Genomic DNA, 57,671 nt, shown 5'->3' on the forward strand with positions numbered 1-57,671 from the left:
CATGAAGCCTTTCGACGAACTGTTTACAGACGTTGAAGGGCTTCTTTTTCGCTAATCCAATTGATTTGATATGGAAAAATGCGATTAAAGTACGGAACAATCTCGCGTGCTACCTGCTCCACTGTATAAGACTTGCCCGTGATATCCTCCAGTGAAGTAACACCATATTGCTCAATTCCACAAGGAACAATCCCCTGAAAACCAGCATGTTGAATGCCTGAGCTGATGTTAAAAGCAAACCCATGACTGGTCACGAAACCGCGGCGATGTTTGCAGCGATTAAACTTGATGCCGATCGCAGCAATCTTCATATCGCCGATCCACACACCCGTATACCCCTCTTTGCGTCCGGCTTCGATGCCTTGGTCTGCGAGATAATCTATAAGTACCTGCTCAAGTTTCCGCAAATATCCGTGTAGATCCAAGTCTTCATCCCGACCAAGAATCAATAACGGGTAACCTACCAACTGGCCCGGGCCATGATAAGTAATATCACCGCCCCGATCAATCTGAAACAAAGAAATCCCTTGCTCACGCAATTCTTCCGGACTGAGAAGCAGATGCTCCGGATGATTTTGTGAACCAATCGTATACGTTGGCGGGTGTTGTAAAAGCAGCATCTGCTCGGCTCCCTCGCCCTCGTCCAATCGCTGCACAATCGCTTTCTGGCGGTTCCAAGCCTCTTCATAATCAAGCATCGGTATGTATGCAACATCCAGCGGCTTGCTCATGATTCCCCACACCCTTCTGCTTCAGGTTCAATGTACAATTGAGCACTTGTCCATAGACAGCAGGAAAAGTGCACGGCCTCCGGCACATACACTTTCCCGTCTACTATTTACTTAATACACCGTGCTCTCCATGGTATATCCTTCAAGGTTTTCTTTGACACGTTGCAAGAAACGTCCGCTGATTACGCCATCCAGGATTCGGTGATCCAGCGACAGACACAGATTAGCCATCGAACGAACAGCGATCATATCATTAATAACCACGGGCTTCTTGACAATCGACTCGAATGTAAGAATCGCTGCCTGCGGATAGTTAATGATTGGCTGGGACAGGATCGAACCGAATGAACCGGTGTTGTTCACTGTGAACGTACCACCTTGCATATGGTCCAGCTTCAGCGTACCTTCACGTGTTTTGCGAGCCAGTTCATCTACTTCACGGGCCAGACCTGCAATATTTCGCTGATCGGCATGTTTGATTACCGGTGTAAGTACGGAATCTTCGGTTCCTACCGCCATGGACAGGTTAATGTCCCGTTTGACGATAATTTTGTCCACTGCCCATACCGAGTTCATGATGGGATAGTCTTTAATCGCATTAACGACACCCTTCATCATGAAGGACAGATATGTCAGATTGATGCCTTCCTTGCGCTTGAACTCATCCTTGAGTTTATTGCGCAGCATTACGAGATTCGTCACGTCTACTTCGATCATCGTCCATGCATGCGGGATTTCCGATACGCTCTGACGCATATTCCGCGCAATCGCATTACGCACAGGGGTAACATCAATGAAATACTCCGATCTTCCCTGGCCGCCACCTTCTACTTCGATCTGTGGAATTTTCGGGCTTTCGGTTAGATGAATACCTGAATGTCTCACAGGAACGCCTGCATCGGACGCTGAGATCGCTTCTCCAGCGGTTAAACCCATGTCTCCGTTTCCACGATTTACGCCACTGAATGGAGAAGCAGACGGCACACCAGAAGGTGTATGCTGTGCAACTGGAGATGATGCTTGTGCAGACGCAGACGATCCAGCCACATTACCTCCCTGTGCAACAAATGCCAGCACATCTTTGCGGGTAATACGACCACCTGCTCCAGTACCTTGAATGCTTTGCAAGTTCAAACCATGCTCTGCTGCCAGGGATTGCACTGCCGGGGAATACCGATTACGCATCGGCTGATTAAGGTCATGTGCTGCTGTATTTGAGACGGCAACAGGAGTATGGGCCGTATTATGCTGCACTTGCTCCTGTTGCTGCGATACTTGTGTTACCTGCTCAGCCGCTTCTTCGTCAGAAGCTGCGACCTGCATGCGGCAGATTGCTTCACCAACAGCAATCGTTGTGCCTTCTTCCACCAAAAGATCACCCATAATTCCATCCACCGTGGATGGAATCTCGGCATTGACTTTATCCGTGATTACTTCACAGATCGGCTCGTACTGTTCCACACGGTCGCCCGGTTTTTTCAACCATTTGCCTATGGTAGCCGAGACCAGCGATTCCGCCAATTGCGGCATAATGACCTCGATCCATTTCATACGTTCAGCCATTTGATTATCACTCCAAACTTTACTTTTAAACGATCCAAAAAACGAAATTAAAACTCGGCAAGTGTACGCATTGCTGCTTTGGCTTTGTCCTTGCTCAGCATGTAGAATTTCTCCAATGTTGGGCTAATTGGCATGGCCGGCACGTCAGGTCCACAGAGACGCTGAATCGGTGCATCCAGTTCAAACAGACATTCCTCGCTAATAATCGCGGCAACTTCGGCACCTACACCACCTGTTTTGTTATCTTCGTGAACGATCAGCACTTTGCCCGTCAGACGAGCGGAAGCAATAATCGCTTCACGATCCAGCGGTTGCAATGTGCGCAGATCCAGAACGTGTGCTGTAATGCCTTCCTCACGTTCCAGCTCCTCAGCAGCCTGCATGACAAAATGCAGCGGCTGGCTGTAGCCGATCACCGTAATATCTGCACCCTCACGAAGTACGTTGGCTTTGCCGATCGGAACGATGTAATCATCCTCAGGCACATCTTCCTTGATGAGCTTGTAGCATTTTTTATTTTCAAAAAAGAGTACCGGATCCGGGTCGCGAATGGCCGCTTTGAGGAGACCCTTGGCATCGTATGCCGAGTATGGCGCTATAATTTTCAGACCAGGTGTACCAAAGAAAATCGATTCCGGACATTGGGAGTGATACAACCCACCGAAGATTCCGCCACCAATCGGCGCTCGAATGACAATCGGACAACTCCAGTCATTGTTGGAACGATAACGAATTTTGGCCGCTTCACTAATGATCTGGTTTGTTGCCGGCAGCATGAAGTCCGAATATTGCATCTCGGCAATCGGCTTCATGCCATACATCGCTGCACCGATGGCAACACCTGCAATAGCTGATTCGGACAACGGTGTGTCCATGACACGCATCTCGCCAAACTGATCCTGCAAGCCTTTGGTTGTGGTGAACACACCACCTTTGACCCCTACGTCTTCACCGAGGATAAAGACATTCTCATCCCGCTCCATCTCTTCTTTCATCGCGAGACGGATTGCATCAATATATTCCATCACTGCCATACTTACCGTCCCCCTTCTTCGCTGTCCGCATAAACGTGCGTCAGAGTGTCCTCAGGTTTCGGATATGGCGCGTTGTCTGCATATTCAGTCGCTTCTTTCATTTCCAGCGCAAGCTGGGAAGCCAGATCCGCATCCCGGGCGTCGTCCCAGATGCCGCAATCAATCAGATAGTTCTTCATGCGAAGCACGCCATCCTTCTTCCAGTTCTCTTCAACTTCTTCCTTGGTCCGGTAAGCCAGATCATTGTCAGAAGTGGAGTGAGGAGAGAGACGATACATCATCGCTTCAATCAGTGTGGGTCCTTCGCCTGCTATGGCACGTTGACGTGCTTCCTTCACAGCAGCGTATACTTCGAGCGCATCGTTACCATCTACACGCAGTCCGGGGAAACCGTAACCGAGTGCACGATCCGATATTTTACCGCTAAGCTGCTTGTGAATTGGAACCGAAATCGCATACTGGTTGTTCTCACACATAATAATGACAGGCAACTTGTGTACACCTGCAAAGTTGGCTCCCTCATGGAAGTCACCCTGGTTGCTTGATCCTTCACCAAACGTAACAAAAGAAACAAATTCCTGCTTCTTCATTTTGGCAGCCAATGCAAACCCGACAGCGTGCGGAACCTGTGTTGTAACCGGGCTGGAGCCCGTCACAATCCGCAGCTTTTTGTGACCGAAGTGACCCGGCATTTGCCGGCCGCCACTATTCGGATCTTCCGCTTTTGCAAAAGCAGACAGCATCAACTCACGCGGAGTCATGCCTACCGCCAGTACAAAACCATAATCGCGGTAATACGGTAAATAATAATCGTGATCCCGGTCCAGACCAAAAGCAGCGCCTACTTGCGCAGCCTCTTGCCCTACACCGGATACGTGAAAGTTAATTTTGCCAGCCCGTTGCAAGAGCAAGCAACGCTCGTCAAACTTGCGTGCGAGCAGCATGTATTTGTACATATCCAATACTTCACCATCGCTAAGTCCCAGCTGTTGATGCCGGTGGACCGCGTCTGCAGTACCTTGTGAACTCATATGAGGTACCTCCTTTTAATCAGAGCCTGTGCCACTCTTACTACCCGATCTTATAACCTGGTACTAAGACTTGGCTTAACCTTATTATAATCCCTTTTACCCAAAAAAGGAAAGAACCTTTCTCATAAGCCTCTTTGGCTTACATTCCAATGGCCTTTCCATCGACCGCCAGCATGGCTTCACCCATGATTTCCGACAGAGAAGGGTGCGGATGAATGGTTTGTCCGACTTCCCAAGGTGTGGCATCCAGCATCTGAGCCAGTGAAGCCTCAGCGATCAATTCAGTCACATGGGTGCCAATCATATGTACCCCCAATATATCATTCGTCTTGGCATCTGCGATCACCTTCACGAATCCATCACGACTTCCGTGAATGAGCGATTTGCCAATCGCCTGAAACGGGAACTTGCCTGTTTTAATGTCATAGCCACGTTCTTTGGCTTCACGCTCGGTGAATCCAATGCTTGCTGCTTCCGGACGTGTGTACACACATCGCGGTATACGGTGAGATTCAACGGCATGTACCGTTTCCCCTGCCAAATGATTGACAGCGAGAATGCCTTCATGACTTGCCGCGTGCGCAAGCTGTAGACCACCAATGCAGTCGCCAATAGCGTAGATGTGACTTTCACCGGTCTGTAGCTGTTTGTTCACAGCAATGAAGCCATGCTCCAGCTTGATATCCGTATTTTCGAGTCCGATATTTTCGACATTGGCCTGACGTCCAACCGACACGAGCATTTTCTCCGCTTTCAGCGTTTCCTGCTTTTCGTCACCAAGCTGCACATCAATCTGGATGCCATCTGTATCCGTGCTATAGGTTTCCGTTAGCACTTTGGCTCCTGTCAGGAAACGAACCCCCCGCTTACCAAGCAATCGTTGCATCTCTCTTGCAACATCCTCATCCTCTGCAGGCAGCACGTGAGCAGCAGCTTCTACCACCGTGATGTCTACACCAAAGTCATTCAGCATGGATGCCCACTCCAGTCCAATCACACCACCGCCGACAATAATAAGTGATGCAGGAAGCTCGTCCATACGCAGTGCTTCGTCACTGCTCATAATAAACTTGCCATCCGGTTCCAGCCCTGGCAGCACACGTGGACGTGAACCAGTAGCAATAATGAGATTGGTCGGCACAACCGTATCCATCTCCCCATCTTCAAACTCTACAGCGACCGCTCCGCTCTGCGGGGAGAAGATGGAAGGTCCGATCACGCGACCGTTCGCGTGTACGACCTGGATTTTATTTTTTTTCATCAAATATTGAACGCCCTGATGGAGCTGCTCCACAATCGCATCCTTACGCGCCTGTACTTTGGGAAATACAAGTGTGGCTCCAGCTGTCTCAATACCATACGTCTCGCTCTCCTGAATCTCGGCGTACACTTCCGCGCTTTTCAGCAAAGCTTTGCTCGGAATACACCCACGATGCAGACAGGTTCCGCCGAGCTTGTCCTTCTCAATAATAACGACCTGTTTTCCTAGCTGTGCAGCTCGGATTGCGGCTACATATCCACCAGTTCCTCCTCCAAGAATTGCTACATCACATGTAATTGGCATCTCTCATGCTCTCCTCTATGAATCAAATTTCAGTATCATTTATGATGGCTTGAATCATGGTTTGGAATATACCCTCTATATGCCATTGTACTCTCCTTGAGCGGTCAACTCAAAGTTTGAACCAATCACACATGGACAGCCCAAGCATTCCAAGCTATGATGGAATCAGGTATGATCTGTAAGCGTAACCTTTATTTAATGTCGACTTTGGCAGAAAGGGTATAATGCTCATGAATACAAGATTGGTATTTGCGCGATTTTTGGCGATTGTTGTTCTGGTCATCCCCGGTTTAATGGCAATGAAGGGTTTTCTGATGATGAAAGACGCCCTGTTCCTATATTATGCCGAGCACGGGAACGAACTGATTTCACCAGGATTCCAGTGGCTTTCCTTTGGCGGTGGACTTGTCCTGTTTGCCGCAGGTATGAGTTTTCTGGGAGGCTGGATCTTGTTCCGTGACCGCAAGCGTAATTATGTAGGTCCCCGTTTCCGATCCAAAAATGTACCCGAAAAAGCAGAGACGCCCGGAGGGACTCGTTGAGTCCGGGCTTTTTGTGTGTTTTTACAACACACAGCCTACTTTACATAGACAGGATGGATCATCATGGTATCATTTTTAATCACGTTACAACGACTACTCAAAGGCATTTTCCATGCGTTCAAAGACCCCAAGTTTCTGGCTTTGTTCGCGTTAACGGCAGCAACGTTGCTGTCAGGCACTTTGTTTTACACTCGTGTTGAAGGTTTGCACTGGATCGATGCATTATACTTCTGTGCGGTTACTCTGACTACGGTTGGACATCCTGAATTTGTGCCATCCACCGGATTCAGTAAAGCCTTTACTGTCATCTACATGTTTGCAGGCATAGGTCTCACCTTTGCCATGATTGCCAGAATTACAGCAGGTATTCTATTCCCTCGCAAATTAAAGACAGAAGAGGACCCGGAGTAATCTCCGGGTCATTCGTATAAGGCATCCCGCAGTTTGGTAGACATACGTGATTCTTTGGAAGAAGACTTCAGGATCGTTCTGCGCAGCGTCAGGTTACTTGCCTGCAGTCGCTCCGCTTCTGCGAAAAGTTCTGCAAATAAGGCCTGCGCCGCTTCATCCAGTGATGCCTGCTCTTTCAGGCTTTCATATCGTTCTTGAAGTGATGTTAATACTTCACTCATCGTAAACACCTCTTTTCCATAACTCCTAGTAACAGCTGCCGGAACCAACGGCTTAACATTCCATATAGTAACACAAAGCTGCACAGATTAGTTCTGGCTCTTACCAAAGATTTTGTGGTACTCTGTAATGGTCGCTTTTTTTGTTGAATCCCGTATGTGAGAGGAGTAGCAGCACCGTGCAAACAGGACGTATTACCGTAATTACTGGACCCATGTTCAGTGAAAAGTCCGGTGAACTCATTCGCCGTTGTCAGAAATTAATTCAATTTGGCCGTAAAAAGGTGGTAGCCTACAAACCAGCCGAGGATGATCGGTTTGCCCAAGATGAAATCGTGAGCCGAATTGGTTATCGATTGCCTGCTCATTCCATTCCCCGGCAATTAACCCCGGAATCCGTAGAAATGATCCTGAATCAAACCATAGATGCTGATGTTGTTGCATTTGATGAAGTACAATTTTTCAGCAGTGCCATCATGGAACTGGTCTCGGAGCTAGCCTATTGTGGCAAACATGTTATTGTGGACGGACTTAATATGGATTACCGTGGTAAGGAATTCGGATATATCGGCGGTTTGCTTGCCATGGCAGATGACATTGAGAAACTCTCGGCTTTCTGTGCCGTATGTGGTAGCCCGGATGCTGCCTTTACGCAACGTATCGTCAATGGGGAACCCGTTACCTTGGGTCCGGTTGTCATGATCGGCGATTCGGAAGCTTACGAGCCGCGCTGTCGTTGCTGCTTCATTCCTCCTCACAAAGTTGAATGCTCATCATAGTTTCTAAATGATCTCTAAGATCCTCCAAAAAGCCCTTTTTGGGCTTTTTTTGATTATCGCAGCGAACTTTTGCACAAAAAAGCACCGCTTTGCAGCGATGCTTACAGGATCACTTCCCGCTAGTCCCGGGAAACAAAATATTTGTTGGTCATGTAGTAAGCGTCACCACGCGACGTTTCCACCATTCCTTTTTTGGCATCCAAAAATACAATCTCTTTACACTTCGTGCAGTACCATTTCGTGCGCTTGTATGGAGATTCCGTCACGTAAGCCGTGCCGCATTTACAATCAATCTTCATTAATAACTCGGTTGATTTATAAGCACTGGACAGGCGTTCCAGGTTATCCTGTTGCTGTGTAGGCATAATGGTCTGCTGATAATCCGATAGATGATTCTGAACCTTAAAGTCTGCTACCAATCCTGCATTCAATCCAAAAAACTCCTTGCCGATTTCGGTCACGAAGCGCTTCTCATTTCTGTAGCAATCCAGCCACTCAATAATCTGCTTATTAGACAGTGGAACCGTACCCTTGATACCGCTGTTTAAGGTGTAGGTCATGATGTATAAAGTATCGTCTTGTCTACCTGAGTACATTAGAATCCTCCTTCGAATACATTTGCTAATGTACTACAAAAACGCGCATAAATCAAAAAATTCTTATTTCCTGAGCGCATCTCTTCTTATTAAATGGGAAACATTCCTCTTTCATCCGCCAAAGACTTACAAGAACTGCATACACCTGAAACATTTCCCTGCGGCGCCGCATAATGCACGACCGATCTGACGTTTTTCTTACATATGGAACAGTAGTGCCTCCTTTCTTTTTTTGGGATATAGTCCGATAGCTTCACTACATTTTGGTTCTGTCGGAATCGTTGTAAGAAGCCCAGCCATTTCATCTCGCTTCACTCTCTCTTGTTCGCTTACCTCGTAGTCGTTTTTCGCTTTTGGTTAAAAATTATCGCGCCTTCTGTTATGTATACGATTCCAAGTTGTGCATGCCTATCTCATAATCTATTCGACGTTTTGGGCGTTTTTCCTGTTTTTAATCTCTACACATATAAAAAAAACCGACATAACCTGCTTTCCTTCCTTTTGGAAGAACAGTATTTTAGTCGGTTCCCACCTTATTTATAAAAAGTTCCCAGAACGTCCAGCTCTGGTGAGCGCTCAATTCGAAACGGGTAGATATACCCCTGATTCATTCGGGTAAATTTGCGACTCCACAGATCCAGTCCGGATGTGAACTGATAGGCCTGATATATAAACTTGGAACAGTAATTACGCTCAATACTGCGAAGATTGGTCTGCAAACGGTAGAATTTCACCTGCTTGTAATGGTCCTGTACCCAACCGGCTGCTTTCATGCCTGCCTCACTCAGCCTGGAACGGAATACAATGAAGCGATCTCCTTCATAGAAACGTGTGAGATACCACTCTAATGAATCAGCAAATACAGGCCCATAAGGATGCACATGATACACTTTGCCGTCCAGCCCAATAATCCCCATATGCCCGGCGTAATACGTTGATTCCGAACTTGGTGTGTACACAATATCTCCAGGCTCCAGCTTCATCTCGCCTAATGCGTTAATGGGCAAGTCCTGATGCAGCCGTTTGGCTGCTGTACGTTCACGCCGTCCTTCAACCAACAAGCGATGAAGTGCCCCGGCAAGTGCAAGATATATTTCAGACCATTTGATCTTTTTTTTATCAGATCGTTTGAACCACCGCTGGATGAAGGTGAAACCTCGCTGTGGCTGTGATCCCTTTTTCATACGCTGCACTCCACTCTCATCTATTTATTGGATCTATATATAAAAATTATTTTCACTGACACTACGATGACAGAATAATCTTCCAATCGCTATAATCCCCAGACTTTTTCTGTCCTCTCCGTTATTGTGTAAATGATTATTTCAGATGATGTTTTAGTCATTCTAATGTATCTCAGGCTTATTATAGACATTTGGTAGCACATGTTCAATTCAGCAACCATTGTGTGTGTTGAAATTATGCCTTCTTATTACCCATTTTATGCAAAAAAAGATGACTTCGGGATTAACCCGAAGTCATCTTACTCGTATCCAAATGTAACCCTTTATTCTTCTACAACACCAAGGGCTTTATTTTTCTCCTTAAAGCGACTGTTATGGGAAGAAACATAAGCCACTTTTTCCGCTTCAGGGTCCATGTAAAGCTTTGCACTATTCACCGCAAGAGCAGCATCAGTGAAAGTACCCGCAATCAGATAAAGTTTACTACCATAATCTACAAAATCACCTGCAGCAAATACGCCCGGTATATTCGTTTGTAATCTCTCCGTTGTAGTGACGTGCCATTCGCCAAGGTCAAGTCCCCAATCCCGAATTGGACCAAAGTCACTCTTCATGCCATGGTTCACAATGACAGCATCTACTTCAAGCAGTTCAGTCTCACCCGTGTCCACATGTGAGATGGTCACTTGTTCAATCACATCGCCACTCATACTATGCAATGTCTCTACCGCATAAGGTGTACGGACATCTACTGAGGATTCTCTCATGCGCAGTACATTACGCTCCAACCCGCCAAAACGGTCACGACGATGCACAACTGTCACTTGCTCTGCCAATGCTTCCAGTTCATTCGCCCAGTCTACAGCAGAGTCGCCTCCACCCGAGATCAGTACCCGTTTACCCCGGAATGGCTCGAGTTCCTGCACGGTATAGTGCAGATTGCTAACCTCATAACGGTCAGCACCTTCAAGCTCCAGCTTGGCCATTTTATATATACCATATCCGATTGCCATAATGACGGTACGTGTCCAGTGTTGTTCACCTGTTGCAGAAGTTAACAGAATTGTGCCATCAGGTTGACGCTCGAATCCTTCGATCTGTTGTTCGAACACAAGCGTTGGATCGAAAGTTCGTGCCTGTTCTTCCAATTGTTTAATCAGATCCTCACACAGGATTGGCGTCACACCCCCGACGTCCCAGATCATTTTCTCCGGATAAAATAACATGCGACCGCCTAATCTGTCCCGTGCCTCAATTAACTTGGTCTTCATATCCCGCATGCCGCTATAAAAGGCAGAGTACATGCCCGCAGGGCCACCGCCGATAATGGTTACATCATAGAGTTCCAACTGCTGATTCATATTAAAAATACCTCCGTTAATTCGATCCAGAACATCGAGTATTTGATATCGATTCTCATTATCACTTAAATCTTAGTGTAATGGTAATCTTATCAAAATACAATGGCTAAAAAACAAACATTTCTTGTACAAAACATTTATGAACTACTCTGTACTCCACTATTGCGCTCTTGGAGCCGCCAACAGCTTTTCAACGACAAAATCAAGTTGTTTATTGATTGAATAGATATCTGAATAGTAGAAGAAATCAAAATCAATCTCAATCAGACGACCTTCCTTGATCGCAGGGATGCTGCTCCAAATTGGATTATCCGTCAAGTTATCTGCCCCATCGTATACAGAGCGAAATACATAGTCACCGATATATTCAGGCAGTACTTCCATGGAAATACTGGAACCAGCTGCCTCCGAAACCACATCAATTTTTTTCTGTACAACCTCAGGCGCTTTCATTCCCAAGTACTCATATACCGCCTGAGATCCTCGGCCAAACTGTTTACTCTCTACAATGACCATGCCTTTCAAACCGCCCTCCACAATGGAGATCGTTTTGTCCAGTATGCCTGCATCTGCAAGAGTTTTCTTACTCTCTTCTACTTTGGTTTTGAGATTGAGGAGTAACTTCTCGGCTTCCTGTTCTTTGCCAAAAATACTCGCTATACTATGCAGTCTTTCTTCTGTTGTCATTTTCTCGTACGGAATATATACAGTAGGTGCAATATCCTTTAATAACGTATATGTCTCTTCAGAAGGAACAATGATCAGATCCGGATCAAGATCAATGACAGCTTCAGGATTCGGTTCAAACCAGGTACCCAGTGCATTTACACCTTCAAGCTCACTCTTGTACGCAGCCCCGTCATATACATCTGAGGTAGCGATCGGCTTAACCCCAAGGGCAACGACATCTCCCTGGAGATACAGAACAACAACCCGTTTGGGGTCAGCTGGGACAACGACCTCACCCTTAACCGTCGAGACCGTGCGTGTTTCATTGTCTTTGTTGGTCTGGTTTCCTGTGTCTGATGACACGGTCGTACTGCTGTTATTGGAACTGGCACCCGTTCCTTCGCCAGCTGTTGGTGTGGTTGTACCTGAAGAGCAGGCTGAGAGCAGCATCGTGATGCTCAATAGAGCCACCATAATCATACTTGAACTTGTTTTTCTTCTTTTCATTGGTGTAGACCCTCCGTCTATATATTGATAATGATTCTCATAATCAATATATCCTGACTTCCATCTACGGCCAATGGACGATTCAGATATTTGTAATGGACGATCCTCTGCTCTCGCTTCTTCTCTCCTATTTCGTTGATACTGGATTGGTGAGATCCCCACATGTTTTTTGAAGATACGACTAAAATAATACACATCCGAATAACCCACTTCTGCTGCAATTTCACTAAGCGTTGCATCAGATCGTACAAGCAGAGTACGAGCCTTGGCAAGTCGAGTCTGAATTAGATAATCAATCGGACTGTAACCCGTTTTTCGTTTGAATTGCATGGATAAATGACGAGAGCTGTAGTTGAATTGTTCAGCCAGAGAATCAAGCGTGACCTGTTCCCTGTAATGGTTCTGTATGTAACGAAGTGTTTGTTTCACCGGATCAGCATGTTCTGTTTTGATCTCTTGCTCTGTTAGCTGAATCAGCATTTCATGAATGAATTGGTAAAATAAACTTTTCGTATGAAGCAGATCCAGACTGCCGGACTGTGCCCATGCATCTTCAAGCTCATCCAGGTAACGTAACAGTCCAAGCGGACTATTCGGCGTAAAACCATATTGCAAAGAGAACGGTGCAACCTCAGGCTGTGTCAACAACCACGTTTTGCGATAGCCAGGAAAGGCAAGGAATGCTCTGTAATAGAGCAGTAGATATTCCAAATCTTCATTGGTTTGGATATCCAATGAAGCACCCTTGGCCCCATGAAGCATGAAAAATCGCTCTGCCTTGTATGCTCGTCCATCCAATTGAAGCACAGCCGATCCTCGGATTGTATATATAAAACCATTTGCCGGAAGTGTGTAGGAACTCAGTTGTTCCCCCGCCTCCATAACGATCCGACGTATATCCAGAACCTTAACAGCGGCAAGATTCCAGCATTTTATCTGTTCATCTATTTGCATCAATTACTCTCCAATCCCAGCCTCATCCGGAACAAAGACCTTACAAGGCATCATTCTGTCACACATCCGACAACATATGCGGAGCAGAGTTTCACTAATAATATACTTTTATTATAAATGATAATAATTTTCATTATCAACTGTAATTTTAGAGTGGAGTTGGATTTCATCTCATCAAGCACTTGTTACGCTTATTTTGGTTCAGAGATCTTCGTAAACCACGCGGCCAATTCCTCTGTTTGATCCAATGTTGCAATGGGATCAAAGTACCACGAACGATCGGGGCTCCAGATAAACACACGATCATTTTTAACCGCATCCAATGAGCTCCAGACCGGTATTAATTTCAACTCTTCGAGAGTCAGATTATCTGCTGTAAGAATGATGTAGTCACCAGCAAATTCAGGAATTGCTTCTGAGGATACTTCCACTAGTTGATCCTTCATTAAGATCTCTTTTTTATCTGCAGGAGGATTCAAACCAAGCGCACTGTAGACTGCTTGACCTCCCCGACCAAAATTATCACCAAAAGCTAATGGGCCTTTATCATTGAACTGCATGACCGACACCTCGGCTGCTTGATCAATCGCCTCACCGACACGCTTCTTGGCATCTGCAATTCTTGCATCATAATCGGCTAACCATGCCTCAGCTTCTTTTTCTTTATTCAGCACTTTACCAAAATAGGCAATCTCTTCGTGGGTGTTTTTCAATTCGCCAAATGGAATAACTAACGTAGGTGCAATTTTGCTAAAGGAATCAAATAAATCAGGATTACCTGTCACAATCAGATCCGGCTCAAGTTCCAACACTTTTTCGAGAGAGATCGTTTCGTATTCGCCAATATTTTGCACACCCTCAAGTGACTTGATAAAATAAGGATTCTTGAGGTTCAACTCGGGTGTACCCACAGGTTTGATCCCCAGGGCAATTAGGCTCCCTAGATACAAGTCAACCACAATCCGTTTAGGTTCAGCAGGAATTGTAACATTTCCCTTCACCGTTGAGATTGTACGTGGTTCAGATGTTTTGCTTTCACTCTCTCCTGTTGCTGTTTTCGTGGAACTTGACGCACTATTGTTTCCAGATGCATCCACGTTTGAATTACTCGCAGTGCCTGTAGAGCAGGCACTTAACAGTAATGTAAGACTTAGTAGAATACTCAGCAGCATTCCCGTTCTTGTCTGTCTGTTCATTTTGATTGGCCCTCCATGCTTATATTGATAATGATTATCACCATCACTATAAACATACCTTCCACTTCCGCCTCTGAAAATGTCATTTCGCGCCACGCTTGATGTCAGATCAGGCCAATATAAGGGTTCTGAGGTCTTCTCTTTGAATTGCAAAGGAGAAAGACCTGTATGTTTCTTGAACATACGTCCCAAATAATAACCATCCGGATAACCGATACCGGCTGCAATCTCATCCAACGTGGCGTCCGTTTGCAGCAACATCTCCTTGGCTTTGAACAACCGAAACTGAATCAGATAATCGATGGGACTGGTTCCCGTCGACTGCTTGAACTTGCGTGACAAGCTTCTTGGGCTGGTGCCAATCATGTCTGCCAAAACATGAAGTGTAAGTGGCTGGGTATAGGAAGCCTCTACAATTTCAATAACTTTGCTGACTTGATCCATCATACTTGGATAATAACGATTGGATACAAGAGGAACCTGTGACGATATCTGCTCCACAAATGCATAAAACAAACTCTTGACCTGAAAGTGCTGAATGGGGTTCTTTTGCTCCCACAAAAAACGCATCTGCTTCAATTGCTCATATAGAATGGTTGGCATATCGGGGGTAAAGCCATAGTTCAATCGAAACGGATTGATACGCTCCATTAACCTTCCCAGATCGGTTCTTCCTCTGCTAGGTAGGTTAGCTTTGTACATCAAGTAATAGAAGCGCAATCCGGCTTCGCCTGCTTGAATCACCAATTTGCTCCCTTTACCGCCATGGAGAATATAAAAGCGACTCACTTCATACGTTGCGTTGTCAATCATCACTCCAGCTTCACCCTGAATGGTGAGCACAAAGGTACTTGCTGGAAATTTGTATTTCATCTCTTCATATGCCTCTAATTCCATGTAACGGATATCTGCAATACTCACCGCAGCATAGTTCCAGAGGATATAATAATCATTCCACATTTTGCTAACCCAACTCCGTCTTCATGTATTATGTCTTGATTTCCACCCACTTATTGATAACCATTATCAATTAATATGATGAAGTATGCAATACAAGCGAGGTTAATCAGACCATTCTGACTGACATAAAGCTATTCAAATCCTTCTCTTAACATCCGATATATGTAAATAGAACCATGATTAAGAGTAGAAGGAGTACAGAAAATATGAATTCAATCTCATCTGCAACCAAAAGCAGTTTCACTCCCGGGAATCAAGTCTCCAGTCGGGATAAAGAATTCAGGGACTTATGCAGCAGAAGGTCCGGCTCAATGAAGAAATACAAGGGGTAAAAACCAATGATGAGTTGGATACCAAAACCAAAGCTCAGCGGATTAAATCCTTAACAAGCTCCATATCCCAGATCGATAGCCAAATTGCTCAGATTAAAGCAGAGGAATTGCAAGAGAAGAACAAATTAAGACAGCCCGAAAAGACTCAACAGCAACAACCCAAACCAAGCGATGAGACACAAGCCCCTTCACTGGATCATCTAATCAAACATAGTCAGACTTATGATCAATTGGGTAAGCTCGTCGGTTTGCGTGATCGCATGCAGGGCTCCATTCAGACCACTGAAGGGGAGACCCGCTTCGACCGACTCGTTCTGGAGATCAATCCTCCTGCAAATAGTTCTGATCTCGGCAAATCAATGATGTTGGAAAACTCAGAGCGCACCGTCTTTCAGGCAAAACGAGAGGTTGTTCAGGACATCACTTCTCAGCTCAGCAAGGTCAATCAAAAGATTGGCGATCTGGTGAAAGAAATTCATCAGCCTGCACCTAAAGAAACAACACAACCTCCGATCTCTGCAACATCTGGAGAAAAAGATCAGGAAGTAAATGAAGGAAAGAAAAAGGAAAGTAAGGAGCCATCAGATGTGGGAGCCACGAATCAGAAATCCGGAAACGGCACGCAAACTCCGGCTTCCGCCTCTCCAGCCGCGTCATATCCATCTGTAGATATTCGAATCTGAGTACCTTTTGCTCAAACATACTTATATGTATACATATTAGGGTTGAGGTGTTTTGTTTTCACAGCAAAGTTCTCAACTCGCATCCAACGATAGAAAAACCACTATTACAGGTGAATAACTCCTGATAAGTAGTGGTTTTTCTGCATTTCTGCATATTAATGGTATGGGTATTAAAACGATGCTTCACTTCTTGAGGTTCATTCTGTCCTCTATATTCTCTTATAAATGTATGTTTCAATTTATTTCGTATGTGAATTCCACACTTCTAACATGGGTTGCTGACGGTATCATTTGCACAGATGATGCTGCCGGCAATCGCTTTTCAACCTTTCTTGATGCGTGTGGCCTCATCAATGATCTGATCTATGTTTTCATATTTTTGCTTGCTATTGGTTACAACGGCGATCGAGACCGACACGAGAGGAATAGGCCCATTCAACCCGGAGCGTCCTTCCCCCAGAACATGTTGATGATGCCAATCATGTTCGTTGTAGAACGTCTTTTTCATTTTCTCAAAACCCGAAATGACTTCATCACTAATGCGCTTGTAATCATGGTGATTGAGAATCACAATAAAGTCATCACCACCGATATGTCCAATAAAAGCTTCGGGAAAAACAAAAAGCTTACGAAGCAAATTAGCTGTCGCCTGAATAAGCTGATCCCCCATTTTGAAGCCATAGCTATCATTGTAGGATTTGAATTGATCGAGATCAACGTATAGTACGCTAAAATGGTCCATCTGAAGAGCCTGAGATAGCCTTTCATTTATGATATGGTTACCTGGAAGGCCAGTCAGGGGATTCATAAAAATAGCCATTTCAGCGCGTACATCAGCAACAGCAAGCAGCAAACGGCGAATACTCACAGCTCCAAAGAAACTTTCTCCCGTCGTGACCAGCACAAGGTCATATATTTCCCCTTCATCTCGGTCCATCGCAAGAACACTGACATCTGTAATCTGTTCTGAATAATCCACAACCAGTGCCTGCGTGTTCATCACCAGTTCTACAGGACGTCCCATATACAGATTATAGCCATACTGAGTCCCAATCTGTTGAAAGAATCGTTGGCGCATCATCAAAGACACCCCCTTCTCCCCCATAACAGCTATACCTTCCAGATTGGAATTGGACTTGAACAGATGATAGACGATATCACATTTTGTATCAGATTGTACTACAGGAATTGGTTCAGCAATCTCGCCTATTTGCGTAAACATACGATTCTACTCCTTTGTTCGTAGCATCTAATCCGAACTTTTCAAATATATATGTAGGTCTTTGTCAATGGTCACATCGTACCACTTTCTACTCAAAAAAGCGTTAACTGAGGGTAAAAGTTTATGAAAGATTTCCTTCTACTGAAAATTAACTAAATCGTATTACTCTAATACTGAATCTCAAATGCTGGGAATAATTCGTATACAGATCAATTTCATCATTTTGCTTCATAATAGTTTAAAGCAAAAATACCGTCATTTACTGGATGCACTACATCCAATAAATGACGGTATTCGTTAGCATATCTCACAGATGTTGATCGCCATGAAATGTGCCAATTCAGATATTTATCGCCAAATTCATGCGGCTGGAAACTAATCTGAATACAAGTTTCCTCCCCGCATCACTCCTGATCCTTTCAGGACACCTTATGCTCAATTCTCAGCTTGTCTGCAACCATCGCGATGAATTCCGAGTTGGTTGGTTTCGACTTGCTGATGTTGATCGTGTAGCCAAACAGGTGGCTGATGCTGTCGATGTTACCACGCGTCCACGCCACTTCAATGGCATGACGAATCGCACGTTCGACGCGAGAAGGCGTCGTTTTGAATTTTTCGGCAATCGCCGGATATAATGTTTTGGTGATGGCTCCCAAAATTTCGATATTGTTATACACCATCGTAATCGCTTCGCGCAAATACTGATATCCCTTAATATGCGCAGGTACACCGATTTCATGTATGATGGACGTAATGCTTGCATCCAGATTTTTGTGTTTGCCCATTGGCACGACATTGGATTTCATAAACATGGATGAACCGCTGCTTGTAGACATCGCAGTCTGTGTTCCCACCAATTGACGTACACGGTTCGCAAGCACTTCCATGTCAAACGGCTTGAGAATGTAGTAGGAAGCTCCGAGTTGCACGGCACGCTGTGTGATATTCTCTTGTCCGAATGCCGTCAGCATAATGACTTTAGGCTGTGGAGACAGGTTCAGGTTGCGCAAGCGCTCAAGCACACCCAGACCGTCCAGATGAGGCATGATGATATCCAGAATCAATACATCCGGCACATCCCGAGTTTGCTCCAGCAATTGCAGTACTTCTTCTCCATTGTATGCAATACCGGTTACTTCCATATCTTCCTGCTCAGATATATATTCGGCAAGCAAATTCGTAAATTCACGATTATCATCGGCCAGCAATACCTCAATTTTTTGCAAAACGGTATCCTCCTTTAAATTAAACATCGTTTCGTACATTTCCTTACAGGTTAAATTTTCGACACAGCAAGTTAAATTCCTCCTGTCGAAAATTATTTTTCTTTATTTTTTTTTCTCAATCCTATATAATAAATAATTTATTTCATTATCCGATATATTATGTTTCGTTTCGACAAAAAAGAACCTCAGGCTGATTATCCAGCCTTGAGGTTCTTCGTGTTTTCCTTTTTCATCATCACACCAGCATCTTGTAACATCCATTCAATGAAGCAACCATAACCCGATTTCGGATCATTCACGAACACATGAGTAACTGCACCGATCAACTTACCATTTTGTACGATGGGGCTGCCGCTCATACCTTGAACGATGCCTCCGGTCTTATCCAGCAGTTTCGGGTCCGTAATTCGTAGTACCAGACCTTTCGTTGCTGGCTCCGTTTGATCTGCCACATGGACAATGTCAATGGAGAAGCGTTCAACTTGTTGACCGTCAACCACGGTAAGTATTTCGGCCGGTCCTTCTTTGACTTCATGTGAGAAAGCGACGGGAATACCTTTTGAATACAAACTGTGCTCAGGATTTCCGGACATTTTACCAAAGATGCCAAAAGCCGTATTGCGTTCAATATTGCCCAAAATTTTGCTTTCCTTGAGGAAATGAGCACGTTTTTCACCCGGATCACCGGTCTCACTTTTCGAAATGGACGTCACATTGGACTGAACAATCTGACCACTACCCACAACAATAGATGTTTGTGTATTCATATCTGTAATGACATGGCCCAGTGCGCCGTATACGCCCTGATCGGGAGCATAGAAGGTAAGTGTGCCAACGCCGGCTGCGGAATCACGAATGTATAAACCAAGCCTCCACGCTTGATCCTCGGAGTCATAAGCCGGAGTCAATCGAGTCTTGACCGTTTCATTACCACGTTTCAACACAACATCAATACCTTTTTTACTTTTCCCTGCAAGCTCAACGGCTTCAGAGACACCTGCCACGCCATCCAGACGTTTACCATCCATATGCGTGATCAGATCTCCGAGCTTAATGCCTGCGTTTTCTCCTGGCGATACACGCTCATCCTGCCCGGAATGGACTAGATGATGGCCAACCACCAGAATGCCTGCCGATTTCACTTTGACGCCAATCGTTTGACCCCCGGGTACAACACGCAAATCCGGTATCACATTCACATGCACTGTTTTGACCGGAATTTTCCCCCACAACTTCAACGTTAATTTGGCATGTCCCGTCTGTTGTGGGTTAAGATGCAAAGGTTGTTGACTCGTAACATGCATCGCGGCCTGATCATCCAAGCCAACAATATCCGGACGATCTACAACGGCGCTTGAAGCAGCAGGTACAGCTAGCCGGACATCTGCTTGCCTGCCAGCAAACACCTGCAATTCATCCGGCAGTGAAGCATAACTTTGCACAGGCTGAATGGCCTGGCTAATCACACAAAGAAAGAAGGCAAATAAAAGACCTAGCAATTTCTTCCTGAGGGGGGAATTCAATGGCTGTCACACTCCCTTTGCTTCTTTCGCTTGACGAAAGGTGGTCGCCAATTGCGTACCTTTAAGATAACCTTGCCCCCAGGCTTTTATTACTGTCAATCATTACGCCAGCCGTTCGTTTCACCCTTTTTTGGCTTCCGCCAAATTCAGCATTTCCTGTGCGTGATGCAGTGTTTTTTCTGTAATTTCCACACCACCTAGCATACGTGCCAATTCCTTCACTCTGCCTTCGTCTGACAGCGATTCCACTTGCGTCATCGTCCGTCCATCGTAGACATGTTTTTCAATGAGATACTGATGATCTGCCATACAAGCCACTTGTGGCAAGTGAGTTATTGAGAAAACCTGACAAGTCGAAGAGAGACGGAACAATTTTTCAGCAATGGATTGAGCCGCTCTACCGCTAACTCCAGTATCAACTTCATCAAAAATCAACACAGGTATCCGGTCATGTCGTGCAAAGATACTCTTCATCGCCAGCATCATTCGCGACAACTCGCCACCTGAAGCAATTTTGCCCAGTGGTCGTAATGGCTCGCCCGGATTCGGTGAGATCAGGAATTCCGCATTGTCAGCACCCTGACGATTCAGACGAATACGGCGTCCATTCCATTCTATACCCTTCGGATCTTCAAATGGGGTAATCTGAACACGCAGTGTTGTGCGTTCCATCTGCAGATCTTTGAGCTCACTTTCAACCTGTGCAGCAAGTTCTTCCGCGCATTGTTTGCGAACCTTGCTGAGTTCTTCAGCAGACTCCATCACAAGGTTAAGCATTTTGTCACGTTCAGCTCGCAATTTCTCCAGCCGTTCGTCCTTGTTCTCCAGTTGATCGGTTTCATGGCTAATCTGCTCATAATAACTCAGAATAAGTTCAACACTGTCACCGTATTTCCGTCTGAGGCCAGAAATAAGATTCAGCCTTTGTTCCACTTCTTCCAATCTTGCCGGATTGAATTCAATCTTCTCCCGATAATCCCTTAACTGGAATGTCGCATCTTCCAATTGATAAAATGCGGATTGCAGCTGCTCCACAATGGGTTGTAATCCTTTGCTGTCATATCCAGAAATGTCTTCAATTCTTGAAAGAGCAATGCTCACAGCTTCAAGCCCGCGTTGACCACTGAGCAGATCATATGCACCAGCGACACTGTCCATCATTTTCTCACTATGGGATAGTTTGACCCGTTCTTCCCCGAGTAATTCATCCTCGCCACGTGTAAGGCTTGCAGCTGCGATCTCCTCAAGCTGAAAGCGATACATGTCCAAGAGTTGATATGCCCGCTGACTCGACTCCTGAAGCGCACGAAGTTCTTTTTCCGCCGTGATAAACTTGCTGTAGCGTTCTTGGTACTTCGCTTTGACAGGTCCGATTACTTCCGAGCCATAGGTATCAAGAAGCCCCAGATGGCTCTCTGCACGCAGCAAACTCTGATGTTCATGTTGTCCATGGATATTGATTAACTTCTCGCCTACTTCACGCAGCATGGTCAGATTGACCAATTGTCCATTAATGCGGGACGTACTTTTCCCCTGAGTATTTAACTCACGTCGAATAACCAAATGCTCTTCCGGCTCACAATGGATACCAAGCTTCTCTAATGTCTGCCATACCGGATGACTTTGTTCCATCTCAAACAGAGCTTCCATCTCTGCCTTCTCGCATCCGTACCTAATCAAATCAGCCGAACTGCGTCCACCTGCAATTAAGCCAAGAGCATCTATAATGATCGACTTCCCTGCACCCGTTTCCCCTGAAAGTACATGGAATCCCGGATGGAATACAACGTCCACTTCTTCCACCACAGCCAGATTGCGAATCGATAACGTAACTAACATCTGCAAAAACACCTCCGGATGACTACCTCAGATATTATGTTTTTGAATCATTCATTAAGCAATATAACCCATGATCCGCTCAATAACGGTCACGCTGTTTCCTTCAGTCCTGCAAATAATAAGAATGGTATCATCTCCACAGATTGTGCCCATGACTTCATTCCACTCAATATTATCAAGCAGCGCTGCAATGGAGTTGGCTGTTCCTGGCAGACATTTCATCACAACCAGGTTGTTCGTGTGATCAATGTGCAGGAAGTTGTCAACCAGTGCACGCTTCAATTTTTGAATCGGATTATATCGTTGATCTGTCGGCAAAGAATATTTATACCGTCCGTCATCCATCGGGATCTTGATTAACAGTAGTTCCTTGATATCCCTGGATACCGTCGCTTGAGTCACCTGAAAACCTGATTTCCGCAGTGCTTCAACCAAATCATCCTGAGTCTCGATTTCATTTTGACTAATGATTTCACGAATCTTGATGTGCCTTTGTCCTTTCATACATGCCTCCAGTTAAATGTATTGCAATAAAGCAGCAATTGTAACCCGCCGCAGACTTTGCCCTGCAATGTTTATTCTTTTATATTAGTCCAGATCATCCCCATCATAAACATCTTCCTGATAGTCCATGAGCCTGATTAACTTAATATCGGAATCCTCCAAGTCAACATACAGCAATCCTTCACAGCCAGGATATAACAACAGATAATTGAGAAAGCGATCCCTGAGCGCAGGGCCGGTCATTTCAAGTGGCTGTCTGCGACGTGATGTTTTCACCAGGTATCTGAGATCCTCACGTTCTGCAACATAATCGATAAATAATCTGCTGTAATAAACGGATTCATTGGCTTCAAAAGCCAGAGGGACTTTCATTTTGCCACCGATAACTTCGTAACCCTGTGCTTCAAGCAAATCCAATGCAGGAGAATCCTGAATCTTCACGTTCAGTTGCATTCCAGACAAGCTTACCGGTATCGGTCGGTTTACCCAATTACGCAAGCCGAAGAACAACCACAAGATCAAACAGACAGCAAGTACACCTATAACGATTGTGTCATATTGACCATCCATTATCGCTCACCTCGAAGACATATTCGAGGTTCATTCCCGATTTCCCTTTACACCAATCATCTTTCCAGCGAAAAGAAACCCATCTTATGATGAGTTTCCCGTAAATGTATGAGCTGCTTCCTTGGCGACTTGCTCCGCAAGTGCATCAAGTGAAGCTGGATCGTTCTCTGGTTGTGATGCATCTGGTTCTTCCAGACGCCAATGTGCGAGAAATTCTATGTTCCCTTCTCCACCGGTTATCGGGGAAAAAGTTAAACTCTTCAGATGCAAACCAAGTTGACTGGCAAAATGAAGCATCGTCTGCAATACATCCTTGTGCACCTTCGTATCACGTACCACACCGGACTTGCCTACTTTTTCACGTCCTGCCTCAAATTGAGGTTTGATCAATGCAACGATATCTGCAGGTTGTCTCAGCAGAGCCAGAAGTGGCGGTAATATGATTCGCAGTGAAATGAACGACACATCAATGCTCGCAAAGTTCGGCACCGGTCCCGTCAGATCTTCAGGAGTGACATAGCGAAAGTTGGTTCGTTCCATAACCGTCACCCGCTCATCATTACGCAAAGACCAATCAAGCTGATTATAACCCACATCAATAGCGTAAACGTGAGACGCACCATGCTGTAGTGCACAATCCGTAAATCCACCGGTGGATGAACCAATGTCGAGCATGACAAATCCATTCATATCAAGGCCGAAATGACGGATCGCTTTTTCGAGCTTCAATCCGCCTCTGCCGACATAGGGATGTACCGAGCCTTTAACTTTCAGCTCGGCTTCCCTTGGAATTTTCATGCCCGCCTTTTCGATCGGCTCATTATTGGCATACACCAGTCCAGCCATGATTGCAGCTTTTGCCTTCTCACGGCTTTCATAATAGCCCTGCTCAACCAGCAGAACATCAATTCGTTCTTTCGGGAGTGACATGTATTTCTCCTATCATGTAGATTTACGAAGGAAAACGTGTTTTGGGGATGCCGTAAGATGATTGAACGGCCATCTTGCGCAGCTCAGCACATACATTCTCCACGGTAAGACCCACTTCCTCACGTTGTTCCTTAATACTGCCATGCTCAATGAAGCGATCCGGAATCCCCATTAATTGTACATGAACATCATGCAGTCCCTGTTCTGCATAGAACTCCAGCACTGCACTACCCATGCTACCTGCTTGGGATGCTTCTTCAAGTACAATCAATTTGGTTCCGCGAACAGCCAGATCACGCAGCATCTGCTCGTCAAGAGGTTTGAGGAAGCGTGCGTTGATTACGCCTGCTGTGATACCTTCCCGCTTCACCATCTCCGCTGCTTCTTCAGCAAGCTGTACCATCGACCCGGAAGCGATGACAGCATATCCCTCCGATGGACGCAGTTGCTCCCATGATCCGATTGGAATCGGAACAAGTACATCATCCAGAGGTACACCGACCACATTGTTTCGTGGATAACGGTAAGCAATTGGACCTTCATTATAATCAAGCGCCGTTTTCATCATATGGCGCAATTCATTTTCGTCTTTTGGCATCATCAGCACGATATTCGGAATATGACGCATGAATGCCACATCGTATACCCCTTGATGTGTTTCCCCATCCGGTCCAACAAATCCGGCACGGTCAATGGCAAACATCACGTTGGCGTTATGTCGGCATATATCATGTACAATCTGATCATATGCACGTTGCATGAATGTGGAATACACCGCGAAGACCGGCTTCAAGCCTTCCATAGCGAGTGCAGCACACATGGTGGCCGCATGCTGTTCTGCAATCCCTACGTCAATCATGCGATCAGGAAATTCCTTACTAAAAGGAATGAGACCAGATCCCGTAGGCATTGCCGGAGTTACCGCTACAATCCGCTTATCCTGCTTCGCAAGATCAATCAGCGTTTGACCGAACACTTCTGTGTACATCGGTTTTCCGACTGCTTTCAGCACTTGTCCCGATTCAATTTTGTACGGAGAAATCCCGTGCCACTTGTGCGAATCGGCTTCTGCTGGCTGATAGCCCTTACCTTTGGTTGTAAGTACATGGACCATGACTGGACCATCCACATTATCCGCCTGTGTAAAGGTTTCAATCAATTTGGGAATATCATGCCCATCAATCGGTCCCAAATATGTGAAGCCCAGTTCTTCAAAAAGAACACCTGGTACCATCATATATTTGACACTGTCTTTAATCCAGCTTGCCGATTTGGCCAAACGATCTCCAATAGCAGGAATTTTTTTAAGCATGCCCTCGACATCATCTTTTGCTTTCAGATAATGACGATCCGAACGAATTTTGCTCAAATATTTATGCATGGCCCCAACGTTTGGAGCAATGGACATTTCATTATCATTCAGAATAACCATCAGTTTTCTCTGCTCATGACCGATATGATTGAGAGCCTCAAAAGCCATACCACCAGTAAGCGCTCCATCACCAATCATCGCGATAACTTGGTTGTCCTCACCCTTCAGATCACGTGCAAGGGCCATCCCCATCGCAGCAGACAATGAGGTACTGCTGTGCCCGGCTTCCCATACATCATGTTCACTTTCGTTGCGTTTGACAAACCCGCACAGTCCGTTATGTTGACGCAATGTATCAAAGCGGTCCATACGTCCTGTCAGAACTTTGTGCACATAAGCCTGATGCCCTACATCAAAAATCATTTTGTCTGCCGGACTGTTATAGCAGTAATGCAGGGCTACCGTGAGCTCAACCACGCCTAAGTTAGGTGCGAGATGCCCCCCTGTAACGGACAGCTTCTCAATCAGAAACTGCCGGATCTCTGCCGACAAAAGGGCAAGATCATCCTGAGACATCGACTTTAGATCACTGGGTTGTTTAATTTGTGGAAGCAGCACGAGAATCTCCCCGCTTTCCTAGATTGTTTAGTTTATTGTTGTAAATCGATATATACATTATGAATCAAATAACATTAAATCATTATAACATAAAAGAATAAGAATCATAATTTCCTGCACTATACTCCCGATAACGAGCATTCTCGCCAGCAAGTTATTTAGAATTCTTCTCCATATGTATTCCCGCATCCACTCGGGACAGACTTATCCCATCCACTCGGAAAAAGGACATTACATTTATTACACGGTTATACAGGGTTTGAAACAGCGCATTTGTCAGAATCTAATGGTCTCGACTCATCAAATAATCTGCAATCTCCAGCAATCTCGATGCATCAGGTAACTCGGCTCTTTCAAGTGCATCTTTAGCAGATTGGGTAAGGGATTTTACTTCGTCTACAGAAGCCTCCATACCAATAAAATAAGGGTACGTTACCTTCTGCTGATTCACATCGCTTTGTGTTTTCTTGCCCATCTTCTGCTCGTCGCCCGTCAGGTCGAGAATATCATCCTGAATCTGGAACGCCAGGCCAAGATCACGGCCAAATACACGCAAGGCTTCCAATTGTCCTTCCGTTGCTCCACCAATTCGTGCTCCGGCAATGAGGGCAAAAACAATCAGGTCACCCGTTTTGTGCAGATGAATATATTGAAGCTGTGCAAGATCCGTCATGCCTTGTTCGCCTTCCATATCCGCAACCTGGCCGCCTACCATACCTCTTGCTCCAGCGAGTTCGGACATGTCCTCCACGATAGACAGCAATGCATCTGCTGCCACACCACTACGGCGTCCAGCTTGAACAATGCTATAAAAAGCATGAGTTAGCAGTGCATCGCCTGCCAATATGGCGGTTGCTTCACCATAAACCTTATGATTCGTTAATTTTCCCCTGCGGTAATCATCATTATCCATAGCGGGCAGGTCGTCGTGGATCAGTGAATAGGTATGAACCATCTCCACGGCGCAGGCTACCGGCATTGCAGCTGTACGCTGTGCACCGAAGGCTTCCGCCGCAGCAACGACCAGAAGAGGACGAAGGCGTTTGCCTCCGGCCATAAGTGAATACTGCATCGCATCAGTCAGCGATTGGGGTACATCCCAGTGATCAGGAAGCGTCTGTTTCAACGCTTCTGTCACCTCAGCTGTGACCTCTTCGAGGTATGCTTGAAACGAAGGACGATTACTCATGGACTTCACCGCTCTCATCGTCAGCAGTTCCGAAAGGCTTCTTGCGAAGCTCTCCATCTTCTTCTACGATCATCTCGATCTTACGTTCCACTTGTTCCAGCTTCAGACCGCAAAGTTGCGAAAGTTTCATCCCGCGCTGAAATAGATCGATGGCCTGCTCCAACGGAACATCACCATGTTCAAGCTGCCCTACGATGTCTTCCAACGCCGCCATTGCTTCTTCAAAATTCAATTCCGGTTCATTCGCCATGGGTATTGTCGTCCTCCTTCATTCCCCAAACCTGACAGTCCAGCTGTCCGTCTGTTAATTTAATCTTAATTGAATCTCCAGGCTGTACATCCTTCGTCGACTTGATCAACTGCTGTTCCTGCTCGTCATAGACAAGACTGTATCCTCGAGACATGACTTTAAGCGGGCTAAGCGCATCCAGATGCCGCACAGATGATTTCCACTGTTGCTGCTTCGATCTGGTTATGGATCTGATCGCAAGTTCCAGTTGTCTGCGTGCTGCCGCATTCTCGCGGCGTGCTGCATTGACCTGATCACGAGGATTGAATCGTTGCAGTGCCGCCCGAAGACGCTCCTGCTTCTCTCCAGTCCATTTCATACGCGTATCCACTGTTCTCAACAGCCGTTGATGCATCATATCCAGTCGTTCCGTGTGCTGCATCAAGGTACGTCTTGGATGAACAAGCACCGGCGAACGCTGTAATCTTGCGAGCCGTTCACGATTGTGGATAGCACGCTGACGCAAGCTGTGTTGTAACTGGCGCTGACGTTGTGCAATCTGATCCAGCAACTCAGCTCGATTAGGTACAGCCAGCTCCGCAGCAGCTGTTGGCGTCGCCGCACGCAGATCAGCCGCAAAATCCGCAATCGTAAAGTCCGTTTCGTGTCCAACTGCAGAAATAACAGGTATATCCGAAGCGACGATCGCTCTTGCCACTATCTCCTCGTTAAAAGCCCACAATTCCTCTAGTGAGCCGCCTCCACGTCCAACGATGAGTATGTCGGCTTCTCCCATCCGGTTCAAGTTGCCAATCGCCTTAACAATGGAAGGCGCAGCACCTTTGCCTTGAACCAGCACAGGATATAAAACCACTTTAGCAGATGGATACCTGCGCTGAAGTGTAATCATGATGTCCCGTACCGCTGCTCCCGTCGGTGAAGTAACAACACCAATGGTCTGCGGATAACGCGGGATCTCTCTTTTGCGCGAAGGTGAAAATAAGCCTTCATCCTCCAGCTTTTTCTTCAGCTGTTCGTAAGCCAGATACAGACTGCCGATCCCGTCCGGCTGCATGTGAGTAGCGTAGAATTGATACTGCCCATCCCGTTCATACACCGAGACATTACCACGGGCAATAACCCTTGCACCCTCCTTCGGTACAAAGGGTAATCGCTGGTTATGGGAGGCAAACATAATCGACTTAATCCGGCTGTCCTTGTCCTTCAATGTAAAATACATATGGCCGCTGGAGTGATGTGTGAAATTGGATATCTCTCCGCGTAACCAAACGTCCGACAGGACCTGATCCGATTCCAGTTTCATCCGAATGTATCGGTTCAGGTCTTTGATGGAGTAGATCTTTTGATCTGCCACAGACAGAGCCCTAGGCCAATCCGTGAGCGCGTTTGGCAGCGATCAGTGTATTTTGCATCAGCATTGTGATTGTCATTGGACCAACACCACCAGGAACCGGTGTAATTGGACCAGATACTGCCTTCACGCTCTCAAAGTCTACATCTCCTGCCAGTTTGCCGTTCTCCAAACGGTTCATGCCGACATCGATGACCACAGCACCCGGTTTAACAAAATCAGCATCCACAAAGTTTGCACGACCGATAGCTACCACCAAAATATCAGCCTGACGCGTGATTTCTTTCATGTTTGCTGTGCGGGAGTGACACATGGTTACCGTTGCATTCTCGCGTTGGAGCAACAGCGATACCGGTTTGCCAACGATATTGCTTCTTCCGATAACCACTGCATGTTTACCAGACATTTCGAGTCCAGTACGCTTGATCAGTTCAATGACACCTGCTGGGGTACATGGAAGCAGACTATCGTCTCCAATCACGAGATTACCAACATTAACTGGATGGAATCCATCTACGTCTTTATCCACAGCAATCGCATCAATGACCGCTTTCTCTTCGATATGTTTCGGCAGTGGGAGTTGAACCAAAATTCCGTTAATGGATTGTTGATTGTTCAGCTTGTCCACCAGCGCGAGCAGATCTTCTTGGGATGTGTCTGCATCCAAACGATGCACTTCGGAGTAGAATCCGAGGTCATGACATGCTTTTTCTTTATTACGCACATATACTTGGGATGCCGGATCTTCCCCGACGAGCACAACAGCCAGACCAGGTACTACCCCCTGTTCGCTAAGCTGTTTTACTTCTGCTGTCATGCTTGCGCGGATCTCTTGGGATACTTCTTTACCGTTAATAATAGATGCTGTCATTGTACTCTCTCTCCCTTATGTGAATATAAAATTAGAGGTTGTTCAAAAAAACCGCTTTTGATTACGAGGAGCACTGAAAACCGGTCCTTTTGAACACGCACTATGGTTAATCATAACTTAAGACAATTTTGCTTTAATGGCATCAACTTCCTGAATCATGCGTCCAAGTACGCCATTGACAAACTTGCCGGATTCTTCTGTACCAAAATATTTGGACAGTTCAATCGCTTCATTGACAGAAACCTTTGCCGGAATGTCATCACGGAACACCATTTCATACGTAGACAGTCGTAAAATCTGGCGATCTACACGCGAAAGACGGCTAATCTGCCAACCTTTCAAATAATCCACGAGCAATCCGTCGATGGCTTCCTTATTGTTCCAAGCTCCTTGTACAATCTCAGTAACATAAGTACGCATTACATCTGCATCGCGAATAACCACTTCGGTTTCATTATCTTCAGCAGCTTCATTGATCAACATGTTTACAGCTTCTGCTGCACCCACCTCATTCATTTCCATCTGATACAGACTTTGTACTGCAATTTCCCTTGCCAAACGTCTTTTCATGTCCTGCCTCCTGCAGCGCTCCTTCTGGAGCGTCATCATGCTTATTTTATAATCCATGCAACCATCTCATCAAGTCCTCAAGGGATTAGTCGATGGCTTCCACGGTATTGTTATTGTTATCTCTTTTCACAAAAAAACCTGCAATACGTCTCCTCCAAAAAACGGGCAACCTAAACTACAGCTCTATTTTCGGAAGAAACATATTGCAGGGTTCAGGTAGGTCATTTAAACGGACGCCAGCGATCGCCCAGCCATTGTCCCCACTCCCTCCAGGGAATGGACGAACCCAGCTTCGAATCGCTTCGTCTGCCTAACGTATAACCGATGAACACCAAAAGTGCAAAGAACAACATATCCCAAAAACCGATCCATACATAAAGAAATCCAAAAAAGATGCCGCCGATAATTCCGGTAATTCGGCCTCTATGACTATCCCAAATCTCTTTCCACAGCATCAGTGAAACTCACCTCATTCCACTCGACTCTTGTAGTTAGGCGACTGGGTTACATTGGCGATATACACCGTTACAAAAGAAACCGGGATGCCCGTGATCTCTTGTACATGATCATGTATCGCCTTTTGCAGATCAGAAGTCAGCGCAGGAATAGGTGTCTCACCATCCACTACCGCACGAATCATAATCTCCAGTCCTGACTCAACCACGCGTATGCGTGCCTTGACATCACGTACTCCCCGGAACCGGGAAGTTGCCTTCAAACAGAGATTCTCAATCGTCTCCATCGAAATCTGTACATCACCAAACTCCGTACGTTGATCTACAGACGGCAACGATGCACGCTCACGCCGAACCGAGATGTAGAAAAATCGCAAACTCAGGACAAACAAAATGGCTGCTGCAATAACCGATGCAACAATAACGTTTTGTTCCTGCTGATAATTCAATTCGTAAGGCAGCACACCGCTGATCAGAAGAATGACGGCTGCCGATATTGCTCCAACGCTTATGCTGTATATAAACAACAGAAGCCGATCCAGTATTTTAGCCACGAACTGCACAGCCTCCCTTGCTCACTAACATGACTTAACCTGTTCACTAGCAAAAATGAGATCGTCATCTAGCTTTCACTATAATGAAGACCTGTCCAAGACGGGGATAACCCCCGGCAGAATATGCCGGGGGAATCTGTCTTCTTTTATTTTACGCGCTGACTGTTCAGGTCGATCTCTTCCACTTTCTCGGTGCTCTTGAACTGAACGTCATGAATGTGCACATTCACTTCATTCACATTCAATCCTGTCATGTTCTCAATGGAACGTTTCACGTTCTGTTGAATCTCCGTAGCTACCTGTGGCAGACGGTATCCGTACTCGATAATTACGGAAACATCAACTGCAGCTTCACGTTGGCCCACTTCAACTTTAACACCTTTGGAAAGATTTTTGCGGCCAAGCAATTCAGCAAATCCGCCAGCGAATCCGCCACTCATGCCTGCAACACCCTTTACTTCAAGGGTTGCCAATCCAGCAATCACTTCAATAACTTCAGGTGCGATTTGGATTTCACCGATATCCGTTCGTTCAAATTCAGTCGGTAGTGTACTCATAACTGTTCAACACACCTTTCGCGAGATAAGTTTGCGGCCATCCGTCAGGGCGCTGGACTCAGGTTAGATAACCTTCAGAACCCTTCCGGTCCGGCTTTACCGGAACTCCTGCAAACATCCGCGAGGTGCGGGCTTATCCTTTGCAGGAGACATGCGCTCTTATTATTACATACTATATCATTTGGGCTACATTATGACAAACAAGCCCAATATACCTATTAAATCTCGTTTTCCTCAAGAAATTTGATATCAAAGTCACCACGAATGAACGTTGGGTGCTCCAGCAATTTCTGATGGAAAGGAATGGTTGTAGATATGCCCTCAATCGCAAATTCCCCAAGTGCACGCTTCATCTTGGCAATCGCCTCTTCACGATTCGCTCCCCACACAATCAATTTTGCGATCATGGAGTCGTAGAAAGGTGAAATGGTATAACCAGGATACGCAGCACTATCTACACGAACGCCAGGTCCTCCTGGTGCAAGGTAGAATCCGATTTTGCCTGGTGATGGCATAAAGTTACGGTCCGGATCTTCTGCATTGATACGACATTCGATGGACCAGCCATTGATAACCACGTCTTCCTGACGGAATGAAAGTGGGTTGCCTTCCGCTACAGAGATCATCTCACGGATCAGATCCACGCCAGTAACCATCTCAGTTACCGGGTGCTCTACCTGAATACGCGTATTCATCTCCATGAAATAGAACTCGCCATTCGGGCTGAGCAGAAACTCCAATGTACCTGCTCCAGAGTAATCCACAGCAAGGGCAGCCCGTACCGCAGCTTCGCCCATAAGTGTACGCACATCTTCGGAGAGAATCGGACATGGAGCTTCTTCTACCAATTTCTGGCGGCGACGCTGAACCGAGCAATCACGCTCTCCCAAATGTGCTGCATTTCCGTGTTTATCAGCAATAATCTGAATTTCCACGTGTTTCATGCCTGTCAGGAATTTCTCCAGATACACACCTGCATTACCAAATGCCTTTTGTGCTTCCTGCTGAGCAGCCGTAATCTGCTTAATCAGCGTCTCTTCATCTTCGGCAATACGAATCCCCTTACCTCCGCCACCGGCAGTAGCTTTGATAATGATAGGATATCCGATATCTCTAGCAATCATGATGGCTTCTTCCATACTTTCGACGAGACCGTCTGATCCAGGAATAACAGGTACTCCTGCATCTTTCATCGTCTGTTTGGCAACAGCCTTGTCCCCCATTTTGGTAATGGCTTCGGGTGAAGGGCCGATGAATGTAATGTTGCAGGAACCACAGATTTCTGCAAAGTCAGCATTCTCCGCCAAAAAACCATAACCAGGGTGGATTGCATCACATTCCGTCAGGGTAGCTACACTCATCAGGTTGGTGAAGTTCAGATAACTGTCCTTGGACAGTGTCGGTCCGATACAGTAAGCCTCATCTGCAAGACGAACATGCAGAGAATCCTTGTCCGCTTCCGAATAGACGGCTACCGTTGAGATGCCGATTTCGCGGCAGGCACGAATAATACGTACCGCAATCTCTCCACGGTTCGCAATCAATATTTTTTGAAATTTCATTTCGTTTTGTCCTCCTTCGAAGCTCATGCGGTTAGCTGTTAACCAGCTATAACGGTTATTCCGGTTTCACCAGGAAAAGGGGCTGCCCATACTCGACCAGCTGTCCGTTCTCAACCAGCACTTCAACGATTTCTCCCTTGATGTCCGCATCAAGCTCGTTCATCAGCTTCATGGCTTCGATGATACATACCGTTGTTTTCTCAACAACTTTATCACCTGCGCTCACAAAAGGACCCGCTTCCGGCGAGGAAGCTCTGTAAAAAGTACCTACCATCGGAGATACAATTTTATGTAAATGACTTGTAGTATCGACCTGCGGTGCAGCTTCACTTACCACTGCTGCCGGCTGTACTTGCGGAGCAGCAATCATTTGCGGTTGCACAGCAGCTGCTTGAACATACTCCGTTTTGCCCGGTTTGCGGATCGATAACCGTGATCCTTCATTTTCAATTTCCAACTCTTGAACGGAACTTTCATCTACCAGTTTGATCAGTTCTTTAATCTCACTCAATTTAAACATTTCCATTATTCACTCCTTCGGCATCATGCCAGTCTCACTAGGACGGTCATATGGCTTTATGTATTATATCATAATCATTAAAAATGGAAAGAGCCCGAGAGTGGAACAAGCTCCCGGGACTGCTTTTCCATGATTTGGATTACTGCTCTGTGACGTATTGCACACTGATTTTGTTCTGTGAAACGGCTAATTCTTTCATCACCAGATCCACAATGGATACCGCCTGTTTTACATCCAGTTTGTCACTGAGGACCACCACTTTATACTTGTCGGATTCTTCTTGAACAATCGCATTGGCGAACTGTTGGGAGAGGGTCTCCTCAATGCCTGTGATTTTGGCTTCTTTTTCTTCCAAGGTACGGAGCTGCTCCGTTGCTTTTGCATTCTCTTCTGGTGTTTTACTCAAGTCGCCTGCCACAGTCATCAGTTCCTCATACTTGCGATTGTTGCTCTCTTCACGCTGCCATTGATAGTTCTGGAACTGGCTGCTCGCAGATGCTGCCGTATTCTGCTCTTCCATTTCCTTGAGGACTTCCTCATCAGTCTTGGTTGCAGTGCCCCCAGCCTGACCGTCTGTCTCCGGTGTGGTTGCTGCCCCTTTGTCGGTCTCTTTGCCTGTTTCACCCTTATTCTCTCCCGGTTCGGCAGCAGGTGTTTTCTCTGTATTTCCAGCTTCTTTACCTTCCGTAGCCGCCGGTTCTTCCACAGCGCCAGCCGCACTTGGATCACTTTCAACTTCGCCGCTACTTACTACTTCATTCACAACCAATCCTTCTGTAGGATCAAGAATGCCTGCCGTCTCCTTCGCTTCCCCTTGCTTGATTCCATCGACTTGCTGACTGTCAGCCACCGGCGCGTTGATTGGACCGGAATCTTCAGTGAACAGATAATACGCGGACAAAATGACCATCAGACTCAGCATGGAAACGAGCCATACCGTTTGACGTTTGTTATTCATTAGAACTTCCTCCTCAAATTAGCTTCAATCTTATGAGAATTGAATCTTGTGATTCAACAAACCAAATTAGTCTTGTTTGCGTGGTACAACCGAGATCCGGTAGGCTGCCACATTCAGTCCTTTTTCTACAGCATCGGTTATCAGGTCCTTCACAACCTTGTTCTCTGCACCCCTCGCAACCACAAGCACACCACGGATCTGCGGTTTGAGCTTTTTGGTCACTATGGGTGTCTGATCCCCTGATATTTCGTACGTAATAATCTCACCATCACGGGTGTATTGCGTCATATGTCGTTTGCCCCCGCTGGCATCCGTTTCTTCGGTAAGTTGCTGAGAATCCTTAACGTTCCGCTGAACGACCAGTTCTTCTGTGGAGTCCACGGTAACCATCACATCAACTGTCCCCACACCAACGATGTTTTCCAACACACCTTTGATTTTGTCTTCAAATGCAATTTCGATCGCCTGAAAAGGATTCTGTTCCGACGGATCACTCTGTATGGATGCCATGGATGTTGCCGGGTCCGGTGGTTCCCGACCGATATTTTCGGAATCAATTTTTTTGACATTGACAAAGGAATTGAACAGCATGATTCCCACGCCGATCAAACCAAGGATAATCAGCCAACGGAAGGTTTGACTCCGCCTTGCCCCACCCTCTCCGCCACCCATCCAGGTTTCCATCTTTTTGAACCATTGTTTCATCGGATACCCTCCTTCTCAGAGCACTTCAGCACTTTTCGGTTCTGTCACTTGAACTTTATTTGCATCAACATCCCACTTTTCAGTCAACAAGGTAATAATCTGCACTGCATGTTCAGACCTTGTGGATGTCTCACCTTGTTGCTTAGTTTCATCTGCTTGATCACGTATAACAGGCTCGGAAGACGCTTCATTTCCATCACGCTGTCCTTTATTTACATCAATCTGTACATCAGGTACTTCAATCTGACTGATCTGGATGGGCTGCTGCATTTGAGATGACTTATCCTTGTCGGTTGCTGTGTCTGTACCGAATATGGGTTGTGTATTTACAGCGACTTCTTGCTGTGTAGCTTTCACTTCACTTCCTGCGTCCTCTCCTGCCATCTCAACCAACACACGCTGGATCACAGGCAGTTCGACGGATGAGGCAGCTTCCATCTCGGTTTCATATTTACTCATTGCTAGCTGTACCTCTACGGATCGAACCCTCGCTCCTGTGGTTTCTTCAATCTGGCCTTTCATGACATTAGCCAGTTCTTTTGCTGTCCATTGCAGGGATTGTTCCTGTTCACCCGCTTGCAGTCGTTTTCCCTGAGCCAAAATCTGTTCAAGTGTTGCATTCCCATCCGATGGAGCATCCATTGCCGACATTGCCCGTTTCAGTTCGCCAACCGGATCACTTTTGAGCAGCTTGGTTATGGGTGATAAAAGGGTCAGCAGGATGAGAAGGCTCAGCACAAGCTTGACGTAACGTTCCATGGATCGATTCGGCAATAGCATATCCACGAAAGTCGCCAGCAGAACGATCATAATCAATTCCTGGAGCCAGTTGCTCAGCCACCCCATCCTTTCCATCCCCTTTCTTGCCAACATACATTCAGCGCATCATGACAGTCAGATTGCCCGCGGTCAGCAGGATGGTAATTGCCAGGAAAAACATCAGTCCGACGGCTGCGAGCGCCGCAAATACATAAATCATGCTCTTACCAATGGCCTGCAGGCATCCTACAATCGGGGTGTCTCCTAGCGGTTGCATGATGGCTCCCGTTACGTTGTATATCAAGGCAAGAGCCAGGATCTTGAGTGCCGGAAAGGCACATAGAAACAAAATGATGATCACCCCGGTGAGTCCAATTGCATTTTTCACCAGTAGAGAAGCTGTAATGACCGTATCCGTCGCATCCGCAAATGTTCTGCCCACAACAGGGACAAAGTTACCTGCGATGTACTTGGCGGCCTTCAGGCTGACTCCATCCGCTACGGAACCCGATGCCCCCTGAACCGAGATTACGCCCAAAAACATGGTCAACAGGATACCCAGCAATGCCACACTAATATTGCGCAGGAGGTCTGCCAGCTGTGTCAGCTTGTACTTGTCAGACAATGAACTGACGAGATGCAGAACAGCTGAGAAGAAGAGTAACGGGAATACCAGCAAGTGAATCAATGTACTCACCAGATGAATCATGAAAATGATGAGTGGATGGGTCACGGAGACGGTGATGACATTCCCCATGGACGCGAGCAGTGTGAATAACAAGGGAACCATGGCCATCATGAAGTTGATCATGCCGGTAATGGCATCCTTGGCGTATCCAATCGCCACACTGAAGCTGTTGATTGCAATGATGATGATGACCATATAACAGATGGAATAGGCGATTTTGCTAATATTATTTTTCTCAAATGCGGTCTGAAGGGTCTCCAGAATCATGCTGAGTACGCTTAACATCACAATCGTGACCAGAAGCTTGCCATTATATAAAATTTCATGCAGCATGAAGGTGCCTATGGCTACAAACACCGATTTCAGGCTGAACCCTTCATTGCCGGGGATTAACATATCCATGAAGGAAGGGGTCTTCCCATCCGGGAAGAAACCACCGTATTGTTGCATCAGTTGGTCCCAGTATTTCTCCACCTGATCCTTGGGAAGCTGATCCGCCTGTTGCTCCATCCACTCACCGGAAGGTGCACTTGCAGTCACCTGTCCCAGGACTCCGAACAGAAAACAGAGCATCAGCACAACCGTAAGGCGCCACTGCGGCTTATGATGCATTAATTTCATATAAGTCCGCACACCCCTTCTACACCGGCATCAGCTTCATGACGGTTTCGATAATAATGCTGATGATCGGTATAGCAAGTACAAGGATCAATACCTTACCGGCCAGTTCAATCTTGGACGCAATGCTCTCCTGACCTGCATCCCTGACAATCTGCGCTCCAAATTCAGCAATGTACGCTATGCCAATAATTTTCAGCACCGTTTTCAGATAGATACTTTCCATGCCTGAGTTCTCGGCAAGCCGCTTCAACACTTCGATGACTGCACCGATTTTGCCAATCAACAACATGAAGATGACAATGCCGGTCGCGGCTGCAATCAGAAAGGCAAACATCGGTTTCTGTTCCTTAATGACCAGAATGAGTACTGTTGCGATGAGCGCCAAACCTACAACTTGTATAATTTCCACAGGTCACCACCATCCGGCTTTATGACCGTTTTTCATTGAAAAAGAAATATCGATTTGATCTCTTGCAGCAGGCTGTCCAACATACGGACCACCATGAACAATACAACGACAAATCCGATTACGGTCACCCAGTGAGCCATATCTTCCTTTCCCATTTGTTTCAGTACCGTGTGAATCATGGCAATGATGATTCCGATACCCGCAATTTGAAAGATTGCGTTCACTTCTAGATTCATGACCTTGGCACCTCACTATCCCGGCTATTTCAGAAGATCAGAATGACGATTAACGCTCCGACAAGCATCCCGAGGCTTCGGCTCATTCGTTCATATTTCATTTGATCCGCCTGAGCACGGGATTCCTCATGCATTAGTTGTTGAATGGCTAACGATATATGTTTGGTCTGATCCTGACGGTCACTTGTGCCAAGGCTGAAGCTTAATTGCATCATGACCTCACGCTCGTCAGCCTTCATGGCTGATCTTCCCCATGCCACATCCACGCCTGACTGCAGACTTTCGCGGGCGGTGAGTCCATGGGGAGGTTCCATCTGTGTGGCTGCATGAAGGAACAGCGTCTTAACAGGTTCTTTGGTCTGGGCTCCCATCTTGCCCATGGCATCGGGAAGTGGAGTGAGCCCATAGTTAATCTCCGTCATTAGTCGCTGGAGGGCCGCAATGAGTTCGCGCAACTGTCTCGGTCTTAATGCATACTGTCTGGCCTTGTAAAAACCGGCGAGGGTGCTGGCTAATAGAATGATTACCGCACCAAGCATGTTAACCAAATCCTTCACCTCCTGCCCCGCTCTGCTGCAACCCACGCATTTTGCCATCAGCCAGCCGAAAGGTCATGCCCCGGCTCGTCCGTTGCAGCTGGACATAACGTTGAAACATCTGTTCTGTAATTAAGGTTCTGAGGGCGGGTCTGGCCGACAGCTCCGACAGGTCACGGCCATGAGCAGTCGCGATCACAGAGACTCCTGCATGCAGGGCTTCCATCACCGCCTCAGCATCCTCCGGGCGACCGATCTCGTCCACAATCAGGACATCGGGCGACATGGATCGAAGCATCATCATCATGCCCTCAGCCTTCGGACAACCGTCCATCACATCAGTTCGGGGACCTACGTCGAAGCCAGGTACTCCTTTGTAGCTACCAGCGATTTCGGACCTTTCATCCACAATGCCTACTTTCAGACGTGGACGAATGCCTTGAACCAGTTCATTGCCCCCTGTAAGCTTTGTACCACTGCTAATTTGTCTCGCCAGATCTCGCAGCAACGTCGTTTTTCCTTGTTGTGGTGGTGACAGGATTAACGTGTGCAGGACCTGTCCGCTCTTCATGTCGAGAAGGTAAGGAAGGATACGATCAGCCACTCCATGTACCTCACGGGCTATCCGAACGTTAAACCCGTTGATGTCGCGCAAGTATTCAACACGCCCATCACTTAGTACCGTCCGGCCAGCAAGTCCGATTCGATGTCCGCCAGGTATGGTGATGAACCCTTTGCGCAGCTCCTCTTCCAATGTATAAAGTGAATGATTACTGATCAGATCCAGCAACCTGTGGGTCACTTCTTTCTGAGGGACATACGCTTCATCAGGATTCCCGGTCGGACAACCTTGAGGTGTCAGGAAGTGGTATGTGTTGTCTGCATTAATCTCCAGGGGTCTGCCTTCACGAATACGTACTTCCTCCACTTGTTCCAATAGAGCGGGTGGCATCCTTCCGAGAATGGTTCGAATCGGTTCCGGAAAAAGTTCCTTCCAGTTCACCTTCATGAGTAGGCTCCTCCAACCTTGAGATCATTTGGTTCACGCTTCTGGCGCTTGTTCATATCTCAAGTTTATGCCTGTACATTTAATTTATGACGCTGAAATCTATCAATTCTTCAGAATACGGTTGAGAGTTGAAAGCATAGATCCACCTTCTGTTCTAGGCACCCGTCTAGATGCGCATGCATACAGTAATGGCAGATAGGTAAGTTCCATTCGGGTTCAAAACAGAACTACCGATCCCCAGATACAGAAAGGAGCTGTGGGGAGTGCGAGTCGATGTCGTTGGCAATGTGAATGAAGTACGTACCATTGATATTGCAGGGCGAAGTGCAGTTGTCATTGATGTATTGTGTACGACCAGTACAATTGTTACGGCTCTGGCGTATGACGCTTCGGCTGTGATTGCCGTAGAGACGGTTCCACAAGCCAAACAAATGGAAGTGAAAGATTGCATTCGAGGCGGAGAGCGTTTTGACAAAAAAATCACCGGATTTGAGGTGGGAAATTCCCCCTATGAATATATGACCGCAGGCATTGCAGATAAAACCATTATTCTAACCACAACCGATGGAACCCGAGCTTTGATCAAGGCTTCCAAGGGGAAACATGTATTCGCTGGTTCATTCCTCAATGTGCAGGCTGTTGCAGCAGTTCTATGTGAACTTCAACGAGATGTATTGCTGTTATGTGCGGGGAACCAGGATGAATTTGCACTGGAGGACGCTTTATGTGCCGGATGTATCATCGATGAACTGCACCGTCAATCCTGTTCTCCCCTCCAACTAAACGATCTCGGCACAGTGCTTCATCAAGCGGTATCCCAAAAACAGGAGAGCATCCCGGATCTGGTGCAAAAATCGGTTAGCGGACGGAGGCTTGAAAAGTTAGGCAGAGTTCATGATATATCGTATTGTTCTCAATTAAACCTGCTGGATTGCGTTCCCGAGATGGGGGAGGGGAACCGCATGCAACCTTATAGAGGCATACGTGGGGGGAAGATGTTCAAGTTAATGTGAGAATGGCGATGAGTAAAACAAAAAAAAGGTGTACTGCTGCCCGTTGGCAACAGTACACCTTTGCTAATTTATATACACAGAAACAACTTATCTGCGATCTTGTGGTCCACCGATAACGGCTTGCTCGGCAGTGTCGAGATCATATGCTGTATGCAATGCCTTAATGACGTCATGCAGCTTATCTCCATCAATAACACAAGATACTTTGATCTCCGAAGTACTCACCATTTTGATGCTCACGCCTTCAGCGGAGATGACTTTGAACATCTTCGCAGCTACACCTGGGTGACTGACCATGCCTGCACCAACAATGGAGATTTTAACGAGGTTCTCCTCTGATGTGACTTCACGGTAAGGCAAACGGCTGTGAAGGCCTTCAATGACACGCAATGCGTTCTCACGATCAGACAGCGCCACAGAGAAAGAAAAGTCCGCTTTTCCATCCATCACTCCGCTCTGAACGATAATGTCCACATCCAGCTGATTTGCCGCAAGTGCACCAAATACTTCGGCCAGAACTCCTGGTACATCCGGCACACCCAAAATACTGATGCGAGCCACATTTTTGTCATAGGCAATTCCACTAACCACTACGCCTTGTTCCATTGCTGCTTCCTCCTTCACAACCGTTCCTTCATTATGGTTAAAGCTGGATCTTACAATTAAAGGTACACCGGAATGCTTCGCGTACTCTACAGCACGCGGATGCAGCACCGCTGCCCCCAAATTAGCGAGCTCCAGCATTTCGTCGTACGATATTTCCTTCAACTTGCGCGCTACCTTAACGATCCGCGGGTCCGTAGAATATATTCCGTCTACATCCGTATAGATCTCACACGCATCAGCCTTAATGGCTGCTGCCAGCGCTACCGCTGTAGTATCCGAACCACCACGACCCAATGTTGTGATCTCGCCGTCTTCCGTCATGCCCTGGAAGCCTGCAACAATAACGATGTTGCCTTCAGCAAGTGCTGCATTCACACGGTCTGGATGAATATCATGAATACGTGCTTTTCCATGAACTGGCTCTGTGCGGAAACCCGCTTGCCAGCCTGTAAACGATACTGCCTTGCGCCCAAGCGCTTGAATAGCCATGGATAACAAAGAGATCGAAATCTGTTCTCCTGTGGTTAAGAGCATATCCATCTCACGAGCAGGCAGCTCACTATTCAGTTGTTTTGCCTGATCAATCAAATCATCTGTTGTATCCCCCATGGCCGAAACCACGACTACACACCGATGTCCTTCATCCGCTTTTTCTACAACACGTCCGGCTACACGCTTCATGCGTTCTGTATCTCCGACCGAGCTGCCCCCAAATTTCATGACGTACAATGACAACGCAAATCCACTCCCTACCTTGTGCAGTATGCATAATTGATGTCCATCGTCATTATTCTCTACGAGAAATGACTTTAACCCAGTATATTACGAAAGCGTCTGATAGGCTAATCTTTTTTCGAAAAAAACCCTCTGCCAAAGGAATGGCAAAGGGTTGTTAATACCGTTTATTAGCTTACAGCTTGTGAAAGTTACGCACGGGAAGAGTATTTACCTTCACGTGTGTCAATCAGGAGAACGTCACCTTCGTTAATGAACAAAGGAACCTGTACGTTCAAGCCTGTTTCCACTTTGGCATTTTTGGTAGCGCCTTGTGCAGTGTTACCTTTAACACTTGGCTCAGTCTCGATGACTTTCAACTCAACGCTTGTTGGCAAGTCGATTCCGAGGATTTCACCTTGGTAGCTAACGATTTTAACGACCATGTTTTCTTTCAGGAAGTTCAATTCCCATTCCAGTTGATCACTAGTCAATGTGAACTGATCATAAGTTTCGTTATCCATGAACGTGTGCTCTGTACCACTCGCATACAGATAGGATACGCCGCGGTTTTCGATGATGGCACGACCAATGGTTTCGCCTGCGCGGAATGTTTTTTCAACGGTGTTACCATTACGCAGGTTTTTCAATTTGGAACGTACGAAGGCAGCGCCTTTACCTGGTTTAACGTGTTGGAAATCAAGCACGGTATAGATATCGTTGTCTACTTGCACGGTCAAGCCTGTTTTAAAATCGTTTACTGAAATCACAAAAAATCCCTCCTGATATGGTTGAAAAGTAGGTGATATAAGACGATGGGTTAATGTAAAGGTGGGTTTATTCTGAATTGATGACCATGTGCGATGTGACCGTTACGGGTTCGAATCGTTCCTCCGATCGCTGTTGTCTCCTCATTTTCCCGACTAGATTTTAATAAGGTTTAAAATGAGGAGAAAAAGGCGAGCGCTTCGCTTCTTCAGAATCGATTCCGCTCCCTTCACTACTTTTGCATATGGTCCAAAACATTCAGCAATAACCTGTACCTTTATATTAAAAATCGTCTTATATCCCTTGTGGCTGTAATTTAGCCGATTACGGTGAACTTCTTGTCCGACTTCGTGAGAATATGAATACCCGTCTCGGTAATCACTACGTCATCCTCGATACGCACGCCGCCAAGCCCATCAATATATATACCCGGTTCAACGGTAACAACCATACCCGGTTTCAATACATCGTCGCTAAGCTTGGACAAACGAGGAGCTTCGTGAACTTCCATACCCAGACCGTGGCCTGTGCTGTGTCCGAATTGATCTCCGTATCCGTGACCTGCAATGATATCACGAGCCAATGCATCTGCTTCCCGTCCGGTCATGCCCGGTTTCAGGTTCTCCAGCGTATGTAACTGAGCTTCCAGTACAATGTCATAAATTTTGCGCAGTTCAGGTACAGGTGTACCTGTTGCAATGGTACGTGTCAGATCTGAACAGTATCCGTCCAAAAGTGCACCAAAGTCAAATGTAATTAACTCATTTTGCCCGATAGCCTTGCTGCTCGCTACCCCGTGAGGCATAGCAGAACGTTCACCCGATGCTACAATGGTGTCAAACGAAGAGGACGTTGCTCCATGTTTGCGCATGAAAAACTCCATCTCCAGATCCACTTCCCGCTCCGTCATGCCTGGTTTTGCAAACTGCAAAACGTGGCTGAATGTGGCATCTGCCAGATCTGCCGCTCTCTGCATGACCGCGATCTCGTCTTCATCCTTGAACATGCGAAGTTGTTCCACAATCCCGGATACAGCTTTCAGTTCAATAGATTGAAGTGCTTCAGCATAAGCAGAGTGCGTGCCGAATGTAACACTATCCTGCTCGAAGCCTACTTCTTTGATATTCGCGGACGCAAGCAGTTCGCGCACCGTATCCATCGGCTTAGCTCCATGCTCCACAACAGTGAATCCTTTGGCTTGCTGAGGCGCTTGAGCCATGTAACGGAAATCAGTCAACAAGAAAGCATCCTGTTCCGTAATCAGCACATATCCCGCCGAGCCTGTAAAACCCGTCATATAACGACGGTTAATCGGGTTTGTAATCAGCATTGCTCTGAGTTCACGCTCACGCATGGCTTCACGCAATTTATTAACTCGTTTGTTTTCCATCGGTAACCCTTCTTTCTCTCACATTCCCGGGTTCCCGGCTCAGGTTTGTTTGTCCAGATGACGCACAAGAGCCAGCAATCCCAGTTCATAGCTTACTTCGCCAAATCCGGCAATCTGCCCGATTGTTTCCGCTGCAATCACTGAATGATGTCTGAACGCTTCGCGTGCATGAATGTTGGATAGATGTACTTCCACTGTAGGGACTTTTACAGCATTGATTGCATCACGTATAGCATAGCTATAATGAGTAAATGCTCCGGCATTCAATATCATTCCGTCTGCTTCGCCCATCGCTGCATGAATACGATCAATGATATCCCCTTCATGGTTCGATTGATAAAAAGCGATGGAGACGCCAAGTTCATCAGCCTGTCTGCGAATTTTGTCCTCAATATCCTTCAGACTAAGCGTTCCATAGATGCCTGGTTCGCGTACGCCAAGCATGTTCAGGTTCGGACCATTGATCACAATAATTCGTTTCATCGCTGCTCCACCCTCTCTGCAAATAACCATCTGCTATTTTAACACAGGCATTGCCGGATTGAGAAGCTTTTTTGCGCTATGCCCCTGCTTGCTCTGGCTCGCGTTTGCGTTCATCCGTGTACTCCATGGCTACCGTGTATCCAATGAACAGCCCCCATAGCAAAAAGAAGCAGATTTCCGTGATGATGGAATCCCATGTTAAACCCTTCAAAGGCTTCATCATTCCCAGTTTTGGTCCGACCAGTACAAAGAGAATCAGCCACCAGACAAGTCCATACACCATGCCGGGTAACGGCCCTTTCAATTTTCTAATCGTAAACGTGTAGAGCAAGGAAGCCAAGACCGAAAAGACAATAAAAAACAGCCACCCTGTCAAATGCCCTGCTGCGGTATATATATATTGATGTTTGAAAAAAGGCTCTGCGAGAAATCCTACAGGCACAATCGTAAAGTGCAACAGGTAGAATAGCCAGTGTAGCCCTCCCCAGATTAGACCTGCAAAGAAACCAAGCTCCAAAGCAAAGGAAAATGGCTTGGTATAGTAGTGCGCTTGACCCTGCCTCTGGGTAGGGCGCCTGCCCCTGTCTTTTGGCTGCCGTTCTCTCGGTCGTTGACCTTCATGATGTGATGTATCTTCATGCGTACGTTCTGTCATCGATATTCTCCTTCATTCAGTTGATAATCCCGCGTTCTGCCCCGAATTTCCTGTCTGATTCTACGAGGTAGTATGTTCAAAACAGGACAATCTTAACAACATCCTTCAAGCTTTGACTCACAAACTAGAAATTGGTCTTAAAATTCGATACAATAGGGTTATTAAACTGCCTTTGATTGCGAAGGCCAAGAACAGAATAGGAAGGTGAATAATTTGCCTCAACAATCCAAGCCTGTCAGCTATGGGGGGCAAGCTGTCATTGAAGGCGTAATGTTTGGTGGGAAACATGTCAACGTTACAGCTGTTCGTAGAAAAGACGGCGAAATTACGTATCTGGAAGTTCCCAAGCAAGACAAGTCCTGGGTCACGAAATTGCGGCGGATTCCTTTATTACGCGGAATTGTCAGCATTATAGATTCAAGTGTCAAAGGTAGCAGACATCTCAATTATTCTGCTGACGCCTATGCTGATGATGAACTGGAACCGGAAGAGAAAGCCAAGCAAAAAGAGAAAGAAGGTTCGGGGTGGAGCCTTAGCATGATCATTGGTGTGACCGCCGTAGCTATCCTCTCATTCCTTTTTGGTAAAGTTGTGCTCACATTGCTTCCTGTTGTTATCGAGAATTTTCTATTCAAAAATGCATTCGACAATCAGTTTTTGCATAATTTACTGGAAGGCGGCATTAAGCTGATCCTGTTACTGGCCTATCTGTGGTTAATCTCACAGACGCCGATGATTAAACGTCTCTTCCAGTATCATGGAGCGGAACACAAAGTCATTAGCGCACATGAAGCTGGTGAAGAACTGACACCGGAGAACGTGCAAAAGTACAGCCGTCTGCACTACCGCTGCGGAAGCAGCTTCATCATGTTGACTGTCATTATTGGCGTGTTTCTATACTCCCTCTTCACGTACGATAACCTCTGGGAACGTATGGGTCAGCGTCTGTTGTTATTGCCAGTTGTGCTAGGCATTTCTTTTGAACTGTTAAAGCTCACGAATTCTGTACGCGATATTCCTGTACTGCGTTATCTCGGCTATCCGGGATTGTGGCTGCAATTGCTGACAACAAAAGAACCGACCAACGAACAGGTAGAAGTATCCATTGCTTCGTTTAACCGTATGCGTGAGTTGGATGCCAAGCTTGCCAATGTCTCTGCTACATCAGAAGTACCTGTTGCAACACTCGATCCTGTGAAAGGGTGAATGATATGAACAAGCAAGCAATCTTATTTTGGACGTTCATCGCACTAGCTGCTGTTGGAGTCTTGACTTGGCTGGGAAATGCTAGTCCATCCAGGATCATTATTCCTCTGGTCGTGTTCGGAGCCGTATTCCTGCTGTACAGATATCCGCCTCGTCGCTGGGCAAGCAAAACCAAATCACCAAAGATTAAACCATCCGCACGAACCATGGCGAAAGTCAATGCACAGTCCAGTGCCAGAAAGAGCAGCGGTTCTTCAAAGAAACGCAAGGATTATCCTTTCCAGGTGATTCAGGGGCAAAAAGGGAAAAGCGATGAAGATATACCGAAATATCACTAAAAGTTACTGAATATACAAAAAGCAATTCTCCCCATGCGGAGAATTGCTTTTTTCACGTTTATACAGGAATCAGCGGTGGAGCTTCTGCTTGTTTCTTGCGTAATTCTTTTCTTTGTTTGTCCAGCTGTTCATCATACATTTTCATATTCCACCCGTTGAAAAATTCGCTTCCTGCGGTAACACCTGAACGGTATAAAGCCGTGCTGTCCTGTAACGATAAATGAAATTGTGTTGGTTTAATGCCAAGCGTTGGTATCTTCACGGTACGAAACCGGTTAATCTGTTCGATGTAGCGTTCATCATGTGCTGTGAGCATCGTCTCCACAAGGGCTTGAAGCATGCTTAGCGGTCCTTTAATCCGGGCAGGTTCCACCTCCGTTTTGCCCACCATTTTGAATCCGACGACTGGAATAACATCTCCCCCCTGTCCCGTACGATCACCATCGAAGAGCCACAACGGAAAATTGCTAAGCAACCCACCATCCACTACGTACACGAACTGATCTTGAAAAGGAAGCCCTTTGGAGAATACTGGCGATTTGCGTATGACAACCGGATCGAAAAAATACGGAATACTGCAACTCATACGTACCGCTTTTGCCACATCCAGCTTGGCAGGATCAATGCCAAACCGCCGAATATCGTCCGGCAGCACCAAGATGGTCCCATTGGATATGTCCGATGCGGTTATAAGCAACTTGCCTTGCGGCAAGTCAGCGAATGTGCGAATCCCTTTTTGCTCCAGCATCTTGCGAATCCATGATTCCAGCGCTTCTCCTGAATACAGTCCTTTCTTCAAGAACAGCCTTGCTGCGGGTCCGATCCATCGGGTATTAAAAATGGGGGAACGACGCAGCAATGAAATAAAGGGTGTTTTCTCAATAATGTCTTTCATCTCTTCGGCCCGATAACCGGCGGCCAGCAGCGCAGCTACAATGGAGCCGGATGACGTGCCAGCTACCCGATTAAACTGAATGCCACAATCTTGAGCACCCTGAACAGCACCTGCAAGCGATATTCCCTTGACGCCTCCACCTTCAAATACCGCGTTAATTAACATCACAAAAAACCCCCGTTCTCCGAACAGCACATTTCTACTGCCACTCTATGAGAACAAGGGTTTGTCTTATCACTATGTTGTTAAAATGTTTTATAGACCATAGTAGGCTTTCAATTTGGCAATCAACCCAAGAGGGTTCTTCGTCAGGTACTGTGAGCTAAAGAAAATGTCTCCTTTGACCGAGCCATACTTTTTGTTGTAGTTCAGCTGATCGATGATCTCCTGTGATGTCTGCCAGCCAATTTCCGGCGTGCCCAGCTTATAAGGAGCGTGACCAATGTACAATTTTACATTTGTATTAGCCACTTCATTCGCCCACCAGTCCACAACTTTGTCGTATCGAGCTGCGCTTAGTGTCATACTCCAATACACCTGAGGAGCGACATAGTCGATCCACTCCTGATTGATCCATGTCCGCACATCTGCATTCATGCTGTCATACGCGGTTACTCCTGCTTTGGTATCAGAGCCGGTCAGATCAACAGATTTATTACGCCATACACCGAATGGACTAATTCCATATTCAACGTTCGCTTTTACCCTATGAATGCTCTGTCCGAGCTGCTTGACGAACTGATTAATATTGTCCCGACGCCATTCAGCACGGTCTTTCGTATTCAATGTGTTATAGGTTTTGAAGGCTGCATCATCATTAAACGTCACATTGGATGGATAGAAATAATCATCCAGGTGTACACCATCAATATTATATTGATTGACCACTTCCATGATTGTATCGATAATATGCTGTCTGGCTTCCGGGATGCCCGGGTTAATGTACATTTTACCGGATGCATTCACAATCCAGTCGGGATGAAGCTTGGAGATGTGGTTTGCAGCCAGATTGGATGTACTCGCTGAGTTGGTCGCCCTAAACGGATTAAACCAGGCATGGAACTCCAGGCCCCGCTTGTGAGCTTCCTCAATCATGAAGGCGAGGGGATCATAACCTGGATCTTTACCCTGTGTCCCTGTCAGCACACTGTTCCAAGGTACCAGACCTGAAGGATAGATGGCATCCCCGTTTGCTCTGACTTGGACAAATACGGCGTTAATGCCCATGCCTTGTAATGTATCAAGCTGTTTCGTATATTCTTGCTTTTGCTTCTCTACATTTCCCTTCGCCCCGGATGAAGGCCAGTCTCCATTTACAGTGGAGATCCATGCTCCCCGCATCTCTTCAGATGCCGGTACAGTGCCTGTGCCTCCAGGCTCTGCCGGGATTGCCGGAGTTGGTTCAGGTGTTGGTGTTGAAACGTCTCCTGTGTACAAATCAATGGTCTGGGCTGATTGGTTCCAATTCACCCGAATGCCAAGGTTCTCACTGACAAATCGAATAGGTACCATAACCCGACCCTGTTTCAATTCTACCGATGCATCCAGACCAACTACAGCGTTATCCACGTTCGCCTGCTGGCGTCCACTTGTCATCGTGATGACGGAATCGGACTTCTGGATGGTCACGGTACGAGTAGCCTGAGACCATAGTACAGATGCACCCAGTCCTTCGCTAATGACACGCAGAGGTACCATCGTTACATTGACCTTGGGCAAGATGTATGGTGATACATCCGATTCCAAGCGGTTGCCGTCCAGGAAAATAGCAATCTCCTTCTGTCCGGCTGCTTGTGCCGTCATGCCTGCTGTCTGTAATCCAAGTACAAAAATGAGCAGCAGCATCAATCCTTTACGAACATTCATTAGTGCAGTCCTCCAAAATCATTATAAATTTGCGGTAAATTCTACTAGTTTAATAGACGCTCCTATCGATCGTTTAGTTGCGATAATTCGCCAAATTATGGTGTTCATGCAAACAAAAAAAATGCTTCCTGCCATTAAAACGGCAAGAAGCATCCTTTGAGCACAGGATACAATTCATTGTATATTACTTTGTTTAACGACTGCTGGAACTCAAGACTCCGTATTACTCATGACGTCCTGAAGATTTTTGAGGTCACGTAACCGACTCTCATCCTGACGGAAGTATTCAACCAAGGACTCAATACATGTAATGGAGTCCCAACTCAGGTGATGTTCAATGCCTTCCACATCATTGTAGATATTTTCTTCCTGAACACCAATCGTTGTCAAAAATTGTTCAAGCAGATGATGGCGTTCCATCAAACGTTTGCCCATCTTTTTGCCTTTTGGCGTAAGCACCAGTCCGCGGTACTTCTCATAGATCAGGTACTCGTCTTTGTCCAGCTTTTGGATCATCTTCGTCACCGATGAAGGATGCACTTCCAGTCCTTCAGCTATATCAGACACACGAGCATAGCCCTTTTCATCAATTAATTTGTATATACGCTCCAAATAATCTTCCATACTGGGCGTTGGCATCTGCTTCCCTCTTTTCTCTCTGACCGGCCCCTATTCGTGCCTGGTCCCTATCTTATAATGATACATGTTATCAATACGCATTGGCAAGTCCTGCACATTTCGCAGCGCACGGTACACAAGTAATTGGCAGGCGTGACTTTTCACCGAACGAGGCAAACTAAGCTAAGTTCCGCATCGAAAGGAGTGATTTCGTGAGTACAAGTGTAGCTCAACCGCCAGTTCGCAAAGCAAAAGGTACTAAACCCTTTATTCCCGATTTGGTGTACTTTGAACCCGGTGCGCTGGAATATGATAAAGGTAAACGTATTATGGAGTGGGTGACTTCCAAAGACATCCCTTATCAGATGACCACATCGCATAACCGGATCACGAATCTACCAGGTGAAACCGAACAAGAAAAGTACCGGATGGCGAAGCGTACTCTGGTCGTTGGTGTGCGCAAAACACTCAAGTTCGACCAGTCGAAACCTTCAGCGGAATATGCCATTCCTATCTCTACAGGCTGTATGGGACACTGCCATTATTGTTATCTTCAAACTACACTTGGTGCCAAACCTTATGTCCGGGTGTACGTCAATACCGAGGAGATCATTCAGGCTGCCAAAGGGTATATCGAAGAGCGCGCGCCAGAAATCACTCGATTTGAAGCCGCCTGTACGTCTGATCCCGTAGGACTCGAGCATATCACGGAGAATTTAAGTGACTTGATCCGTTTTATGGCAGAAGAAGAATATGGACGCTTGCGCTTCGTAACCAAATATCATCACGTTGATCCGTTGCTGAACATTAAGCATAACGGCCACACCCGTATCCGGTTTAGTGTCAATTCGGATTATGTCATCAAAAACTTTGAACCGGCTACCTCCAGATTTGAGGAACGCATAGAAGCTGCTGGCAAAATTGCACACGCAGGTTACCCTCTTGGCTTCATTATCGCTCCTATTATGTGGTATGAGGGCTGGGAAGAAGGATATTCCGAGCTGTTGCAGAAGCTGGCAGATACACTTCCAGAGGAAGCAACCAAGGACCTTACGTTTGAGATGATCCAGCACCGTTTTACCAAAACGGCCAAAGCGACCATTGAAAAGCGTTATCCTAAGACCAAGCTGGAGATGGATATCGAGAAACGCAAGATGAAATGGGGCCGCTGGGGCCAGTACAAGTATGTGTATAAAGATGATCAGCAAGATGCGCTGCGCGAATTCATTACGGAACGGATCTTTGAACATTTTCCACTAGCCAATATTGATTACTTCACCTAAACGAAAAAACGGGACTGCCCTGCACGAATAGTGATGTTGGTATAAACATTCACACCAAACGATTAAAAAGCAGGTTACATGACCCAGAGTGACTCTGGTTAACATGTAGCCTGCTTTATCATGCATAATAAAAATCTAATTTCAGTTCATCCGTTTAAATAATCATCCAGTCTGGTGTAATCTGCTGCAACCAGATCGTAATCTTCGTCATCTGGTCTGTAAAAAGCAATATTCCAAGGAATAGCATCAATGCTCCCCCGATTTTCATCATGACATTGGAATACCGTAAGATCCAGCGTGTCGAACCAATAAAAAACGCCAAAATGAAGAACGGGATGGCGAACCCTGCAGTATAACCTGTAATCAGCGCCAGCCAGGTGGTGGGTTCACTCGCAGCCATTGCAATAATCGCTGTTAGAATAGGCCCAATACAAGGCGACCATCCTGCTGAGAAACCGATACCAAATATGAAAGAGCCCAGATAGCCTGCTGGTTTCCACTTCATATCCATCTTTCGTTCCTTCATTAGAAACTGCGGTTTGAACACACCAAGCAAAAATAACCCCATAAGCATAATCAAAATCGCAGACAATTGCCGAATCAGTTCCCGGTTATCATTGAAAAATTGGCCAAACAGTCCGGCACCCAAGCCAAGCGAATAAAACACAGCCGAAAAGCCCAGAATAAACGCCAGCGTGTGCGTCATGGTCTTAAAGCGGACTTCTCGCTGATTGCGGTCATCCTTCAATTGTTGCACCGTCATCCCTGTAATGTAAGAGAGATATGACGGATACAACGGAAGACAGCATGGTGATATAAATGAGACCAAACCTGCTACAAAAGCCATCCATACATTAACATCAGGCATGAAGCGGATGTCTCCCTTCCCCGGGCTCACGTGCTTGCTCGTTCCGTCGTCAGGCTCGGAACCCTTTTTTTCCAATCATCGTCAGAATCAGCATCATAATCAGCAATAATACGATCGTTGCTCCAGGTGCGAGGTTCCAAATGCCTGCAACAACCAATCCAAGGACTACAGCAATTTCACCGATCACCACGGACAGAATTATCGCGGATTTGAAACTTCGAGCCATTAACAGGCTGACCGCTACCGGAATGGTCAATAGCGCTGACACCAGTAGTGCGCCGACAATCTTGATCGCCGTACTAATAACGAGTGCTGTCATTACAGTGATTAACATGTTCAGAATTTTTACAGGCAATCCTGTAACCGCTGCTGCATCTTCCTCAAAGCTGAGCAGGAAAAATTCCTTATGTAACAATGCCACTACAATCACCACGATCAGCGTAACCACACCTACCAGCTTCAGATCCGTAGCGTCTAAGGTATATATGCTGCCGAACAAATAACTCATGACATCTGCATTATATCCTTTGCCCAGCGTGAAGAACAAGGAAGCAAGAGCGACGCCACCGGACATGATAATGGCAATCGATAATTCGGCGTAACTTTTATACGCTTTGCGCAATTTCTCTATCGCAAATGAAGCAAGCACGGCAAATATCAAGCCTACCGCAATGGGATACACTTCAATCAGGAATCCAAGTGCAACCCCGGCAATGGTCACATGAGACAAGGTGTCTCCGATCATGGATAACCGCCGCAAGACCAGAAACAGTCCGATTAACGGAGCGGTAATACCGATTAGCAACCCACCCGCCAGCGCACGCTGAAAAAAATCACTCATTAATATTTCCAAAACAAACACGACTCCTTCGGCCTTACTTACTCTAATCTAATGGGCCATACATACGGCTAGCGTACCTGTGCAGTGGTATGTTGCAGATTGGTTTCTGCACAATCCTGTACCTCGTGTGAATGACGGACATGGAAATTAATTTTGCCATTCGTTACGGCAGCTTCAGAACCCAGATAACTCTCCATCCGATCCATATCATGAGACACCATCAGAAAAGTCATGCGGTGATGTTCATGCATATGGGTAATCAATTCAAAGAAACTGGCCTGTGATTCGGCATCAATACCTACTGTGGGTTCATCCAGAATCAACAGATCCGGGTGATTGATAAGCGCTCGTGCCAAAAAAACACGCTGCTGCTGTCCACCGGACAATTGACCAATTCGTTTATTCGCCAGATCTTCAATCCGCATAACCTGCATCGCATCTGTGCACTGTTGCTGACATTTGCGAGACATACGACGGAACATGTTTTTGTTATTGTACAAACCGGACATAACCACTTCACGAACAGTTGCAGGGAATAACGGATTAAACGCATTCTTTTGAGGTACATACCCGATTCGTTCCCAGTCCTTGAACCTGCGGATCGACTCTCCGAATAGCTTGATATCTCCCTGCGCAGGAGGAAGAAGTCCTACCAGCATACGCAACAATGTCGTTTTTCCCGCCCCATTGGAACCGATAATCCCGACAAAGTCCCGTTCCTGGGCCATAAAATTGAGATTCTCAATCACTCGCTGGTCCCCGTAGGAAAATGATAGTTTCTCGATCTCTATAATTGGATCATGACATAGTGGCATGATTTGCTGCATGGCAAAGCCGCCCTTCATTATATATAAGGATTGCATAGCGTTCTAAGAGCCTTCACCGCGAACGGTAAAGACTCTTCGACCTGAATCCTTCATTCTATCTTATTTTAATGCGATCAGCAGATTTTGCAAATTTTTCTCCATCAGGGTGAAATAATCATCCCCGTTGGTTGCCTGCTCCTTGGTCAATCCTTCAACAGGGTTAAGAACCATAGTCTCCACTCCTGCTTCACTTGCCAGTGTTTTCGCCAATTTGTCAGATACCAGCTCTTCGAAGAAAATGTACTTAATGCCTTCATCTTTAACCAGTTTCGCAAGTTTCACAATATCCTGCCCTGTCGGTTCAGCATCCGGGGAAAGTCCCATAATGGCATGCTGAGTTAGTCCATAATCACGCGCAAGGTAGCCGAAGGCCTGGTGCGAGACAACAATTTCCTTGTTTGGCACTTTAGCCAATTCATCTGTAAAATGCTGATCCAGCGTCTCAAGCTTGGTACGAAGCTCTTCATAACGTTGTTCGTAACCTGCTGTGTGATCAGGATCTGCCTCAACCAGACTATTTTTGATGTTTTCAGCCATGATCATAGCAGATTTTGGACTAACCCACGTATGTGGATCAATATGATGATCAGCGACATCTTCTTCACTGGTAGCCTCATCTGCATGTTCGTCTTCATGCTCTTCGCCGTGACCGTGCCCATCGTCACCCTCTGCGGTCAACAGCTTCACGCCTTCGCTGACGGCAACAGACTTCACCTTTGTATCGCTATTCAACGACTTTAGGAAATTAGGCACCCATCCTTCCAGTCCAGCTCCATTATAGAAAAACAACTGTGCCTTGGACGTATTGACAATATCCTGACTCTTTGGAGTCCAGTCATGTGGTTCTACTCCTGTTGGCAGCAGGTTAATAACATTGGCATCTTCACCACCAATTGCAGCTGTAAAAGCATACACAGGATAAAATGTCGTCACCACGTTTACCTTACCTTCTACAATCGTCGCACTCTTGGAGTTATCCTGCCCACATGCAGACAATACCAGTAAACTGAGAATAAGGAAACCAGTCCACAGTAACTTCATATTGCCTCTTTTGCTTGTCTTCCCTGTCCGGTTATCCGGAACTTGATGTTGCACTTTATAAAATGTCATTATGATTCACTCCGTATCTCTTAATCGTAAACATTACTGAAAGAATTATAGGTAACATGAACCCACTTGTCAAGCTATACCTTCCTATTCATTCTTTCCTGAAGTACGGAGTTATAACAGTATATGCTTGTTCTCTACCCGTCAGATACGAAATTATATCAATAAAAAAAGGGACCCGAATTACATCGGGCCACCTTGAGTTATAGATACGACAATATTTGAATCAATTTCATAACTCATAAAAAAAGGATTATGATTTGATTCTTCTTATTTTACTTGTGCGCCATTAGGCATGCTGTCTGGTACTGTAGCAAGTGTAAGCTGGTCGCCATGGGATGCAGCAAGGATCATACCTTGAGACAGTTCACCACGAAGTTTCACCGGTTTGAGGTTAGTTACACAGATGACTTTGCGTCCAACCATCTCTTCTGGCGAATAGAACTTTGCGATTCCAGAGACAACCTGGCGCTGCTCATAACCCAGATCGAGCTGCAATTTCAGCAACTTATCCGCTTTTTTGACAGGTTCACAGGAGATGACTTGAGCCACACGCAGTTCAACTTTAGCAAAATCGTCAATGCCGATCTCTTCCGTACCTTCAGGTGCAGTTACCGGTTCAACAGCTGCCGAAGCTCCAGCCTCTGCTTGACTTGCTTCAGGCTGTGCCGCTTTTTGGCCGCCAGTCATCGCTTCTGAGATATAGGCAATTTCCTGTTCGGAATCCAAACGCGGGAAGATTGGATCACCTTTTTGCAAAGCGTTTCCAGCCGGAACAAGCCCCCATTGCTTGGCTGTATCCCACGCCGTGAGTTCACCTTCCTGAATGCCAAGCTGTGCCCAGATTTTATGCGGAGCACGTGTCAGGAACGGTTGCAACAGAATTGAAGCAATGCGCAAGCTTTCGATCAGGTGAGCCATAACGGATGCCAATTCATCGCGTTTTGCTTCATCACGAGCCAGCGCCCATGGCTGCGTCTCATCAATGTATTTATTGGTGCGGCTGACAAATTGGCTGATCGCCGTCAGTGCTACGGAAAACTGCAGGTTTTCCATCGCCTGTTCCACTTTTTCTACTGTAGCATGGCCTGCTTCTTCCAGCGAAGCATCAAATTCCGTTACATTCGATGCAAACGCAGGGGCTTTGCCTTCAAAATATTTGTCTACCATGGCAACTGTACGGTTCAACAGGTTACCCAGGTCGTTCGCAAGGTCGGAGTTTACACGTTCTACGAAGCTCTCCGGTGTAAACGTACCATCGGAACCAAACGGTACTTCACGCAGCAGGTAATAACGCAGTGCATCGAGACCATAGCGGTCAATCAGAGTCACTGGATCAACCACATTGCCTTTGGATTTGGACATCTTGCCATCCTTCATCAACAACCAGCCATGTGCGAACACTTTCTTCGGCAAAGGCAGATCCAATGCCATCAACATAATTGGCCAGTAGATCGTATGGAAACGAACAATTTCTTTACCTACCAGATGTACATCCGCAGGCCAGAACTTGTTATACAGGGATGCATCGGATGAACCATAGCCCAGAGCTGTAATATAGTTGGACAGTGCATCAATCCATACGTAGACCACGTGTTTTGGATCGCCTTTAACTTTGACGCCCCATTCAAATGTAGTACGTGATACAGCCAAATCTTCAAGACCCGGCTTGATGAAGTTGTTGATCATCTCGTTCTTACGGGATTCCGGCTGAATAAAGCCCGGGTTCTCTTCATAATATTTCAACAAACGATCTGCATATTTGCTCATACGGAAGAAGTAGGATTCTTCTTTGACCAATTCAACGGGGTGTCCGCTATCCGGGCTCTTGGCTGAGATAATCTCGCCCTTCTCATTCTTCTCTACATCCACCAGTTGAGTCTCTGTGTAATACGTCTCATCTGGAATGCTGTACCAGCCTTCATACTCACCTTTGTAGATATCTCCCTGTTTCAGCAAACGGTCAAAGATATCCTGAACGACGGTTTTGTGACGCTCTTCAGTTGTACGGATAAAGTCGTCATTGGAAATGTCCAGCTTGTTCCATAGTTCCTTGATTCCCACAACGATATCATCGATAAAAGCTTGCGGAGTCTGTCCTTTCTCCTGGGCCTTACGCTCAATCTTCTGGCCATGTTCATCGGTTCCTGTCAGATAATGAGCATCATAACCACGCAGACGCTTGTAACGAACCATCGCATCTCCCGCCACAGTTGTATACGCGTGCCCAATATGCAATTTGTCACTCGGATAATAAATCGGGGTTGTCAGATAAAATGTTTTTTGGTCAGCCAT

The 57,671-nt window shown here is 46.2% G+C and carries 58 protein-coding genes (1 of these 58 cut by a window edge); 8 read left to right on the forward strand and 50 right to left on the reverse strand.

The window, feature by feature from the left end; translation table 11 throughout:
• Window positions 1-23 precede the first annotated feature (23 nt).
• The 5 genes from lipB to lpdA form a co-directional block, all read right to left on the reverse strand.
• Window positions 24-731 (reverse strand): lipoyl(octanoyl) transferase LipB, encoded by a 708-nt coding sequence (gene lipB / locus MKX40_RS19985; protein WP_339235412.1) that lies wholly within the window; start codon window positions 729-731, stop codon window positions 24-26.
• 111 nt (window positions 732-842) lie between these two features.
• The gene (locus MKX40_RS19990; RefSeq protein ID WP_339235415.1) at window positions 843-2,294 is read right to left on the reverse strand and encodes a dihydrolipoamide acetyltransferase family protein; all 1,452 of its coding nucleotides are present in this window, start codon (window positions 2,292-2,294) and stop codon (window positions 843-845) included.
• A 47-nt stretch (window positions 2,295-2,341) separates the two neighbouring features.
• Window positions 2,342-3,328: an alpha-ketoacid dehydrogenase subunit beta gene (locus MKX40_RS19995; protein ID WP_062835245.1), complete on the reverse strand. Its 987-nt coding sequence runs from the start codon at window positions 3,326-3,328 to the stop codon at window positions 2,342-2,344.
• Window positions 3,329-3,330: 2 nt separating this feature from the next.
• Window positions 3,331-4,359 (reverse strand): thiamine pyrophosphate-dependent dehydrogenase E1 component subunit alpha, encoded by a 1,029-nt coding sequence (locus tag MKX40_RS20000; protein ID WP_339235418.1) that lies wholly within the window; start codon window positions 4,357-4,359, stop codon window positions 3,331-3,333.
• A gap of 139 nt (window positions 4,360-4,498) precedes the next feature.
• Window positions 4,499-5,923 carry a dihydrolipoyl dehydrogenase gene (gene lpdA / locus MKX40_RS20005; protein WP_339235421.1) on the reverse strand — a complete coding sequence of 475 codons (1,425 nt, stop codon included), beginning with the start codon at window positions 5,921-5,923 and terminating at the stop codon, window positions 4,499-4,501.
• 224 nt (window positions 5,924-6,147) lie between these two features.
• Between lpdA and MKX40_RS20010 the strand changes: the two genes are divergently transcribed.
• Together MKX40_RS20010 and MKX40_RS20015 are read left to right on the forward strand one after the other, a co-directional pair.
• Window positions 6,148-6,465, forward strand: a complete 318-nt coding sequence (locus tag MKX40_RS20010; RefSeq protein ID WP_339235424.1) for a DUF2627 domain-containing protein — start codon at window positions 6,148-6,150, stop codon at window positions 6,463-6,465.
• A 63-nt stretch (window positions 6,466-6,528) separates the two neighbouring features.
• The gene (locus MKX40_RS20015; RefSeq protein ID WP_192133999.1) at window positions 6,529-6,876 is read left to right on the forward strand and encodes a potassium channel family protein; all 348 of its coding nucleotides are present in this window, start codon (window positions 6,529-6,531) and stop codon (window positions 6,874-6,876) included.
• An 8-nt stretch (window positions 6,877-6,884) separates the two neighbouring features.
• On the opposite strand, the gene MKX40_RS20020 is transcribed toward MKX40_RS20015, so the two are convergent.
• Entirely contained in the window at window positions 6,885-7,097 is a 213-nt protein-coding gene (locus MKX40_RS20020) for a hypothetical protein (RefSeq protein WP_253438764.1), read from the reverse strand.
• A 176-nt stretch (window positions 7,098-7,273) separates the two neighbouring features.
• Between MKX40_RS20020 and MKX40_RS20025 the strand changes: the two genes are divergently transcribed.
• Window positions 7,274-7,873: a thymidine kinase gene (locus MKX40_RS20025; RefSeq protein WP_339235429.1), complete on the forward strand. Its 600-nt coding sequence runs from the start codon at window positions 7,274-7,276 to the stop codon at window positions 7,871-7,873.
• Window positions 7,874-7,992: 119 nt separating this feature from the next.
• On the opposite strand, the gene MKX40_RS20030 is transcribed toward MKX40_RS20025, so the two are convergent.
• From MKX40_RS20030 to MKX40_RS20050, 5 genes are all read right to left on the reverse strand, one after another.
• The gene (locus MKX40_RS20030; protein ID WP_017687614.1) at window positions 7,993-8,469 is read right to left on the reverse strand and encodes a hypothetical protein; all 477 of its coding nucleotides are present in this window, start codon (window positions 8,467-8,469) and stop codon (window positions 7,993-7,995) included.
• A gap of 533 nt (window positions 8,470-9,002) precedes the next feature.
• Complete coding sequence (locus tag MKX40_RS20035) at window positions 9,003-9,653, reverse strand: hypothetical protein (RefSeq protein ID WP_339235432.1); 651 nt, start codon at window positions 9,651-9,653, stop codon at window positions 9,003-9,005.
• A 323-nt stretch (window positions 9,654-9,976) separates the two neighbouring features.
• Window positions 9,977-11,014 (reverse strand): NAD(P)/FAD-dependent oxidoreductase, encoded by a 1,038-nt coding sequence (locus MKX40_RS20040; RefSeq protein WP_339235435.1) that lies wholly within the window; start codon window positions 11,012-11,014, stop codon window positions 9,977-9,979.
• A 159-nt stretch (window positions 11,015-11,173) separates the two neighbouring features.
• A complete protein-coding gene (locus MKX40_RS20045; RefSeq protein ID WP_339235438.1) occupies window positions 11,174-13,144 on the reverse strand; it encodes an AraC family transcriptional regulator in 1,971 nt (656 codons plus the stop codon).
• Window positions 13,145-13,335: 191 nt separating this feature from the next.
• Window positions 13,336-15,300 carry an AraC family transcriptional regulator gene (locus MKX40_RS20050; protein WP_339235441.1) on the reverse strand — a complete coding sequence of 655 codons (1,965 nt, stop codon included), beginning with the start codon at window positions 15,298-15,300 and terminating at the stop codon, window positions 13,336-13,338.
• Window positions 15,301-15,589: 289 nt separating this feature from the next.
• Here MKX40_RS20050 and MKX40_RS20055 point away from each other — a divergent pair, with 289 nt between their 5' ends.
• The gene (locus MKX40_RS20055; RefSeq protein WP_339235444.1) at window positions 15,590-16,315 is read left to right on the forward strand and encodes a hypothetical protein; all 726 of its coding nucleotides are present in this window, start codon (window positions 15,590-15,592) and stop codon (window positions 16,313-16,315) included.
• A 322-nt stretch (window positions 16,316-16,637) separates the two neighbouring features.
• Here MKX40_RS20055 and MKX40_RS20060 read toward each other — a convergent pair whose 3' ends face one another.
• The 26 genes from MKX40_RS20060 to spoIIIAA all read right to left on the reverse strand — a co-directional run bounded on the left by MKX40_RS20060 (window position 16,638) and on the right by spoIIIAA (window position 39,859).
• Window positions 16,638-17,537 carry a GGDEF domain-containing protein gene (locus tag MKX40_RS20060; RefSeq protein ID WP_339235446.1) on the reverse strand — a complete coding sequence of 300 codons (900 nt, stop codon included), beginning with the start codon at window positions 17,535-17,537 and terminating at the stop codon, window positions 16,638-16,640.
• A 419-nt stretch (window positions 17,538-17,956) separates the two neighbouring features.
• A complete protein-coding gene (gene spo0A / locus MKX40_RS20065; protein ID WP_062835258.1) occupies window positions 17,957-18,763 on the reverse strand; it encodes a sporulation transcription factor Spo0A in 807 nt (268 codons plus the stop codon).
• Between the two features lie 194 nt (window positions 18,764-18,957).
• Window positions 18,958-20,286 carry a SpoIVB peptidase gene (spoIVB, locus tag MKX40_RS20070; protein WP_339235449.1) on the reverse strand — a complete coding sequence of 443 codons (1,329 nt, stop codon included), beginning with the start codon at window positions 20,284-20,286 and terminating at the stop codon, window positions 18,958-18,960.
• Window positions 20,287-20,406: 120 nt separating this feature from the next.
• Window positions 20,407-22,125 carry a DNA repair protein RecN gene (gene recN, locus MKX40_RS20075; protein WP_339235453.1) on the reverse strand — a complete coding sequence of 573 codons (1,719 nt, stop codon included), beginning with the start codon at window positions 22,123-22,125 and terminating at the stop codon, window positions 20,407-20,409.
• A gap of 54 nt (window positions 22,126-22,179) precedes the next feature.
• Window positions 22,180-22,629, reverse strand: coding sequence for a transcriptional regulator ArgR (gene argR / locus MKX40_RS20080; RefSeq protein WP_017687604.1), 450 nt, complete (start codon window positions 22,627-22,629; stop codon window positions 22,180-22,182).
• An 84-nt stretch (window positions 22,630-22,713) separates the two neighbouring features.
• On the reverse strand, window positions 22,714-23,199 hold the full coding sequence (locus tag MKX40_RS20085; RefSeq protein ID WP_339235455.1) for a hypothetical protein: 486 nt from the start codon (window positions 23,197-23,199) through the stop codon (window positions 22,714-22,716).
• Window positions 23,200-23,283: 84 nt separating this feature from the next.
• Entirely contained in the window at window positions 23,284-24,129 is an 846-nt protein-coding gene (locus tag MKX40_RS20090; protein ID WP_339235458.1) for a TlyA family RNA methyltransferase, read from the reverse strand.
• Window positions 24,130-24,151: 22 nt separating this feature from the next.
• Window positions 24,152-26,059, reverse strand: coding sequence for a 1-deoxy-D-xylulose-5-phosphate synthase (dxs, locus tag MKX40_RS20095; protein ID WP_339235461.1), 1,908 nt, complete (start codon window positions 26,057-26,059; stop codon window positions 24,152-24,154).
• A 283-nt stretch (window positions 26,060-26,342) separates the two neighbouring features.
• Window positions 26,343-27,266, reverse strand: a complete 924-nt coding sequence (locus MKX40_RS20100; RefSeq protein WP_339235464.1) for a polyprenyl synthetase family protein — start codon at window positions 27,264-27,266, stop codon at window positions 26,343-26,345.
• A complete protein-coding gene (gene xseB / locus MKX40_RS20105; protein WP_017687599.1) occupies window positions 27,241-27,498 on the reverse strand; it encodes an exodeoxyribonuclease VII small subunit in 258 nt (85 codons plus the stop codon). Before xseB ends, MKX40_RS20100 begins: the two co-directional genes overlap by 26 nt.
• The gene (gene xseA / locus MKX40_RS20110; RefSeq protein WP_339235466.1) at window positions 27,488-28,852 is read right to left on the reverse strand and encodes an exodeoxyribonuclease VII large subunit; all 1,365 of its coding nucleotides are present in this window, start codon (window positions 28,850-28,852) and stop codon (window positions 27,488-27,490) included. Before xseA ends, xseB begins: the two co-directional genes overlap by 11 nt.
• A 10-nt stretch (window positions 28,853-28,862) precedes the next feature.
• Window positions 28,863-29,720: a bifunctional methylenetetrahydrofolate dehydrogenase/methenyltetrahydrofolate cyclohydrolase FolD gene (gene folD / locus MKX40_RS20115; protein WP_339235469.1), complete on the reverse strand. Its 858-nt coding sequence runs from the start codon at window positions 29,718-29,720 to the stop codon at window positions 28,863-28,865.
• Between the two features lie 117 nt (window positions 29,721-29,837).
• A complete protein-coding gene (nusB, locus tag MKX40_RS20120; RefSeq protein ID WP_017687596.1) occupies window positions 29,838-30,290 on the reverse strand; it encodes a transcription antitermination factor NusB in 453 nt (150 codons plus the stop codon).
• A 221-nt stretch (window positions 30,291-30,511) separates the two neighbouring features.
• Window positions 30,512-30,745, reverse strand: a complete 234-nt coding sequence (locus MKX40_RS20125) for a DUF2273 domain-containing protein (RefSeq protein ID WP_017687595.1) — start codon at window positions 30,743-30,745, stop codon at window positions 30,512-30,514.
• Window positions 30,746-30,759: 14 nt separating this feature from the next.
• On the reverse strand, window positions 30,760-31,299 hold the full coding sequence (amaP, locus tag MKX40_RS20130) for an alkaline shock response membrane anchor protein AmaP (protein WP_339235472.1): 540 nt from the start codon (window positions 31,297-31,299) through the stop codon (window positions 30,760-30,762).
• A gap of 146 nt (window positions 31,300-31,445) precedes the next feature.
• Complete coding sequence (locus MKX40_RS20135; protein ID WP_017687593.1) at window positions 31,446-31,856, reverse strand: Asp23/Gls24 family envelope stress response protein; 411 nt, start codon at window positions 31,854-31,856, stop codon at window positions 31,446-31,448.
• Window positions 31,857-32,074: 218 nt separating this feature from the next.
• Entirely contained in the window at window positions 32,075-33,418 is a 1,344-nt protein-coding gene (accC, locus tag MKX40_RS20140; RefSeq protein WP_339235475.1) for an acetyl-CoA carboxylase biotin carboxylase subunit, read from the reverse strand.
• Between the two features lie 55 nt (window positions 33,419-33,473).
• Entirely contained in the window at window positions 33,474-33,938 is a 465-nt protein-coding gene (gene accB / locus MKX40_RS20145; protein ID WP_036614903.1) for an acetyl-CoA carboxylase biotin carboxyl carrier protein, read from the reverse strand.
• 139 nt (window positions 33,939-34,077) lie between these two features.
• Complete coding sequence (locus MKX40_RS20150; protein WP_339235478.1) at window positions 34,078-34,896, reverse strand: SpoIIIAH-like family protein; 819 nt, start codon at window positions 34,894-34,896, stop codon at window positions 34,078-34,080.
• A 66-nt stretch (window positions 34,897-34,962) separates the two neighbouring features.
• Entirely contained in the window at window positions 34,963-35,601 is a 639-nt protein-coding gene (spoIIIAG, locus tag MKX40_RS20155; RefSeq protein ID WP_017687589.1) for a stage III sporulation protein AG, read from the reverse strand.
• A gap of 15 nt (window positions 35,602-35,616) precedes the next feature.
• Window positions 35,617-36,447, reverse strand: coding sequence for a stage III sporulation protein AF (gene spoIIIAF / locus MKX40_RS20160; RefSeq protein ID WP_339235481.1), 831 nt, complete (start codon window positions 36,445-36,447; stop codon window positions 35,617-35,619).
• A 31-nt stretch (window positions 36,448-36,478) separates the two neighbouring features.
• Window positions 36,479-37,669, reverse strand: a complete 1,191-nt coding sequence (spoIIIAE, locus tag MKX40_RS20165) for a stage III sporulation protein AE (RefSeq protein ID WP_339235484.1) — start codon at window positions 37,667-37,669, stop codon at window positions 36,479-36,481.
• 19 nt (window positions 37,670-37,688) lie between these two features.
• Window positions 37,689-38,078, reverse strand: coding sequence for a stage III sporulation protein AD (spoIIIAD, locus tag MKX40_RS20170; protein ID WP_017687586.1), 390 nt, complete (start codon window positions 38,076-38,078; stop codon window positions 37,689-37,691).
• Window positions 38,079-38,110: 32 nt separating this feature from the next.
• Window positions 38,111-38,314, reverse strand: a complete 204-nt coding sequence (gene spoIIIAC, locus MKX40_RS20175; RefSeq protein WP_017687585.1) for a stage III sporulation protein AC — start codon at window positions 38,312-38,314, stop codon at window positions 38,111-38,113.
• 29 nt (window positions 38,315-38,343) lie between these two features.
• Window positions 38,344-38,862 (reverse strand): stage III sporulation protein SpoIIIAB, encoded by a 519-nt coding sequence (gene spoIIIAB / locus MKX40_RS20180; protein WP_339235486.1) that lies wholly within the window; start codon window positions 38,860-38,862, stop codon window positions 38,344-38,346.
• Window positions 38,855-39,859 (reverse strand): stage III sporulation protein AA, encoded by a 1,005-nt coding sequence (gene spoIIIAA, locus MKX40_RS20185; RefSeq protein WP_339235487.1) that lies wholly within the window; start codon window positions 39,857-39,859, stop codon window positions 38,855-38,857. Before spoIIIAA ends, spoIIIAB begins: the two co-directional genes overlap by 8 nt.
• Before the next feature lie 263 nt (window positions 39,860-40,122).
• Here spoIIIAA and MKX40_RS20190 point away from each other — a divergent pair, with 263 nt between their 5' ends.
• On the forward strand, window positions 40,123-40,872 hold the full coding sequence (locus MKX40_RS20190) for a 2-phosphosulfolactate phosphatase (RefSeq protein WP_339235489.1): 750 nt from the start codon (window positions 40,123-40,125) through the stop codon (window positions 40,870-40,872).
• An 87-nt stretch (window positions 40,873-40,959) separates the two neighbouring features.
• Here the strand turns inward: MKX40_RS20190 and MKX40_RS20195 are convergent, their stop codons facing one another.
• The 5 genes from MKX40_RS20195 to MKX40_RS20215 form a co-directional block, all read right to left on the reverse strand.
• Entirely contained in the window at window positions 40,960-42,213 is a 1,254-nt protein-coding gene (locus MKX40_RS20195; protein ID WP_339235492.1) for an aspartate kinase, read from the reverse strand.
• A 191-nt stretch (window positions 42,214-42,404) separates the two neighbouring features.
• Window positions 42,405-42,962, reverse strand: coding sequence for an elongation factor P (gene efp, locus MKX40_RS20200; RefSeq protein WP_017687580.1), 558 nt, complete (start codon window positions 42,960-42,962; stop codon window positions 42,405-42,407).
• Window positions 42,963-43,276: 314 nt separating this feature from the next.
• The gene (locus MKX40_RS20205) at window positions 43,277-44,350 is read right to left on the reverse strand and encodes a Xaa-Pro peptidase family protein (protein WP_339235494.1); all 1,074 of its coding nucleotides are present in this window, start codon (window positions 44,348-44,350) and stop codon (window positions 43,277-43,279) included.
• A 39-nt stretch (window positions 44,351-44,389) separates the two neighbouring features.
• Window positions 44,390-44,833 (reverse strand): type II 3-dehydroquinate dehydratase, encoded by a 444-nt coding sequence (gene aroQ / locus MKX40_RS20210; RefSeq protein WP_339235497.1) that lies wholly within the window; start codon window positions 44,831-44,833, stop codon window positions 44,390-44,392.
• A gap of 76 nt (window positions 44,834-44,909) precedes the next feature.
• On the reverse strand, window positions 44,910-45,488 hold the full coding sequence (locus MKX40_RS20215) for a YqhR family membrane protein (protein WP_339235499.1): 579 nt from the start codon (window positions 45,486-45,488) through the stop codon (window positions 44,910-44,912).
• Between the two features lie 213 nt (window positions 45,489-45,701).
• Between MKX40_RS20215 and MKX40_RS20220 the strand changes: the two genes are divergently transcribed.
• Window positions 45,702-46,694 (forward strand): DUF1385 domain-containing protein, encoded by a 993-nt coding sequence (locus tag MKX40_RS20220; protein WP_062835280.1) that lies wholly within the window; start codon window positions 45,702-45,704, stop codon window positions 46,692-46,694.
• 5 nt (window positions 46,695-46,699) lie between these two features.
• Window positions 46,700-47,032, forward strand: coding sequence for a hypothetical protein (locus tag MKX40_RS20225; RefSeq protein WP_339235501.1), 333 nt, complete (start codon window positions 46,700-46,702; stop codon window positions 47,030-47,032).
• A 58-nt stretch (window positions 47,033-47,090) separates the two neighbouring features.
• On the opposite strand, the gene MKX40_RS20230 is transcribed toward MKX40_RS20225, so the two are convergent.
• From MKX40_RS20230 to mntR, 3 genes are all read right to left on the reverse strand, one after another.
• Window positions 47,091-48,092 (reverse strand): patatin-like phospholipase family protein, encoded by a 1,002-nt coding sequence (locus tag MKX40_RS20230; protein WP_339235504.1) that lies wholly within the window; start codon window positions 48,090-48,092, stop codon window positions 47,091-47,093.
• A 90-nt stretch (window positions 48,093-48,182) separates the two neighbouring features.
• A complete protein-coding gene (locus MKX40_RS20235) occupies window positions 48,183-49,793 on the reverse strand; it encodes a family 10 glycosylhydrolase (RefSeq protein WP_339235506.1) in 1,611 nt (536 codons plus the stop codon).
• Between the two features lie 210 nt (window positions 49,794-50,003).
• The gene (mntR, locus tag MKX40_RS20240) at window positions 50,004-50,432 is read right to left on the reverse strand and encodes a transcriptional regulator MntR (protein ID WP_062835284.1); all 429 of its coding nucleotides are present in this window, start codon (window positions 50,430-50,432) and stop codon (window positions 50,004-50,006) included.
• Between the two features lie 191 nt (window positions 50,433-50,623).
• Here mntR and splB point away from each other — a divergent pair, with 191 nt between their 5' ends.
• On the forward strand, window positions 50,624-51,694 hold the full coding sequence (splB, locus tag MKX40_RS20245) for a spore photoproduct lyase (protein ID WP_339235508.1): 1,071 nt from the start codon (window positions 50,624-50,626) through the stop codon (window positions 51,692-51,694).
• A gap of 154 nt (window positions 51,695-51,848) precedes the next feature.
• Here splB and MKX40_RS20250 read toward each other — a convergent pair whose 3' ends face one another.
• The 5 genes from MKX40_RS20250 to metG form a co-directional block, all read right to left on the reverse strand.
• On the reverse strand, window positions 51,849-52,562 hold the full coding sequence (locus MKX40_RS20250; RefSeq protein WP_339235511.1) for a cytochrome c biogenesis protein CcdA: 714 nt from the start codon (window positions 52,560-52,562) through the stop codon (window positions 51,849-51,851).
• Between the two features lie 49 nt (window positions 52,563-52,611).
• Window positions 52,612-53,415: a metal ABC transporter permease gene (locus MKX40_RS20255; RefSeq protein ID WP_339235513.1), complete on the reverse strand. Its 804-nt coding sequence runs from the start codon at window positions 53,413-53,415 to the stop codon at window positions 52,612-52,614.
• A gap of 56 nt (window positions 53,416-53,471) precedes the next feature.
• Window positions 53,472-54,230: a metal ABC transporter ATP-binding protein gene (locus MKX40_RS20260; RefSeq protein ID WP_339235515.1), complete on the reverse strand. Its 759-nt coding sequence runs from the start codon at window positions 54,228-54,230 to the stop codon at window positions 53,472-53,474.
• 99 nt (window positions 54,231-54,329) lie between these two features.
• On the reverse strand, window positions 54,330-55,310 hold the full coding sequence (locus MKX40_RS20265) for a metal ABC transporter substrate-binding protein (RefSeq protein WP_339243136.1): 981 nt from the start codon (window positions 55,308-55,310) through the stop codon (window positions 54,330-54,332).
• 336 nt (window positions 55,311-55,646) lie between these two features.
• Window positions 55,647-57,671: the 3' portion of a methionine--tRNA ligase gene (gene metG / locus MKX40_RS20270; protein WP_339235517.1), read on the reverse strand. 21 nt of this gene lie beyond the right edge of the window; 2,025 of the gene's 2,046 nt are visible here — the last part of the coding sequence; its start codon lies beyond the right edge, outside the window; the stop codon is at window positions 55,647-55,649.

This window comes from Paenibacillus sp. FSL R5-0517 (genome assembly GCF_037974355.1).
Taxonomy (GTDB): domain Bacteria; phylum Bacillota; class Bacilli; order Paenibacillales; family Paenibacillaceae; genus Paenibacillus.

What these genes read in the sequence shown, in the direction of transcription:
- MKX40_RS20250 (WP_339235511.1), bottom strand. Translation starts at nt 52,562, where the DNA reads ATGCCTGATGTTAATGTATGGATGGCTTTTGTAGCAGGTTTGGTCTCA.
- MKX40_RS20030 (WP_017687614.1), bottom strand. Translation starts at nt 8,469, where the DNA reads ATGTACTCAGGTAGACAAGACGATACTTTATACATCATGACCTACACC.
- spoIIIAE (WP_339235484.1), bottom strand. Translation starts at nt 37,669, where the DNA reads ATGAAATTAATGCATCATAAGCCGCAGTGGCGCCTTACGGTTGTGCTG.
- spoIIIAG (WP_017687589.1), bottom strand. Translation starts at nt 35,601, where the DNA reads ATGAAACAATGGTTCAAAAAGATGGAAACCTGGATGGGTGGCGGAGAG.
- spoIIIAC (WP_017687585.1), bottom strand. Translation starts at nt 38,314, where the DNA reads ATGAATCTAGAAGTGAACGCAATCTTTCAAATTGCGGGTATCGGAATC.
- MKX40_RS20000 (WP_339235418.1), bottom strand. Translation starts at nt 4,359, where the DNA reads ATGAGTTCACAAGGTACTGCAGACGCGGTCCACCGGCATCAACAGCTG.
- MKX40_RS20050 (WP_339235441.1), bottom strand. Translation starts at nt 15,300, where the DNA reads ATGTGGAATGATTATTATATCCTCTGGAACTATGCTGCGGTGAGTATT.
- MKX40_RS20055 (WP_339235444.1), top strand. Translation starts at nt 15,590, where the DNA reads ATGCAGCAGAAGGTCCGGCTCAATGAAGAAATACAAGGGGTAAAAACC.
- MKX40_RS20235 (WP_339235506.1), bottom strand. Translation starts at nt 49,793, where the DNA reads ATGAATGTTCGTAAAGGATTGATGCTGCTGCTCATTTTTGTACTTGGA.
- MKX40_RS20205 (WP_339235494.1), bottom strand. Translation starts at nt 44,350, where the DNA reads ATGGAAAACAAACGAGTTAATAAATTGCGTGAAGCCATGCGTGAGCGT.
- MKX40_RS20135 (WP_017687593.1), bottom strand. Translation starts at nt 31,856, where the DNA reads ATGAGTACACTACCGACTGAATTTGAACGAACGGATATCGGTGAAATC.
- nusB (WP_017687596.1), bottom strand. Translation starts at nt 30,290, where the DNA reads ATGAAAAGACGTTTGGCAAGGGAAATTGCAGTACAAAGTCTGTATCAG.
- MKX40_RS20125 (WP_017687595.1), bottom strand. Translation starts at nt 30,745, where the DNA reads ATGCTGTGGAAAGAGATTTGGGATAGTCATAGAGGCCGAATTACCGGA.
- MKX40_RS20230 (WP_339235504.1), bottom strand. Translation starts at nt 48,092, where the DNA reads ATGTTAATTAACGCGGTATTTGAAGGTGGAGGCGTCAAGGGAATATCG.
- MKX40_RS20035 (WP_339235432.1), bottom strand. Translation starts at nt 9,653, where the DNA reads ATGAAAAAGGGATCACAGCCACAGCGAGGTTTCACCTTCATCCAGCGG.
- MKX40_RS20040 (WP_339235435.1), bottom strand. Translation starts at nt 11,014, where the DNA reads ATGAATCAGCAGTTGGAACTCTATGATGTAACCATTATCGGCGGTGGC.
- MKX40_RS20020 (WP_253438764.1), bottom strand. Translation starts at nt 7,097, where the DNA reads ATGAGTGAAGTATTAACATCACTTCAAGAACGATATGAAAGCCTGAAA.
- mntR (WP_062835284.1), bottom strand. Translation starts at nt 50,432, where the DNA reads ATGCCAACGCCCAGTATGGAAGATTATTTGGAGCGTATATACAAATTA.
- MKX40_RS20225 (WP_339235501.1), top strand. Translation starts at nt 46,700, where the DNA reads ATGAACAAGCAAGCAATCTTATTTTGGACGTTCATCGCACTAGCTGCT.
- MKX40_RS20215 (WP_339235499.1), bottom strand. Translation starts at nt 45,488, where the DNA reads ATGACAGAACGTACGCATGAAGATACATCACATCATGAAGGTCAACGA.
- MKX40_RS20260 (WP_339235515.1), bottom strand. Translation starts at nt 54,230, where the DNA reads ATGCAGCAAATCATGCCACTATGTCATGATCCAATTATAGAGATCGAG.
- MKX40_RS20150 (WP_339235478.1), bottom strand. Translation starts at nt 34,896, where the DNA reads ATGAATAACAAACGTCAAACGGTATGGCTCGTTTCCATGCTGAGTCTG.
- MKX40_RS20265 (WP_339243136.1), bottom strand. Translation starts at nt 55,310, where the DNA reads ATGAAGTTACTGTGGACTGGTTTCCTTATTCTCAGTTTACTGGTATTG.
- MKX40_RS20015 (WP_192133999.1), top strand. Translation starts at nt 6,529, where the DNA reads ATGGTATCATTTTTAATCACGTTACAACGACTACTCAAAGGCATTTTC.
- MKX40_RS20045 (WP_339235438.1), bottom strand. Translation starts at nt 13,144, where the DNA reads ATGCAAATAGATGAACAGATAAAATGCTGGAATCTTGCCGCTGTTAAG.
- lpdA (WP_339235421.1), bottom strand. Translation starts at nt 5,923, where the DNA reads ATGCCAATTACATGTGATGTAGCAATTCTTGGAGGAGGAACTGGTGGA.
- accC (WP_339235475.1), bottom strand. Translation starts at nt 33,418, where the DNA reads ATGAAATTTCAAAAAATATTGATTGCGAACCGTGGAGAGATTGCGGTA.
- MKX40_RS20010 (WP_339235424.1), top strand. Translation starts at nt 6,148, where the DNA reads ATGCTCATGAATACAAGATTGGTATTTGCGCGATTTTTGGCGATTGTT.
- lipB (WP_339235412.1), bottom strand. Translation starts at nt 731, where the DNA reads ATGAGCAAGCCGCTGGATGTTGCATACATACCGATGCTTGATTATGAA.
- recN (WP_339235453.1), bottom strand. Translation starts at nt 22,125, where the DNA reads ATGTTAGTTACGTTATCGATTCGCAATCTGGCTGTGGTGGAAGAAGTG.
- MKX40_RS20085 (WP_339235455.1), bottom strand. Translation starts at nt 23,199, where the DNA reads ATGGATGGTCAATATGACACAATCGTTATAGGTGTACTTGCTGTCTGT.
- folD (WP_339235469.1), bottom strand. Translation starts at nt 29,720, where the DNA reads ATGACAGCATCTATTATTAACGGTAAAGAAGTATCCCAAGAGATCCGC.
- MKX40_RS19995 (WP_062835245.1), bottom strand. Translation starts at nt 3,328, where the DNA reads ATGGCAGTGATGGAATATATTGATGCAATCCGTCTCGCGATGAAAGAA.
- aroQ (WP_339235497.1), bottom strand. Translation starts at nt 44,833, where the DNA reads ATGAAACGAATTATTGTGATCAATGGTCCGAACCTGAACATGCTTGGC.
- MKX40_RS20100 (WP_339235464.1), bottom strand. Translation starts at nt 27,266, where the DNA reads ATGAGAGCGGTGAAGTCCATGAGTAATCGTCCTTCGTTTCAAGCATAC.
- spoIIIAF (WP_339235481.1), bottom strand. Translation starts at nt 36,447, where the DNA reads ATGGGGTGGCTGAGCAACTGGCTCCAGGAATTGATTATGATCGTTCTG.
- argR (WP_017687604.1), bottom strand. Translation starts at nt 22,629, where the DNA reads ATGAAAGGACAAAGGCACATCAAGATTCGTGAAATCATTAGTCAAAAT.
- MKX40_RS19990 (WP_339235415.1), bottom strand. Translation starts at nt 2,294, where the DNA reads ATGGCTGAACGTATGAAATGGATCGAGGTCATTATGCCGCAATTGGCG.
- MKX40_RS20060 (WP_339235446.1), bottom strand. Translation starts at nt 17,537, where the DNA reads ATGTTTACGCAAATAGGCGAGATTGCTGAACCAATTCCTGTAGTACAA.
- xseB (WP_017687599.1), bottom strand. Translation starts at nt 27,498, where the DNA reads ATGGCGAATGAACCGGAATTGAATTTTGAAGAAGCAATGGCGGCGTTG.
- spoIIIAA (WP_339235487.1), bottom strand. Translation starts at nt 39,859, where the DNA reads ATGAAGGTGAACTGGAAGGAACTTTTTCCGGAACCGATTCGAACCATT.
- MKX40_RS20090 (WP_339235458.1), bottom strand. Translation starts at nt 24,129, where the DNA reads ATGTCACTCCCGAAAGAACGAATTGATGTTCTGCTGGTTGAGCAGGGC.
- accB (WP_036614903.1), bottom strand. Translation starts at nt 33,938, where the DNA reads ATGTTTAAATTGAGTGAGATTAAAGAACTGATCAAACTGGTAGATGAA.